The following is a 56,968-nucleotide window of genomic DNA, read 5'->3' on the forward strand; positions in this document are numbered from 1 at the left end:
ATTATGATTTGCAAAAAACCTACAAGCGGCAGCAAGTTTTGGATCAGTTTCAGCGAATCGCCAAAGTCCCAATTCCGGAAATACTCCCGATTTTGGGTTCTGCCAAAACCCAATACTATCGCAACAAGCTGGATTTTACCTTTTCCAATTCCCGTTGGCTCACCCGCGAGGAAATCAATTCGGGAGCAGAGTTTGAGCGGAATGCGCTTGGATTTCATATTCCAAAAATGTTTGACAAGATTATCGACATTGAGCATTGCTACCTTCAAGGCGGTATTTCCAATGAAGTGAGAAATGAACTTCGGGCCTTTGCCAGGGAAAATCAACTCAGCTTTTACGACATCCGTAATCAAAAGGGCTTACTCAGAAATCTGATTATACGTAGCACCAGCACCGGTCAAACCATGGTGATTGTCCAGTTTGGAGAAAATGACCCTGAGTCAATTAAGCTTGTGATGGAATTTTTGAAGACTAAATTCCCAGAGATTACTTCCCTTCTCTACGTGATCAACACCAAAGGGAATGAAAAATTCCACGATTTGGAACTCGTGACTTTTGCTGGGCTACCCTACATCGAAGAAGAAATGGAAGGACTCAAATTTCGGGTCGGTCCCAAATCGTTTTACCAAACCAACTCCGAACAGGCCTACGAACTTTACACCGTAACCCGCGACTTCGCCGACTTGCAAGGCTACGAGGTAGTCTATGACCTTTATACCGGTACCGGAACGATTGCCAATTTCGTAGCCAAAAAAGCCAAGCAGGTGATCGGAGTGGAATATGTGGAAGCGGCAATCGAAGACGCTAAACTGAATTCAAAAATCAACGGAATCGAAAACACGCTTTTCTACGCCGGAGACATGAAGGATATTTTGACAGATGAATTTGTAGCGAATCATTCTGCTCCGGATGTCATCATCACCGACCCACCAAGAGCCGGGATGGATGAAAAAGTAGTCCAAATGCTGCTCCGTTTGGAAGCCCCAAAGATTGTTTACGTCTCCTGTAATCCTGCCACGCAAGCCAGGGATTTGGCCATCTTGGGAGAAAAATATCGGGTAGAAAAAGTCCAACCCGTGGACATGTTTCCCCAGACTTATCACGTCGAAAATGTCGTACTCTTAACGCTTCAAAAATGATTTCAGATTTCAATGATCCCGAACTGAGCGGAAAATATCTGGGAACTATTACCAGTGATTTTGTCAAGATTTGTGACGTTCTAAAAGAAGCTTCCTATCAGGTTCGGTCACTGGGATTTTCCGATTACCCGATATTTCCGATTTCAAAGGAGATGCAGCCTATCGGTAAAATTTTCATCGGAAAGGCAGAAAAAAACCTGGACTGGAATTACTTCATCACTTTTTTGGATGAGTTTGTCCAACGAAAACTGATCGCAGAGGAAGCCCTCGAGGACTTCAAAAAAGCATACAAAGACCCGGATGAATTCTGCTGCCTGTTCGTCATGGATGGGGCCTTTACCAGTTTCGTCTACATTCCTTATCCAAATGACTGACCATTAAAAAGGCTTTACCTCTGATCGAGATAAAGCCTTTTTAATTATTGATTATCATAAGTTTAAAACAGTTCTACTCAAGTGAACTCTTACCACTTCTCAAAGACTACTTTTTAAGATTCTTGTATTTCCCAAACCGATATCCAATCAGAAACTGATACTTATATCCTAAAGCCCAAGTGTCCAATGTGCCGGATGAATTCAATTCCTTTTGGTCAAGGAGGTCATCTAACATGGGAAATTTTTCAATTATGGCTTGAAGAATTTCATTTTCAACATTGTCCGGGTCAAACTCAAAATCTCCATTCAATTGAGTTTTGAAATTGTATCTGGAGTAGGAAGGTCCTATCAATACCAAGTCAATCGACCACCGATCGTTAAAGACAAATTGATAGCCTAATTGTGCACCTACACTGACGATATTCAGCTTTGAATTAAGATTGGCTTCTTCAGGAACATCTGTTCCGGAGTAGACAATTTTACGGTCCGATTTGAATCCTAAAGCAGTAACGTATGGTCCAATGTAAACTCCCCTTGGGGCTGCAAATTTATTTTCCTTTTGAAGGTAAAACCGGTACTCGCCTCCAAATTTGTAACCATTCCGGTTATCTTCTTTTTTTCCTTCGACATTTTCCCCAAAAGAGGCCATTTTGGGAAATTCCTGATATCCAGCAGTCACGACAAAGCTTTGATTTCTTTTGACCACCCGCTCATATGATAAGTTGAGTGCATTGCGATAAAGTAAATTTCCTGTCAAATCGATTTTGAAGGTGTTTCTGCGCAAACTCAAAGCGGTGGTGTCCTGCGCTTGGGAAAATTGCACTGAAAGGACAACAAGAACGAAAAAGAGAACGGTTCTCATAACATGGATAGGGGCTGGTGATAAGTCTTTTTTGTTTGAATTTCGAGGTTTCTTTTTTAATTAACCGGAATCCAACTCATGAATTCTGATGATTAAAATCATGTTTTACCTGGGGAAAAATGAAATTCGATGCTTGATTTGAGTTTGGTATATTGACCTGAAAAAATGACCTCCTGTGAAAGACAAATTACTCATTGACATCCAATCTGCAAGAGTCCAACAGGGAGGGATCGGGGTTTTTGAAGCTCTGGACTTTGCTTGGAAAAAAGGACAACACTGGGCCATCATAAGCAATTCCGGAAAAGAACTCACTGCTTTTTTGGAAACGCTAAGAGGAAACACCGTAGTGTCATCCGGAGAGATCACCCGTCATTTTGCATCCTCCTACCTTCAAAAAAAGAATCTCGATGGACAAGTCCACAGCTTTCGGGACTTGATGTCTTATGTTTCCCAAAAGTACGAGCTGAAAAACCGTTCAAATCAGCAGAACTTTTACTTCCAACAGCGATTCAATTCCAATAAAGCTGAGGATGCATCGACTGTAAAGGAATACTTGCAACAGGTACAGCCTCATCAAACCGGACCCTGGACTCTAGAAAAAACCACTCAGATATTGAATCTCAGTCATCTTCTTGATCAATCCTTGCTAAAACTATCCAATGGGGAAACGCGAAGACTGGTTTTGGCTTTGGGACTGATGCGTCAGCCAATGATTTACCTGATGGATCAACCTATGACCGGACTTGATGCACAAACCCGTGCAGAGTTTGGAGGCATTCTGAGGGCGATAATCCAAGCAGGGGTTCACGTGATGATTACCACTTCACCAGATGAAATCCCCGAGGGAATCACCCACGTGGCCAAATTAAACTCTTCCGGTGTTTCTCAGACTTGGACCCGCGAAGCTTTCCCCCATGAGGAACATTCCTCGGATAGGTTAAACTGGGATTGGGGGCTCTTGGAAAAACTGGTTCCCCAATTGCCTCCATCCAATGAAAAGTTGATCCAACTGGATGAAGTATGCATTCGATATGGAGAAAAGAAAATCCTACAACACCTATCTTGGGAAATACGAGCTGGTGAACGCTGGCTGCTAAAAGGTCCCAACGGCTCGGGAAAGTCTACCTTGATCAGTCTGCTAATCGGAGAAAACCCTCAGGCATACTCACAAAAAATTAACCTTTTCGGAAGAAAAAGAGGCACCGGAGAAAGCATTTGGGATGTCAAGCGGCCAATTGGATTCATGGCACCTGAACTCAGTCGTTTTTTTCCAACCAACCAAACCTGCCGCAAAGTGATCCTTTCCGGATTGTTTGATACTATGGGCTTGTTTAAAAAAACAACTCCTGAACAAGAGTCAACAGCTGAGTCCTGGCTGAAACTTTTTGATCTTGATCAAGTAAAGGACATTCCCATCCAACGACTTTCACTTGCCCATCAGCGATGGACACTTCTAGCTCGGGCATTGATCAAAAAGCCCAAAGTCCTGATTTTGGATGAGGCGTCTCAAGGCTTAGATGACATGCAGCGGGTACTTTTCAGAGAGACGGTACAAAGAATCTGCGAACATAGCCAAGTGGCCCTGATCTATGTTAGTCATTATCCCGAGGACGTACCCGAAGCGGTAGACAAGGTCAAAGAATTGACCCAAAACAGCTGATTCAATCTGGGCTTTAATCCATTCCTAGGCAGAGCTTTTCTTTTTGGGAAAGATTTCCTAACTCAATCATCAGATGAGTTAATCATGAAAAGCCGAAGAGATTTTATTCAAAAAGTCACCGCCGGACTTGCTTTGCCTGGTTTGGTAAGCTTTGCTCCTTCGAATGAGAAAAAGGTGCAAAAAATCAATCAGAATCTGACCAATGAGGAATTCTGGGATCAAATCAGGGGACAGTTTCCGCTAACCAAAGAACGGGCCTACCTGAATAACGGGACTTTCGGCCCGGCTACCTACTCTGTCATGAAGGCAATGGAAGAGTCCTACCTCCACATCAATACCACTGGGGAATACGGGCATACCGATCAGGAGCGAGAAAAACTGGCTTCCTTCCTAGGAGTCAAAACCAACGAACTCAGTCTCACTCACAACACCACTGAAGGCATCAATATCATGGCTTGGGGAATTTCCCTCCAAGCCGGAGATGAGGTGATTGTCACCAAACATGATCATGCCGGAAATGCCCTCCCTTGGCTCAATCGGGCAAAGCTTCACGGTATTGTTTTGAAAACTTTCGAACCAAAGGCCACTCAGGAAGAAAATCTGACTCTTATTCAAAGTCTAACGACCCAAAGAACCAAGGTTTTGGCTATCCCCCATGTCACCTGTACCACGGGTTTGGTCTTTCCCATCAAAGAAATCTCAGAATTTGCCCGAAACCGCGGGGTAATCACCGCGATCGATGGTGCACATGGCGCAGGATCTTTTAACCTCAATATAAAGGACCTGGACTGCGATTTCTATGCGGGATGCTGTCACAAATGGATGAACGGACCCAGTGGGACTGCTTTTTTGTATGTAAGGGAAGATATGCTTGAGCGCTTGCAACCTTTTCATATCGGAGGAGCAAGTGACTCCGGTTGGGACATGACCAGTATTCCACCGATTCTCAAAGGCTATGCTGAATCAGCGCATCGGTTCGATTACGGAACCCAAAGCACCACGCTGATGAAAGGCGTCTCTGCTGCGATCGATTTTCAGCTTGAAATCGGGAAAGAAAAAATTGAATCCCGAGTCAGGGAATTGAATCAGTACCTTTTCGAAAACCTTTTGCAATTCGGAAATAAAATTGAAATGCTTTCCTCAGCAGAGGCCAAATCCAGAATCTCAATGGTCTCTTTCCGTCCAAAAAACGCCTCTTATCAGCAAGTTGGTAATGAACTGGGAAAAATGGGCTTTCGAATCCGGCAAGTTCCTGAAGGTGGAGTCAATGCGATCCGAATTTCTACCCACATTTACAATTCCAAAGAAGAACTGGACAGGCTTATCCAAAAACTTCCCGGGATTTTAGGTTAAGGTTTTTTCGTTTTGGGAGGCTTGGCTTCCACCTCAAATTTCCTAAAGATGGCAATATCCGAAATCAAGTCCAGCGGTAAAGGCTTGTTGTGAGGGAATTGGATGGCTCCCTTGCTGGTTTGGTATTCTTCCAGTTCCTTTTTGAATTCACTCACTCCACTGTTGGTTGGATATAATCCAATGTGATTTTTTGCTGCAGCGAAATAGACAAGAACTTCGGATGTTCTGATTGCCGGCATATGGTAACTTATAACCTCTTTGCCTTCCGGTATTGCCTTTTTCAAAGTCTCCCGAATCAATTCAAGCCGGGCTTTTAGATCACCGGTAAACCAATTTATATACTCCTCCACAGATTGAGCTTTAGGATTCATAATGGCATTTTTTGGCTTATGTTTTTACTAAAGAATGAGCTATTTCCTGTTGTTTGATTAATAAAACCTGGTAAGCCCCATTACTCTAGGACAAGATAACTAAACGACTTCGTTTAAAGAACTGGTGTCATTATCCTTAAATCAAATCCCTTTTTACACCCTGATTGTCAATTGTTTTACATTCAATTTTAGTCAATCCAAAAAGTCTAAAATTCCCATGCAGAATGATTTTAATCATGAATTTTCATTCACCAAGTATGTTTATTTGCCTCTGTTAATTCAATTAAAAATTCATTTGAACAAACCAAACTAAAACGACAATGAAAAGTAATTTTTCAAGGATGTTGCTGGCAATGACAGCAAGCCTTGCCCTCTGGAGTTGTTATCCTGACGGAATGGAGTACTACGAGGACACGGACATTACGTACACGACGTACGATGTAGATTTTGATTTCAGTGCACGAAACACCTATTCCATTCCGGACAAAATTGTGATTGATGTAGAGATCGAAGATGGAGACACCACTTTTGTTTACATGAAAGACGTGTACGCCAAGCCGATCCTGCAAAACATAGAGGCCAACATGGCGAACTATGGTTGGACTAAGGTAAATATCAGTCAAAAACCTGATGTCGTTGTCACTCCTGCAGCGATGAAAAATACCACGGTATTCTATAGCTACTGGTATGATTGGTGGTATGGCTACGGATGGGGTTGGTATTATCCTCCTTACTATTCTGTTTCCACCTACACCACTGGCACGGTAATCATTACCCTGGCAGATCCAAATATTGATAATCCGGTAAACAGATCACAAGCAGCATGGATTATGGCTGCCAATGGACTTGCATCCGGTGTTGGGGATATTACTCGGGTGACTGATGCGATTGATCAGGCTTTTGTTCAATCTCCATATTTGAAAATCAATTAATTTCTAAAGTCATGAAATCGAGCTCGACACGTAATCGTCATACCATGCAACGAATATCAACGATGCGAGATTCCATCTGACCTTAAAAACAAAATATAAACAGATGAAAAAGTTTCTAATAATATCAGCCTTTTTGGTAATGGTACTGGCTTCCGTAGCCAATGCCCAAAGCCTGACTACAACTTCCTACTCCATGGGTCTGGCGACAGGTGATATGGGGGATTATACCTCCAACTTTAGCGGTAGAGGTTTTACTCTTGATTATCGTAAGATGGTGCAACCTAATCTGGGCGTAGGTTTTTACACCGGATGGAATGTGTTTTATGATGAAAGACCATATGACACATACACAATAGACAACCGCACCGTTAGCGGAAAGCAATACCGATATGTCAACAGCTTCCCTATCATGGTGGCTACTGATTACTTCATTAAGCCTGGAGAAGATTTCAATCCCTATGTTGGATTGGGGGTGGGTACGATTTACACCGAAAGAGCTACTGACATGGGAATTTACCGATTTACTCAGGATGCATGGAGCTTTGCCTTCACTCCCCAAGTCGGCTTCCTTTACTCATTGAGTAGATATGCCGGTATCAACTTTTCAGCAAAATACAACCTGGGATTGGCCGCAGGTGATTTTGAATCAACTCAATCTTACGTGTCGTTCAATATCGGCTACGTATTCATGGGTAATTAATATTTGGTTAGATTTTTTATCCGCAGAGGATGGTCAATGACCATCCTCTGCTTTTTTTTACATCAATAATCGGACTGTCAAAAATGAATCAATTCCTAAGAACAATTCCCGCACTCCTCCTTACTGTGGTAGTGAGTTCCTGCTCCACCATGATGCAGACCTATTCATACAAAGCAAAAGGGGTCGATTTAAAAGACTACAAAACTTATGCTTGGGTCAATTTGGAGCACTTTGTGGAAGAAAACAAGGAAGGGGAAAAGCGCTATGCGCGCTATATCCTGGATTTGGCCAACGAGGAACTTTTGGAAAAAGGCTTCAAACTGGATGTGGAAAATCCCGATGCTGTATTTCAGTTTGACACGCGAATCGAAAATCGAGTTTCCTACAATCAATCTCCCTCGGTAAGTGTGGGCGTCGGAATAGGAGGCCCGGGATATTATGTGGGTGGTGCCATGCCGGTGGGCGGAGGTCAGATCACCCAAAACAACTACGAAGAAGGTATCCTGACCATTGAAATGTACGAACCTAAAACCGGCAAGCTCCTCTGGAGAGGCTGGGCGGAAGAACAAATTTCATTTGAAACCGATGTGGAAGGAGATTTAAAAAAAGCAGTCAGTCATATTTTCATGAAGCTACCCGTAAAGCATAAAGAATGATTTTTTCCCTATCGAATGACTTCACATTAAACAGCCGGGCTATTAAACCCGGCTGTTTTTTTTAGTTGCCTTTGGATCCTGATTGCGGAACAAATCTCGCAGTCAAATCCGGGTCGGGCATATCCTTATCCAGTGGATACATGGGTCGGATGATTCGTTTGTGTCCCAATCGCTCAAGATCCTGATCCACTCCACCCGGAGTCTGAGCCATGATCCAATCCCCCCGCATGTCGTACAATTCCGGAACCAGATATCCGATTTTCACCATCACAATATCTGTTTCCCTAGGATTAAGCCCCAAATCGGTAAAGTCCTTTTCATAATGATAAGGTTTTCGCTTTTTGGTCACGATCACATGAACAGAGCCCACTTTGACCACCACTTCGACCTCAGCGTCTTTATCTCCGTCTTTGATCGCTTCAACAGTTCCTGAGAGCAAAATCGGAGGAGCAAATCGGTTATCAACCGCAGCTCCTACCATCCCTTCCACCTTCCCTCCTATTCCTGCAACAATTGCTTTTTCTACCAACTCAGGACCGGGAATGGAAGCATAAATCAATGAAGGCCCCTTATCTGATTTGAATTCAGGTCGCTTCAGGATTTCCTGCAAAGTCCAGGTCACATCCCCTGCTCCCCCAGCCGTAGGATTATCACCCATGTCAGAGATCATGAAAGGACGCTTCTCGCTGCCCAAGGCCATTTTCAAACTTTCATCCAAGCTTGCTACTGGTGCTACGAAATCAAATTGGGATCGCACTTCCCAAAAGCTCTTTGCCAAGTATTCGGCTGCGTTTTTTACTTTTTCCTGATCGTCTCCGGTGACCATGACCACTGCATGGTTTCTCGGTTCGTCTGCCCAGGCGTAACCAATCCAAATCGCCGCATCGATGATTCCCTCGTCTTTTGTTACAGGATCGACTTTAGAATATAATCCCTTTCCCGGCTCAATTCGGGTACTTGTCTTTTCGCCGGGAAGCAAAATCGGAACCGGAATCCATGCTTTGAATTCAGGCTTTCCTTTTCCACTTTCCAGTCTTTCCAATAAGTTTTCCACCGCCCGCTTTTTGGATTCCATGGCATCCTCATGGGGCGCCATTCGGTAGCAGGTGATCAGGTCGGAGTTTTGAGCAAGCACCATGGATACATTTCCATGCAAATCCATGGAGGTAGAAATGATTGTTTCATACCCTACCACCTCACGAACTCGGGTGATAAAATCTCCCTCAGGATCGTCCAAGCCCACCACGCTCATGGCACCATGAATGTCAAAGAATAGTCCGTCGTAAGGAAGGTTGGCTTTAAGCCGTTCGAGTGTTTGAGTTACCAGAGACTCATACGCTTCCCTCGTTACAATGCCGCCCGGCAAAGCATGAGCTCGAAGTGTAGGAATCCAAATCGCCCGCTTTCTGTCAGCAGAATCGGGAGCCAAAAAGGGATAAAAGGTAAACACATCTTCATCCACTCGGGCTTTGAAAGCTTCTTCATGAGTTTGGGCAGGAGAAAATGTGCTGGACTCAATTGCCAGTCCGGCAATGGCAATTCTTGGAAGGGAAGTTTGTTCTTCCTTTTGTGTGCAGGATCCAAAAAGGAATATCAGAGGTAAAAATGAAAGGATGATTTTCATAAGGACAGGGTTTCAATTTTGAATTAACCTATAAATTCTTCCCTACCCAAAATCAACAGGTGGATTAGTTCTTTTCCATGGGAAAAACAGCAAAAACAAAGAAACCAGGACATTCTTGAAATATAAGTTTGCGGCATTTTCTATTTGGAATACGAAGGACTAAATTCCACTTTTCTAAATAAAATAGACTGCAAAATGCCTGACGAAATCACCCTCTCCGAAGCCCAAGCCCAAGTCGACCACTGGATCAAAACGGTCGGGGTCCGGTACTTCAACGAACTTACCAATATGACCATCCTGATGGAGGAAGTAGGAGAATTAGCCCGAATCATGTCTCGAACCTATGGGGAACAATCTTTCAAAGAATCCGACAAAGGAAAGGATCTGGGCGATGAAATGGCGGATGTACTTTGGGTGTTGATCTGCCTGGCCAACCAAACCGGCGTGGATTTGACAGAGGCTATGAAGAAGAACTTTGAAAAGAAGAATATCCGGGACATTAACCGCCACCGGGACAACGAAAAACTCAAATAACCCCAACTTCCTAAAGTGAAACTAGAAGGAAAATCCATCATTGTCACTGGAGCTACCAGCGGAATGGGAAAAGCAATTGCAGAGCTTTTCATCCGAGAAGGGGCATCTGTGATCCTAAGTGGAAGAGACACCGAACGAGGGCTGGACCTTGTAAAAAGCCTCAATGAATTTGGAAAAAAGGCGGTTTTTGTAAAAGGGGACATCTCCAAGCCGGAAGTCAATGCTCGGCTGGTCAGTGAAGCGCTACGGCATTTTGGAAAGTTGGACATCATCGTCACCAATGCCGGAAATCTGGGCATCGGATCGGTGACCGATATTTCGCTGGAGGAATGGGATTACACTCTTGCAACCAATCTCAATTCCGTGTTTTACCTCAGCCGGTTTGCGATACCGGAATTGAAAAAAACAGGAAAAGGAGTAATCCTGATCAACAGTTCCATCGCTGCCTTTAAGTCTTTTCCAAACCATGCGGCCTATTGCGCCAGTAAAGCTGCCTTGGTTGCATTGGTGAAAGAAATGGCATTGGATTATGGGCCCGAAATCCGGGTGAATACGATTTGCCCCGGACCGGTGGACACACCTTTGATTTGGGATTCGGCCAAAGCCTTTGAAAACCCTGAATCAATTGTCCAACAAACCGCCAACAACACGCTGATGAAGCGACTGGGAAAACCGGAAGACATCGCGTCCCTGGCTCTTTTTCTGGTTTCAGAGGAAGCCTCATGGATCACGGGATCAGCATTCACGATTGATGGAGGCATCTTAACCAAATAGAATTGATGAAGCAAGTCATTTTTCTTTGCCTGCTTTTTTCTCTTTGCTGGACATCTTTTGCTCAACAATTGGAGAAATCAGGAAAAAAACAAAAAACAATCTCCCTGTTCAACGGCAAAAATCTGGAAGGTTGGTACACATTTGTTCAAAATCGGGGGAGAGACATCGATCCAAAAAAGGTCTTTACGGTGCAGGATGGCATGATCCGAATATCCGGAGAGGAATGGGGCTGCATCACCACCTTGGATGAATTTGAAAATTACAGACTGATCGCAGAATTCAAATGGGGAGATCAAACCTTTGAACCTAGGGTAAATAATGCCCGGGACTCCGGAATTTTACTTCATTCAGTCGGGGAAGACGGAGGATCCGAAGGCATTTGGATGTATTCGATCGAGTGTCAATTGATCGAAGGAGGCACGGGGGATTTTATCGTGGTGGGTGACGGATCGGAAAATTTCAGCATCACCAGCCCAGTAGCGGAGGAAAAGCAAGGAAGCTCACCTGTTTTTTTACCGGGTGGAAAAGAAACAACTGTAAACCGTGGGAGAGTTAATTGGTATGGCCGGGATCCGGAATGGAAAGACATGATCGATTTTCGAGGAGCTCAGGATGCGGAAAATCCCGTTGGTCAATGGAACCGGATAGAATGTATGGTGGAAAGAGATAAAATCAGCATTTTCCTTAACGGAAAACTAGTCAACCAAGCATCCGGAGTAAAACCCAGCAAAGGAAAAATTCAAATCCAATCCGAAGGCGCTGAGATTTTTTTTCGAAAAGTGGAATTGAAGCCATTAATAATCAATTAAGACCAAGCTAAAAAGGCCTCGGCTTGAGAATCAAAAAATGCCCGGAATTTCTTCAGGGCATTTTCTTTGTGATTTAGCTTAATTCTCTTTCAGCATTTGATAAATCTCGTCCTTCAATCTTAGACGGGTAATTCTTAAATGGTTTGCCGTTTCGTCAGAGGCTGGCTCTGAGTCTGACTCAATCCTGTAGATCTCATGATCTACCTCATCGTAATGATCGTATAGCTTTTTGAAGTGCTCATCTTCCACCTTCATGGTGTGGATTTTTTCTGCAAATTCCGGGAATTCTTCCGTCAAGGGATGCTTTCTAAACATGATTTTATGGGTTTTGTCTTTACACAAGGTTAGCCCCGAGAGCTCAAAAAAATCATGACAAAGGTCAGGCTGTTGCAAGACTTTTTACTTTATACCTAACATAGATAGGCTATTTAACCCCTACCAAAAAACCTCTTCCGTCGACTTTTACTACCAATTCATACAAGTCCAAAGTCAGGCAAAAATCAATATCTGATTCTATTCCATGGTTTTGCAGGCGCTTTGCATGGGAAGCCTGAGACAGGTAACTTTTTAGATCATGGCCTTCTTTTTCAAAAAGGGATTTCATAGCCAAAGCCCCATCTTCATCGGCATAATGCGTCGATTCCAAGGACTTAACCAAAGCACCGGCATAGAGGGAATCCTCCAGATTAAAACGGCCCTTCCATCCAGCACAGTGGATCAAGACGTCTTTTTCTTTTTTCTGGATGTAGGTGACAGTCGCCTGAAGATTTGGAAAAGATCCGATTAGGATTTCTTGAGCACCTCGGGACTTTTCGATGGCCTGAGTCCCATTGGTCGTAGTCATGGCAAGCTTTCGGCCTGAATAGTTACCTTGGAGATAGGCCACGGGGGAATTCCCCATTTCAAAACCCGGAGCTGTAAGTCCATTTCGCTCACCTCCGATCAGGAAACCTTTGTCCTGCATTTTTCGACAGGCCTCCAAATCGGCAAAGGGAAGAATTTCCCGAACTCCATGTGCCAAGGCGGCAACCATGGTGGAAGTGGCTCTAAAAATATCCACCACCACCACAATTTTGCCTCGCAACTCATGCAAGTGAATCAGCTCAGGGCTGAAGCAAACCTCAATTTTATTCATTAAGCCTTCAGAAGTGGAAGTTTTTCGACCTGAGCTTTCAAGTTTTTATTACGGATTTGGATAAAAATCTCAGTTCCGGGCTTGCTGAATTCAGTTTTGACATAGCCCATACCGATACCTACGCCCATACTTGGAGACTGAGTTCCTGAAGTCACCTCACCGATTACTTCTCCAGCTGAATCCACAATAGGATAGTGACCTCTTGGAATACCTCGCTCCTGCATGATAAACCCAACCAATTTCCGGGAAACTCCCTCCTCTTTCTGTTTTTTCAGTGCTTCCGAATTGGTGAAATCCTTGGTGAATTTGGTGATCCAACCCAAACCTGCCTCAATTGGAGAAGTGGTGTCGGTAATGTCATTGCCATACAGGCAATAGCCCATTTCCAATCTCAAGGTATCTCTGGCACCTAATCCGATGGGCTTGATGTCAAAATCTTTTCCTGCTTCAAAAATCGACTTCCACACATGCTCGGCATCTGCATTTTTCACATAAATCTCAAATCCTCCCGCACCGGTGTAACCTGTACCTGAGATGATCACATCCTGAACACTGGCAAATTCACCCACAGTAAAATGGTAAAATTTCACTTCCGAAAGGTTGACCGGAGTCAATGACTCCACGGCTTCAATCGCTTTTGGACCTTGGACGGCAAACAAACAATACTCATCAGAAGCATTGGTCAACTTCGCTCCCATGGTATTGAATTTATTTATCCAAGCCCAGTCTTTGTCGATGTTGGACGCATTGACAACGAGCATGTATTTTTCGTCAGAAAACTTGTAGACGATCAAATCATCCACGATCCCGCCAGTCTCATTGGGAAAGCAGGAATACTGCGCCTGACCCACGACCAACTTGGACGCGTCATTGGAAGTCACTTTTTGGATCAATTCCAAGGCATGAGGGCCTTCCACAAAAAACTCACCCATGTGAGAAACGTCAAACACTCCTACCCCATTTCGCACGCAGAGATGCTCTTCGTTGTCCGAACTGTAGCGCACGGGCATGTTGAAGCCTGCGAAAGGAACCATTTTGCCACCAAGGGCTACATGAAGGTCATTTAAAGGAATGTTTTTGACTGGATTTTCCATATTTGGGTCGTTTTTAACGTGGGCAAAGGTAAGGATTGAGGGCGATTTGGACGCTGTGAAAAATGATTTTATCCCAAAGTATTTACATAAAAAAAGCAGCTTTTTGAGCTGCTTTTAATAGAGTTTGTAAAATGGATTATAATTAAACCGAGAAGCTTTCCCCGCATCCGCAGGTACGGCTCGCATTTGGATTGACAAACTGGAATCCTTTGCCATTGAGGCCATCTGAAAACTCCAAGGTCGTGCCGGCAAGGTACAGCAGGCTTTTTCGATCCACTAGGATTTTGACTCCTTTGTCTTCGAAGACATGGTCGGTATCCGCCAGCGTGGCATCAAATCCCAGATCATACATCAAGCCGGAACAACCCCCGCCTTTCACAGAAACCCGGATATTTTCATTTTCAGCCCGGCCCTCCTCTTTCTTCAGTTCGAGAATTCTCTCTTTGGCTTTGTCAGAAACGGTGATCATACTTTTATACCTTTACTTATTGATATTGCTTTCGAATGTGTGGAAAACACACCCCATTTGAAAAAGATTCAACCCAAAGATACAAAATAACCTCATGAGGAAAATTGAACATATCGGAATTGCTGTCAAAGATCTTGAAAAATCCAATGAGCTCTTTCGAAAACTCCTTGGAAAAGAACACTTTAAAACTGAAACTGTGGAAGGTGAAGGCGTAGAAACCAGCTTTTTCCAGGTAGGAGAAACCAAGGTAGAATTGCTTCAAGCCACCCGTTCGGACAGCCCTATTGCCAAGTACTTGGAGAAAAAATCGGAAGGCATACACCACATTGCCTTTGATGTGGAAGACATTCACGCTGAAGTAGCCCGACTCCAAGCCGATGGATTTGAAATCCTGAATGAAAGTCCAAAAGAAGGTGCCGACAATAAATTAGTGGTATTTTTGCACCCGCGAAGCACCAACGGGGTGTTGGTGGAATTGTGCCAGGAAAAAAAGTAGGCAATTGGCAGTCGCAGTAAGCAGTCGGCGGTAGAAAGTCAGAAATCTGAAACCAAGTTAGCCTGATCACCTGAGAGACGGGAGTCTCGAAGTCGAAGGCCCATCCAAAGCTTTGGGCAATGGCTCGTAAATCGTAATTCAAAAATCGTAAATCCAAATGTCAAATAAACGAACTGAAATAAGTGAATTGGGCGAGTTTGGCCTAATTGATCATCTGAATAGTCAAGTTAGGATCAAAAACACATCAACCATCAAAGGTATAGGCGACGATGCCGCGGTGATAGAAGCCGGTGATCATGTCAAAGTGGTGACTACCGATCTGTTATTGGAAGGAGTACATTTTGATCTTTCTTATGCTCCATTGACTCACGTAGGATTCAAAGCGGTTGCGGTCAATGTTTCAGATGTGGCGGCGATGAACGCGATTCCCAAACAAATCACGGTAAGTATCGCGCTTTCCAATCGCTTTTCAGTGGAAGCGGTAGATGCACTTTATGAGGGAATCAATGCCGCCTGCGAACATTATGGGGTAGATTTGGTCGGAGGAGACACCACCGCTTCAAGAGGTGGATTGATTATTTCCGTCACTGCCATTGGCGAAGCAAAAAAAGAGCAACTCAGTTATCGATCCGGTGCTAAAGTCAATGACATTCTTTGCGTAACAGGGGATTTGGGAGCTGCATTGGTTGGCCTTCAAATTTTGGAGCGGGAAAAGCAGGTTTACCTAGCCAATCCGGATATGAAACCTGATCTGGAGAAATATACCGTTGTGACCAGCCGTCAGCTGAAGCCTGATGCTCGGATGGATATTATCCATGAACTGCGGGACTTGGGTGTAGTTCCAACCTCAATGATGGATGTTTCGGACGGGTTGGCTTCAGAGATTTTCCATATCTGCAAAGCATCCCAAGTTGGTGCAACGATTTACGAGGACAAACTCCCGATTGACAAGCAGACCTTTGACACGGCAGTTGAGCTGAATTTGGATCCGATTACCTGTGTCCTGAATGGCGGAGAGGACTACGAGTTACTTTTCACTATCGATCAAAAGGACTTTGCTAAGCTGGAAAAGCATCCCGATATCCACTTTATCGGTCACATCACCAAACCGGAAGAAGGAAAGTACCTGGTAACAAAAAGCGGAACCGCAGTGCAATTGAAAGCCCAAGGCTGGAAGCATTTTTGATTCAAGGAAGCCTGTTTCTCATCAGGTAGTCCTGGGGTCTAATGCTGTCAGTCCGGTCATAGAGATAATTCCACTGCGACATGTAGTGATCTGCCGGAAGAAACTGATCTTTTCGCTCATCCAATTTTGCTTGCAACAGGTTCTCCAGTTCCAGTTGTAAACCCTTGAATTGAGGATTATCAACCAAGTTATTGAGTTGATAAGGGTCGGTTTGATTGTCATAAAGCAACCAGGGACCTTGCAGGTCTCTTACGTAGGTGTACCGGACTGTCCGAATCCCTCGGTATTCCCTACCCCCATTTGAAAATTGCCATTCGTGAAAAGGAACCGGAAGCATGATCAAGGTTCCATCCGAGGAAATATCCGAACCCTTCAGCAAGTCATCTGAGAAATCATTCCCTTCAATCGTTTTTGGGATGGGAATATCACTCAAACCCAAAAGTGTGGGGAGCAAATCTGGCGTTCCTATTGGATTTTTTATCCATCGGGAAGTCGACCCTAATTTTTTAGGATAGCGAATCAGCAAAGGAACCTGAATGGACTCATCCCAAGGCCTTTGCTTTTTCAATACACCCTTAGACAGCAACATGTCCCCATGCTCGGAAGTGAAAACGACCAAGGTATTGTCTGCTATTCCCAGGCTGTCAAGAGCCCGAATCAATTTTCCAAAAGCATAATCTACGGCCGTAGCATGGGCATAATACCCTGCCAAAACCCTTCTTGCACTGTCTTGCAGTTCCTCTGGCACATTAGGCCTGAGGGTCAATTGAGAGGCATTGTAAAGCTTTTTGAATTCATCAGGTGCTGAAAAATACGGGTCGTGAGGAGGCCCATAAGATAGTACTAGGGCAAAAGGCCGGGTTCTATTTTTCGAGATAAAACTTATTGCACTATCGGTCTGGGGAAACACATCATATCCCTGCCAGGTATGTTTTTCATCTTTTTCATCAAAGTAGAAGCTGTTGTTATAGTTGTGGGTGACTTCTCTGACTTTCCAATAGTCGAAGCCCTGTCTTCGGTCCGCCGGCACAGGCTTGTCTCTGCCGCTAAATGGATCCTCCCCACGCTGATGCCCATTCAGATGCCATTTCCCAATGTAGCCGGTTTGGTATCCTTCATTTTTGTAGATCTCCCCTAAGGTCAAAGCCTCATTTGGAAGTGGCTTATCATTGTAAAAAATCCCATGTGTCAAAGGGTATTGGCCTGTCAGAAAACTAGCTCTCCATGGAGCACAGACGGGTAATGTTGCAATCGAATTCTGAAAAATCAGGCTTTCCTGGGCAAATTGATCCAGATTGGGCGTTTTGATTTGCGTATTTCCTGCATAGCCCATTTCCTGAGCCCTCCATTGGTCAGCTAATATAAAAACGAGGTTAGGTTTTGATTGCTCAGCCCCAGAAGAATCAGTAACATATTGAGAATCCGGGGAATCGGAGTTCAAACAAAAAAATACAGTGGCAAGTAAATTCAAGAAAAAACTCATCATGGCGGTTTTTTCATTGAAAATAAAGATCAGCGAGGATTAACCATCCTGCTCAATCGCAAGTCAAACCCTGTTTTTCGTATCGATCACAATTGTCACAGGTCCGTCATTGACCAGGCTGACTTTCATGTCTGCCCCAAATTCTCCCGTTCCGATTGATTTCCCTAATTCTGTCTCCAATGCCAGGATCATCTTTTCATACATGGGTATTGCGATATCAGGTTTAGCTGCTTTGATGTAAGAAGGCCGGTTTCCCTTTTTGGTGCTGGCGTGAAGAGTAAACTGGGAGATCAGCAGAATCTCCCCTCCAACTTCCAATACGCTGCGGTTCATAACGCCATTTTCATCCGGAAAAATCCGAAGGTTCACGATTTTCTTGGAGAGCCATTCGATGTCTTCGGCTCCATCCGCCTCCTCTACTCCCAACAAAACCATCAAACCCGTCCCGATTTGAGCCTTGATTTTTCCTTCGATTTTTACCGAGGATTCGGATACACGTTGAATGACTGCAATCATTTGCTGAGGTCTTGCATTTCACCGGAAGTGATCACTTCCACTGGATTGAAAACTGTTGTCAGGGCTTTTTTCACCATAGATTTAGCCACTTGATGATCATAAATCGGCCGGTAATTTTTAAAGAGTTTCAGCCATACCATTGGCTTCATGAAAACGGTCGCTACTAGTTCGCCAAATCGAAACTCATGCCTCTGACCCAATAAAAGCGAGGGTCTAAACAATCCCAAATAGTCAAATTGAAAGCTTTTAAGATCCTCTTCAGTTTCTCCTTTGACTTTGTTGTAAAAGATCGAAGATTTGGCATCAGCGCCCATGGCGGAAACATACAGGAATTTTTTCGCTCCAAGTTTTTTCGCCCACTTGGCAAATCCTATCACCAAATCGTGATCAACTGCATAAAATTTCTCCTTTGACCCGGCTTGCTTGATGGTGGTACCCAAGGATGAAAAGGCATGGATTTCAGCCTTGTTTCCCAAAATAGAATCCAATAAGGAATGATACTCCCCTCCAAAAGCCTGTGATTTGACTTTTTCTTCCCAGTCCCAAGAGTTGAGCTTTGCCAAATCCCCATCGATTTGGATGAGTTTATCATGCTTGAGGGCAAGTTTCCTTCGGCCTACACTTAGCACATATTCATAGGCTTTGCTATGAACCAACTGGTGAAGCAACTGCATGCCAACCAGACCTGATGTACCTGAGATTAACGCGATTTTCATGGAAGTAAAGTAGATTCAATTAAGGGAAAAAGCTCGGATTCGAGGTCATGATTTTTGTTTTTGGCGTACCAAAGGTGAATTTCTTCCAAAAATGCTGAATAGGGAAGTCCTTTGGCGTCATGTTTATATTCCTTATGCCGATTCATCAGGTAGCTTGGCTTTGGTCCCCACATAAACAACTCCACTTTCAGATCCTGAGTAAAAGCAATCAACTTCGGAATGGACCGCGCCCCGTTGGTCAGGTAGGCATCCATGATCTCAGGATATTCGTCCCGCATAATTATTCTCAGGCTGATCAGTGGATTCAGCTCCTCCAACTTGGCCATGTAAGGAATGGACTGTGCCCCGTCTCCGCACCAGGCTTCGGTGATGACCAACCAAATTTGTGGTTCCCGGATAGATTCAATCAATTGGGCCATTTTTGAAGAAACCTTGGCCGTCTTGTTCCACCGGTTCATCCGCTGAAGACACATCCGGGTATAATCAAGGTAAGCCTGACTTTGATTTGCGCCGGTGGTGCGGTTTTCTGTCACCAACTGCTCTGTGAACCTGACAAAATCCGGATAAGAAAATGCTTTTTCGATCACCTGCAGGGTGACGGGATGGCTTAAAAACTCCATGAACTATAATTTGGAAGACAAACAGCGTTACTCAAATCTGAGTTCGCTCCCATTCCAAAAAGCGCTCTACTTCGTCTTTTACCTTGGCATAAACTGCCAATACGACGGATATGTCATCCGCAAAACCAAAAAATCCGAGAAAATCAGGCACCAAGTCAATAGGCGAGAGAAAATAAACCAAAGCCAAAACGATCATTCCAAGGGTACTGACGGCGATTTTATGCCCGCCAGTAACATGGGCCTTGATCATCCGGACAAAAATTGAGATCGGTGTTGTGATCAGTTTGACTTTAGGATGATCGGCAAGTTTGGCCAGCTTTTTTCCCACATTTTGGATCAACTCAACCGCCTTGTGCTCCTGACGGATAATCGCCTGGACCTGCTTACCAAAAAGAGATTTGGCTTTGTCGAGGATTTCTGTTGTCTTACCGGTGAGCGTTGTCATGGGTTTAGAAATAAAGTTGAATTTCTGATTTAACCTGGCGAAGTGCGTAAGTGATGGCGTCGTTTTTCCGATCCAAAGACTGGGCAAAGATGGCTCGCGCCAAATCCATTCCACTTGCCTCGGCTTCAAGTGACTGACGGCTGAGGTTCAAAATCGTGGTCACATCTTCTACTGCCCGTCTCACTGCCTCCCAGGTTTCTTCCGAAAAATAAACCTGCTGGCTCAAGTTGTGGTTGAACTCCTCTCGAACTTCCGCCAAAAGCATTGGGTGTAGTTCCGCCGCCGTAAACTGACTGGGATTGGATCGACGAACCAGATTATTGGGAGTTATGCGCTCCAGCAGCAAACAAAGACGCTCCGCTGCCTGAAGCCGAATGGGAAGAACCACTTGGGTATTTTGAGTTTTTAGATCGACCAGCATTTTCTCCCGCTCTTTGGAGAGAAAAGACATGACGACCAAGTACATCCCATAAAGCACTGCACCCGCAGGAAGGATAATTTTTAATAAATCCAGTAAGTATTCCATTTCTGTGAATTAGTATTCGAATATCAGTATTTGGTACTTGTCAAAAAACCGGCCGTTTCGATAATTTTGACAGAACTTCTGAACCAAAGACCGGAAAAACCGATTTTCCTTTCATGCTAAGTCCTATTCAAATCACCTCAAAAGCCGAAGCTGAAATCAAACATATCATGGCCAATAAAAACATCCCGGCGGATTATTCCCTGCGTGTGGGTGTGAAAGGCGGAGGATGTGGGGGAATGTCCTATGCCTTGGGATTTGACAAGGCAAAGGCTGAAGATCAGCAATTTGAAATCTCCGGAATACCGGTACTGATTGAAAAAAAACACTTCATGTTCCTGATGGGAATGCAGATTGATTTTTTTGAGGGAGATGAAGCAAGAGGATTCACCTTTGTAAATCCCGACATCCCAAAGCGACACGATCTTTGATTTTTTGTACCTTTCAGTCTGATCCTTTTCAAGACTATGAAGTTACTGTTCACGATCGCTTTTCTCCTGACATTTAGTCATTTCCTGCAGGCGCAAGTCCGCCAACTCGAACACAACCAATCCCCTGGGAAAGGGAAGGTGGAAGATCTGAGTTGGATGGTAGGCTATTGGGCCGGGCCAGGATTGGGTGGAGACTGCGAGGAAGTCTGGATGCCTGCAGTGGATGGGCACATGATCGGAACTTTTCGAATGTGGGAAAACGGCAAACTGATTTTCTCGGAATTCATGAATTTGGTTCAGGATGGAGAAAGTGTCTCCATGAAACTCAAACATTTTGGGCCTGATCTGGAAGGCTGGGAAGAAAAGACCGAATGGACCACCTTTAAGTTAATTGAAATTACTGAAAACAAGGCTTGGTTTCACGGCTTGACTATCGAGCGCAAGGACGATCAGTTGCACTTCAGCCTCGCATTGACAGAAAATGGTGTCCGACGTATCGAGGAATTCAAATACACGCGAAAGCCACTTTAATAATCCTCAAATCCCGGTTTCACATTGTCCCAAAACTCATCCAGCGCGATGATTCTGGGCTTGAGAAAGGAAATGATCTTTGGCCAATCAGCCTGCTCCATCACGTTGACTCCGGGAAGCACTTTTTCGATTTTGGAAACAGTCTGCCCCATCTCATTTTTTGAATGAAGTTTCCAATCCCATTCCTCACCCAAACTGGCTTTGAGCAGGTTTTTCAGTTCTTTGAACTGATCAAAAAACAGTTCCTGTAACTCGACATCCGGATGCCCCAATTCAATTCCGATGGAAGCAAATTCCCGCTCTGCTTTCATCCTGAAATACACATCCTTGATTCCTGTCCGGTAATTGGGCCAATTGATTTTTCGGCCTTGGGCATTGGGTACGGGCTTCATGTAGTACCCGAATTTGATCCAGAATTCAGTCCGGATTTTGGAAGTTTCTGCTCGGCTATACATAAAAAGTAACTAGGCAAAATCCTCCGGATAGCAGACCGTCACTGCAGAATACTGAACGATTCCTCCCAAAGCGGGGTGGTGTTTTTTTAAGGTTAGTCGGATGGATTTCACTTTGGGATATGCATGAAGGATATCACCGACGATCAAATGGCCCAGATGCTCCAGCAACTTCACTTTGACATCCATTCGGGCTTTGATCAGTTTGTACAACTTGGCGTAATCGACCGTGTCCTTGAGACTGTCGTGAAGCATAGCCTCTTTGAAATCAGTCTCCAATTCCAGATCCAGCGTAAAGCGATTTCCAAGTATGGATTCCTCCGGATAGACGCCATGATAGGCATGAAACTCTATTCCCTCCAGCGCGACTTTACCCATCAGTCAAATTGATCAAAGAAAGACCCGGAAGATTTTTTGGGATCCTCAGGTTTGGGTTCTTCAGCTTCAAGCTTTACCTCAGGTTGGGCTTTTGCAGGGATTTCCTCTTCAATCGGAGCTTCCTCCTCCACTTCTACCTGAGCCTCTACGTGTGCTGGCTCCTCTTCTACTTCTTCTTCCAATTCCTCCAACGGAAGTTTCTTCTCTTCTTCCAATTCCTCCAACGGAAGTTCCCCCTCTTCTTCCAATTCATGCTGCCAGGCACTGACAGTCTCCTGAGTTTCTTCATCCATCTGAGCTGCTGACATGTCTTCTTCAAACTGCTCTTCAGGTTCTGCATTTGCAGGTGGAACCGCTTGGGTAGCCAAAGCTGCAATATTGGCAACGGTGAAATGACTGGATCGGCTCAGTTCCTCCACCGCACGCTGATAGGCTTTAGCATCGATTCTGAAAAAGTGCGCGTCTGAAAGTTCGATCTGATTCAGTGCGTCCTGAGAAAGTCGCTTCAGACTTTTTACCAAGGCTTCCCGCTGCTCCAACAGTCCTTCGTAGCTACGGACCAAACTCTGCATGCTTTCTCGGATTTCCTTGATGGTTTCTTTTGCTTTTGCTTCAGCGGCAGAGGTAATGATCCGAGCTTGTTCATCGGCTTGTTTTTTTACCTGTTGAGCATATTGATTAGCCTCCTTTGTGGTTTTTTCAGCTGTTGAATAGGCCTCTTTGGTAGTTTGCTCTGCTATGGAATTGGCCTCTGAGATAATCTGATCGGCTGCTTCAGTAGCTTCGGTAATAATACTGGCCCCGGTATCCTCAGCAGTTTTCAGGGTTCGAAAAAGTGAATCCTCCACATCCTTGAGTCGTTTTGCTTCTCCTTCTACCTGCTGAAGCTTGGAGCGAAGATCCAGGTTTTCCTGGTTGATCTGCTCCATGGCAACACTCATTTCCTCGAGGAAATCGGTGACTTGTTTTTTCTCAAATCCTCGGAAGGAGGTTTCAAACGCTTTTTGCCGAATGGCTGTAGGGGATATTTTCATGTGCTTATAATTGTTTTTTAATTGCCACATGGAATCTCGCTATTGAGATCATTTTTCCACTGCGGAAAGGCCAAGAAATGCTCGATTTCATAAATTTTCAGCTTCAATTTGCCAGATAGAAATGGTCCGGTCGTCGGAAATAGACACGACATCACCGGTGTAAGTACTCCAGAGAACTTTGTTGATCGAGGTGCCATGACCGGCGTTTCGCGCTTTATCAATGACCTTCAATAGTTTACAATTTTCAGCATCCCAGACCTTGATGGATTTGTCCATCGAGCAGGTCACCAAATACTTTCCGTCCTCCTTGAAAGATAAAAAATTAATGGCATACATGTGTGCCACGATATTTTCTGAAATGGTGTAATTATCAGCATTCCAGAATTTCATATGTGCATCCCTGGCCCCTGACACGAGCAGTTGCTCATCCGGCGAGTAACTGAGGGCGAAAACGGAATTGGTATGCCCAACCAGGTTGGCAATCGGCTGAAATCCATTGGTCAAATCCAAAATCTTGATCGAATGGTCACTCAGTCCTATAGCCAGTTGACGCTTGCCCGGAGCAATAGACATCACCCGAATACTTTTTGAGCTCAGCTTGATGTGCTTTTTGATTACCCTTTCGGAAATATCCACCACCACCAAAACTCCATCACCGGTTCCGACGAAGATCTCATTGCCAAAAACCTTGATGTCGAAAATGGCCTGATCGGTCAGCTTCAAACTCCAGATTTCTTTGTTTTCATTGAGATCTATGACATGAATCCCTTCAAAATTATGCCCTATGATCAGAAGATTCCGCTCCCGATCTACCTCAAGGGCATAGACTGAATGGGGCAATTTGGCTATTAATTTGCCGTCTTTGGGGAGATCTAGATCCCATTCCACCACCATACCATCACCTGCTCCGGTATAAAAAAATCGGGGATCACTCCCCTCCGTCAATGCATAGATGCAGTCGTTGTGCCCGGTCAGCGTGTGTAATTTATTTACTTGGATTTTTGACATATATTGGACGATCACTCAGCGGCGCCCTTTTGGCCTATGCAAACAAAAATAGAAAAAATTGATTCTTCCTCGGCCCTGGCAGTGAAGATTATCGAGCCTCATGAAGATCAACACTTGGATTTCTTAAGTTTCCGCGAAAAACTCTCCTACGCCAACATTTCCCACCCAGAAAAAAAGAAAGAATGGGCCACTGCCCGGCTGGCGATTTATGATGCCTTGGAGGCGTTGCAAGTTCCATATCCTGGCTTTTTCAAGGATGAGCATGGGAAATCCCAATCCATGAACGGACAGGGATTTGTCTCCTTGACCCACACCCCGGGATTTGCTGGCGCCATCTTTCATAGGGAGCAGCCTGTGGGAATCGACATGGACCTGATCAGGGAGAAAATTTTGGCTATCGGTTTTCGCTTTCTGGATAGATCAGAATTGGATTTTCTGGAAAAAGACCCTGCTCACTACACAATGGCTTGGTCTGCCAAGGAATCCATTTTCAAATGCCAGGGAAAAAGAGGAGTGTCTTTTCGTGATAATATTCTACTGGAGCCCTTTGATAATAAGGCTGAAAAAATCAAAGGAAAAATAAGGGGTACGGACTTTGCAGATCATTATTATACCGTTGAAGTGAGGCGTTTGCAAAATGTAATTCTGACCTACACCACTTGGTAAACACATGAAAAAACTAGCAGCAGTTTTCGTCCTTTTTTTGGGAATGATATTTTCCTCACAGGCTCAAAATCTTAGCGAACTTTCCGCAGTAGATGCGGTGACGGGTTCGCCAAAAGTTCTGGGATCAATGGTCAGCGGAAAGGGCATTGTTTTGATTTTTCATAGTTTGGATTGTCCATTCGCAAAAATGTATGAAAGTAGAATCAAAGCACTGAAAGCAACTTTCCAGAATCAGGGGATTGCCTTTGCTTTGGTAAATCCAGAAAGTGGAACAGGGGAAGCAGATCAAATGCCTTTGAGGTCTTTCATTGACCAAAGCGGATTGAATATGGCATACTTGATCGATGCAGGTCAGGCCTGGACAAAAATCTTTCAAATCACAAAAATTCCTGAAGTAATCGTCTTGGCCCAGGGAGTCAACGGACTTGAAATCAAGTATCGGGGTGCACTTGACAATAATCCTCAAGCTGAATCAGCAGTGACGGAAAAACACCTTGAACGGGCTTTAAACCAGATTTTGAGAGGTGAAAGCCCAACTCCAGGACAAGTCCGGGCCGTGGGATGTAATGTCCGTACTTATTGATTTTCGAGAATCGAAATCATCTCCCTGACTTCGTCCACTTTATTGGACTCTCCCAGTTTTTCAAAGGCATTGCCCAGATTTCTCAAGGATCTGAGGATAATATCCAAGTGGGCACAAGGTTCAAAAAACTCCTCTTTGGGTTCGATCTTGAGGTGCTCCAGGTAGTTGAAAATATCCTGCCTACTGAAGATCAAGCCTTTGTTGAAGGCATTGATGTAAAACGTGATATCGGCTGATTTGTAGGTCAGCACAAAAAGATTGGGCAGGTTTACTCCGTAAATCGGCAATCCAAGTTTTTTGGCTACCAACAGGTAAATCGCGCAAAGGCTGATCGGATTTCCTTTTTTAGTATCCAAAACCGTGGAAAGCATGCTGTTGCCAGGTGAGTGAAAATTCTTGGTATTGGCTGAAAACCGCAGGGTATTGAAAAGGACGTTGTTGATGATTCGAACCTGATCGTAAGGTTGAAGATCATTTTTGAAAGAGGTCCAGACCTCAAAATAAATCTGATGCATTTCAGCATTGAGCTTTGCAAAATCCAGATCCGGATATTGGTATGTGTTGAGAATCCAAAGCCCAGTCAGCAAGTCTCTGTCTTCCGAATCTCTCCATTCCGCCAGTCGGCTTTTTACCAGAGAAAACTGCAAGTCATGCACCAATTCTTCAATTTCCTTCTGGACTTCAGGATTGAAACTCGTCTCCCATTTTTGCTCCAAAAAAGGAATAATCTCTGCACCCATGGAGATGATTTTCTCCCGGACATGGTTTTTAACTTCCATATCCGGATCATCCAACAACGAAACCAATGCGTCCATTTGGGCAGGAGTCAGTTCACTCATGGCAATTTTCTTGACAGATTTAAGTTACAAAAAACGATCAGGTCTGAATCACCCCGACATTAAATCTTTCCGTTATCGGAGCATGATTAGCCGCTTCGATCCCCATGCTGATGACTTTACGGGTTTCTCTCGGATCGATTACCCCATCCACCCATAATCTCGCAGCGGCATAATATGGACTCAGTTCTTCATTGTATTTGGAGGTGATTTCTTCCAAAAGTTGGTTTTCCTCCTCTGAGGAAATCTCCTTTCCGGTTTTTTTCAAGGAAGCAACTTTGATCTGAAGCAAAGTTTTCGCAGCAGAAGCACCTGACATTACCGCCATTTGGGCGGTTGGCCACGAGTAGATCAAGCGCGGATCGTATGCCTTACCACACATGGCGTAATTTCCTGCGCCGTATGAATTCCCAACCACAATCGTAAACTTGGGCACCACAGAATTGGCCATGGCATTGACCATTTTTGCGCCGTCTTTGATGATACCTCCATGTTCGGCTTTGGATCCCACCATAAATCCACTCACATCCTGCAGGAATACCAAAGGAATTTTCCGCTGGTTACAGTTCATGATAAATCGGGCAGCTTTATCTGCGGAATCGGAGTAAATCACTCCTCCCATCTGCATTTCACCCTTGGCGGTTTTGACGATTTTTCGCTGATTGGCAATGATTCCGACTACCCAACCCTCAATCCGGGCTGTACCGCAAATCAGGGTTTTGCCGTAGTCTTTTTTGTATTCATCCAGTTGTCCTCCGTCGACTAATCCGGAGATCACCTCCCGCATATCATAGGGTTTCACCCGATCCAGAGGAAATATCTCCAGCAACCGGTCCCCTGAAATTCCCGCATCCTTGGCTTCTATCCGATCAAATCCTGCCTTGGGATTTTCACCCAGAGTTGCAAAAATCTTCCGGATCGCATCCAGACAAGCGGGATCGTTGGGGTATTTATTGTCCGTCACTCCGGAGATTTCGCAGTGGGTAGTAGCTCCTCCTAGAGTTTCATTGTCGACTGTCTCGCCGATGGCGGCTTTAACCAGGTAAGAACCTGCTAGAAAAATTGATCCTGTTTTATCTACGATCATTGCTTCGTCGGACATGATCGGCAGGTAAGCTCCGCCTGCCACACAGCTACCCATGATCGCTGCCACTTGGACGATTCCCATCGCAGACATTTTCGCATTGTTGCGAAACTGGCGACCAAAGTGTTCCTTATCAGGAAAAATTTCATTTTGCATAGGAAGAAAAACACCGGCACTGTCGACCAAATAAATAATCGGCAGGTGATTTTCCATGGCAATTTCCTGGGCGCGAAGGTTCTTCTTGGCTGTAATCGGAAACCATGCTCCAGCTTTCACTGTGGCATCATTGGCTACGATTACACACATCCGGCCACTGACATAGCCGATTCCGGTCACCACACCGGCCGAAGGACAGCCACCTTCCTCCTCGTACATTCCATCTGCTGCAAATGCCCCGATTTCCAAAAATTGGGAATCCCGGTCTACGAGGTAATCGATCCGCTCTCTCGCTGTCAGTTTTCCTTTTTCATGCTCTGATTCGATTCGTTTCTTGCCTCCACCGAGTTTCACCTGTTCGGTTTTGGCTTGGAGCTTTTCGAGTAAATCCAAAAAATTCTGGTTCGCTTTTTCCATTGGGGAGTTCATTGGTCAATTTGGGTTTATAAAGTAAAAACTCCTCTTCGCCGAAGGAAGTTTGGGAGCTAAGATACCAAAAAGCCCTTTTCCGGGAAGAAGAGGGCTTAAATGCTTTAGGCTCAGTTCGAAAATTAATTCACTTCGATCTGATTCTTGTATTCTTTGATCGATCGGTAAATCGCCGAAGCCATATATTCCTGACCTTCTTTGGTCATCAGAAATCGTTCTTCTTCAGAATTGGACAAAAAGCCAAGTTCCACCAGCACGCTTGGCATAGATGGAGTCCAAAGTACATAAAAAGGACCTTGCTTCACCCCTCTGCTTTTCCTTCCCACCTTATCACGAAACTGAGTTTCAATCTGATCCGCCAGAGTGATGCTGTTGCCGATGTAGGCCTTTTGCATCAGGTTAAACATCATGTAGGATTCCGGAGAAGTCGGATCAAAACCCTCATATTCCTCCTCATAGTTTTCTTCCAGGAGAATCACAGAGTTTTCTTTTTTCACAATGTCAAAATTGGCTTCAAAGTGCTTGGTCCCCATGACAAAAGTCTCTGTTCCATAAGCTGCTCGGTTAGGAGCAGAATTGGAATGAATGGAAACAAACAGGTCTGCTTTATTCACATTGGCAATATTTGGTCGCTGCTTGAGCGTAGGATAACTGTCATCGTCACGGGTGTAGATTACTTCTACATCCGGCATATTTTCCTTGATGTACTTCCCAACCAACAGAGTTACAGCGAGATTGATGTCCTTTTCTCTGGCCCTGGATCCAATGTTTCCCGGGTCACTTCCACCGTGTCCAGCATCCAAAACAATTTTTTTCATCCGAAAGGCCGGCATCATCGTTTCATTGGGAATAAATCCGCCGAAGAAAAAAGGAATTGCGATAATCAGACTTAAGAGAATTTTTTTGTTATTGAACCGTTCCATGAGGGCAATCGAATTAACTTTACACGAATTTTCAACCAAATTAAACAAAGCGCAAGCAGCAGTGTCGGGTTTCAGAATCCTTTTTTTGATCATTTCTGGGCTTTTGATTTTCCCGCAACTCGCATCGGCGCAGCGACCTGCTAAGCCTCAGCGGGAAAGAGTGCTAATTGCTCCGGACACTTTAGTGCCTCCAGCCCGAACCCTTCCACTTTCTGATACCCTTGCCATCAGACAAGACACATTGATCAATTTGGATTCGGCAAAAATGATGCCCACAAGCGACATCCAAACAGATATTCTTTACTTCGCCGAGGACAGTATCATTACAGATTTTACCGAGAACAAAGTTTACCTCTATAAAAAGGCCTGGTTTGAGTACGGGGAGATGAAACTCGAAGCGGACCGAATCGTCATCGATTGGAAAAACTCCGAACTCTATGCCACAGGTGTCACAGACAGCTTGGGGGCTGTGGCAGGAAATCCATTCTTCAAAGACGGGGAAACGGTCTATGAGATTCGTAAGGAAATGAAGTACAACTTCAAAACCCAAAAAGCGATCATCAAAGATGTAGTCACTGAGCAACAGGATGGGGTACTCAGGGGCGAAACCATCAAAAAGACAGAAGATGGAAGCATATACCTCGATCACGGTTATTATACTACCTGTAAACTTACCGAGCCGCACTGGCACATTTCATCTACAAAAATCAAATCCATCCAAGGAAAGCAGGTCGTATCTGGTCCTTTTAACCTGTACTTCAATGGCATCCCAACTCCGCTCGGACTTCCGTTTGGTTTGATTCCCGATACGCCGGAAGAAAAGGCATCCGGGGTGGTCTTCCCTTCTTATGGAAAGGAGCAGACCCGTGGTATTTTCCTTCGGGATTTTGGCTACTATTTTGCCATCAACGATTACATCCATGCACGTATTACCGGTGACATCTATTCCAAAGGCGGCTGGGGTCTGAAGTCACAAGCAGTGTATAATAAGCGCTATCGGTACAGTGGGGGCTTCAATGTCGATTTTCAAAAATTTGTCAGCCCAGAGACTGAGCTGAATCCCGTTAATTACAACACCTTTCGCGTACAGTGGAACCACACCCCTGTTTCCAGAGGAACCAGCAGATTTTCTGCCTCGGTGAATGCGGGATCAACGAGTTACTTCAACAACGTGGTCAGTCAAAACAACTTTGCCAATAATATCACGGCGGATCTGAATTCAAATATCTCCTACTCAAAGACTTTTTCGGGCACTCCATTTTCTATGTCTGCCAATTTCAGACACTCACAGAGTGTGCAGACCGGAGAAGTCCGGTTGGATTTACCGACAGTTGCAATGAATATGAACCGTCAGAGCCCGTTTAAAAATGTAAAATTCGAGCCGCTGAAGACCCTGAACATTGCCTGGAACTTCAATATGCAGAACACAGTCTCCAACCGGGTTCAGCAGCAATTGGGAGTCAATAATCCGGAGATTGGATCGGGACCGACAACAATTCCTTTCAATGTTGAAAACTTGGATCTGCTGTTTAAAAATGCCAATAACGGAGCCAGAAATACGATCCCACTTTCTTCAAACTTCACCCTTTTCAATTACTTTACAGGAACAGCCTCCATCAATTACACGGAGCTGTGGTACCTGCAGCGCCAGAATTATTACTACAATCCAGCCCAGGAGCGGGTCGATCGGATCGTCGAGGACGGTTTTAACCGGGTGAGTTTCTATAACACCTCATTTTCGATGAACACAAACTTTTACGGATTTTACAATTTCAAACCAAAAAGTAAAATCCAGACCATCAGACATCACATTGCCCCGACATTCGGATTCAATTATACACCGGATTTTTCAGACCCGTCATTTGGCTACTATCAGCGAGTCCAGGAGGATGCATCTGGAAGGACCCAACTATATTCCAGGCATCAGGGATTCATATTTGGAGGAGCGCCTTTGGGTGAGTCCAGGGCATTGAGCATTGGTATTCGAAACGTTTTGGAAGCCAAAGTCCTGAATGCTAAAGACAGTACTTCTGAGGATGCTACCAAAAAAATCCCATTGTTGGAATCGTTCAACATCAACACCGCTTACAACTTTGCAGCGGATTCCTTTCAGCTTTCACCATTCCAACTTTCCGCTCGTACAAGCTTTTTTGACAGAAAACTATCGGTCAACCTGACCAGCAACATCGACCCCTATGCCGTTCAGACTACCCTCTTGGAAAACGGAAAAAACTCCTACCAAAGGATCAATGAATTCGCATGGTCCAATGGCCAGGGAATCGGAATGATCCGGAACGCTTCCTTAAACATGAACGCCTCGATCAATCCTAGAAGCGGACAGACTCCTGGGGAAGTTCGGGATGAGATCACCCAGGACTTTATTCAAAGAGGGGGTGTGATGAATGAGTTTGCACAGAACGAAATCAACCGAATCGTATCAGATCCAAGCCAGTACATCGATTGGGAGATTCCCTGGAATCTGACCATAGGCTACAACCTTGCCTACTCCAGACAAATCAACAACTCGAAAAACATCACCCAAACGATGAACCTGAATGGGGATTTGTCCCTGTCGGAAAAATGGAAGATCAATTTCAACACGGGATTTGACTTTCAGGCAGCCGAGATTACTCAAACCATGATCGGAATCGCACGCGACCTGCATTGCTGGCAAATGAATGTCAATTGGGTTCCTTTCGGGAAATTTACTTCCTACAACATCGACATTCGGGTCAAATCAAGCATTCTTCAGGATTTGAAAGTATCCCGAAGAAGGTCTTTCTTCGATTTTTAATCAGTCGGATTTTCCAAATAGGCTTCAAAATTTTTCCTGACAATCAGACCCTTGCTCTGCTCAGTGGCATGGTCATACATCTAGGTCCACCCAATCCCCTGCTGAGTTCAGAGGATGGAATTTCCAGTACCTCTACCCCCATATTTCTCAAGGCCCGGTTGGTGTGAATATTTCGATTGTAAGAAATCACTCTCCGAGGTCCGATAGCAAAAACATTTGCCCCGTCAAACCACTGTTCCCTCATCGAATAGTCAGGGTTTCCGTCACCGGTATGAAGGATTTCCAGGTGAGGAATTTCCCTCGCCAATACGGTCAGCAAGGACTCTTTCAGGACTTCCCGTTTGATGTTCACTTTTTCCCCGTTTGATTCCTTGAGTGTATACAGCGAAGTCTGCAAGACCGAATTCATTGCATCCGGATAAGTAAGCACCAGATTTTCATCCAAGACTGTGAAAACCGTATCCAAATGCATGTATTGGCGCTTTTTGGGAAGGTGAACTTCATACACCCGCTTGACCGATCCTTCCGCCAAAAGCGCCTTTGCGGCATGGTAAATGGCCTTTTCATCTGTCCGCTCCGAATTGCCTATCGCCACAGCTTCGTGAGAAAGAATAATCACATCTCCTCCTTCAATACTTGGAGGATTGTCATGCCCGTTGACAGGATAAAGGGTTTTTACATGATCCTTGAAATCCGGATGATTTTCGAAAATGATCCGAAGCAAATCCGCCTCCCGCTGTCTTCCTTCCATTTTCATGGAGGAAAAAATGATACCTCCAGGAGTTAGCGCCATTGGATCACGCTGAAAATAGAGATTGGGACAAGGAGGAATGGCAAAAGCAAAATCATACAGCTCTCCGGCATTCAGATTGGGGAGCTTCCGTTTTAATTCATGGATTTTTAAACCAGCCGTAAGAATAGTGGCACATTCGGCGGTAGAGTACCGCTCCAGGATATCTTCGGCGATATGGGAAAGCCCGGATCGTTTCAAGGAATCCCGGACCAAACGGAGAAGAATATCCTGATCATAAAGCACCCGAATGAGAAGTTCACGCAACTGATAAACCTGGGCTCCGGTGGAATCCTTGATGAGATTGGAAAAAGCATCGTGTTCTTTTTGAAGTGCTTCCAGATAGGGAACATCCTCAAAAAGCAAAAAGTCTTTATTATAAGGAGTGAGCCGATCTATTTCCTTTCCGGGACGGTGCATCAGAACTGCCCGAAGTGTTCCAAATTCAGAGTTAATACGAAGATTCATGATTTATAAATTATCAATAAAAAGCTTATTCAGTTATCAAAATAAAAACAATAATTGAACTTCATTAATTTTTTCACAACAAATTCAAAAATCACCTTACATCGATTTTGACAATCAGGAAGCATAAATCGGTGAAGGATTATAAAGTAAATTTCTTTTTGTTGAGTCAGTCCAAACTTTAACGCCCTCTTATTTCGTTGTTCACTTACTATTAAATTAAATACTCCCCAATGTTCCAAATTCAGAAACGACTTATCCAATTCCTTCTTTCCGCATTTTTCCTCCTTCCCATCACTTCTTGTTCAGCTCAGTTTTCAAACATCCTGAAACAGGCAACTTCCAATCCAAGTACTTCTGAAATCACCTCCGGTCTCAAAGAAGCCTTGGAAAAAGGCACCGGAATCAGTGCAGATCGGCTTTCCCTCCAGGATGGTTATTTGAAAAATCTGGACGTCAAAATCCTGTTTCCCGAAGAGGCAAAAAGCGTGGAAAACACCCTCAGATCATTAGGCTTGGGATCAATGTGTGACCAAGTCATCACCAGTCTCAACCGGGCCGCTGAAGACGCCGCCAAGGAAGCGAAGCCCATTTTCACCGATGCCATCAAGCAGATGAGTTTTCAGGACGTCCAAAAAATCCTGCTTGGGGAGAAAAATGCAGCTACAACTTATTTCAAGCAAACCACAACGGATTCCCTTTCCGCCAAATTCTCACCTGTCATCGATGCCAGTTTGAAGAAAGTGGATGCGACCAAATACTGGAGTGATGTAATGACTCGATACAACAAAGTGCCTCTGGTGAAGAAGGTCAATACCGACTTGACGGCTTATGTCACCCAAAAAGCGATCGATGGGCTGTTTGTGGAGATCGCCAAAGAAGAACTCAAAATCCGAGAAAGTGTGGGGGCTAGGACTTCACCATTACTTCAGAAAGTTTTTGGGTACGCCGAAAGTCAGAAAAAGTAGGTCGTTTTGGGAGGTCTTGAAAAACCTCAATTCATGTTTTCTTAGTTCTTCAAAAATCTAAAGTCAGGATGACGGTAAATGAAAAAACCGGAAAATTATTTTCCGGTTTTTTTCATTTACCTATTTTTAATCAAGTGCCTAGCCCACGAGGTCAACCAGTAAAGTATCTCCTTCTTTTACTACGGTCACCATTCCTTTTTGGGTCAGCCCCTTGATGGAAACATCCCATTTTTTACCACTAAGTCCAGTTTGGGCTTTTAGTTCCGGTAAAGAACTAGGATTGTTTTTAGCCAAAAGATCTACAATTATCTTCTCCTCTTCAGTCAATTCAACTGCTTTCTTTTCTGGTCTCATTTGAGGGAAGAACAGCACTTCCTGAATGGTTGTCTTATTGGTCAGCAACATGGTCAATCGGTCGATGCCGATTCCCAGTCCGGATGTAGGTGGCATGCCGTATTCCAAAGCACGAAGGAAATCCTCATCCATCGCCATTGCTTCATCGTCCCCTCTTGCGGCAAGTTTTAACTGATCTTCAAATCGCTCACGCTGATCGATCGGGTCGTTGAGCTCCGTATAGGCATTTGCTATTTCCTTTCCGTTGACAAAAAGCTCAAATCGCTCCACCAATCCCGGCTTGCTGCGGTGCTTTTTTGCCAATGGAGTCATTTCAATTGGATAATCCGTGATGTAGGTCGGTTGAACCAGATGCTCCTCTACTTTGGCACCGAAGATCTCATCGATGAGCTTTCCTCTTCCCATGGAATTATCCACCTGGATTCCCAAATCGGCACAAACCTGACGGATTCCGGCTTCATCCATCTCACTGACATCCACTCCCGCATACTCCTTAATGGAGTCATACATGGTCAGTCTTCGGTATGGGCCGGCAAAATCAATTTCACGATCCCCAACTTTTACTACAGTGGTCCCATGGATTGAGTCAGTCACTTTTTCCAGCAACTCCTCCACCATTTCCATCATCCAGATGTAGTCTTTATAGGCCACATAAATCTCCATGGAGGTAAATTCCGGATTGTGCGTACGGTCCATCCCTTCGTTTCGGAACATTTTCCCAAACTCGTATACCCCATCAAATCCGCCAACGATCAATCTTTTTAGGTAAAGCTCATTAGCAATTCTCAGGAAAAGCGGCATGTCCAGGGTATTGTGATGGGTCTGGAACGGTCTTGCCGCAGCCCCACCGTGCACCGCCTGAAGAATGGGAGTTTCCACCTCCAACCAACCATGATCGTCAAAATAGCGACGCATGTTGGAGATGATTTTAGAGCGGGTTACGAAGGTCTGTTTGATTTCAGGATTTACAGTCAGATCCACATAGCGCTGTCTATAACGAAGCTCAGGATCGGTAAATCCGTCATAAATATTTCCTTCTTCGTCCCGTTTCACCACAGGAAGCGGCTTGACAGATTTGGAAAGAATCTTCAGGTCAGTCACATGAAGGGAAATCTCACCGGTCTGGGTTGTGAATATGTAGCCTTTCACTCCTACAAAGTCACCCAAACCCAAAAGCTTCTTGAAAACGGTATTGTAAAAAGTTTTATCCTCATCCGGACAAATGTCATCCCGACGCACGTAGATCTGAAGAATCCCGGTAGAATCCTGAATCTCGGCAAAGGAAGCCGAGCCCATGATACGACGACTCATCAGACGACCAGCAATGGAAATGTCTTTGTAATCGGTTTTGTTGTTTTCGTAATTTCTATGAATATCCTCCGCAGTGACATTGATGGGAAAAGCTTCTGCCGGATAAGGGTTGATTCCCAAGGCCATCAATTCTTCCCGGTCTTTTCTGCGTTCGAGTTCCTGTTCGCTCAGAAGTTGCATTCTATTGATTTGAAATTTGAAATTTTTATTAGTCAACTATCCGCAAACCAAAGTCCACGGATTATTAAGATTCAGTGATATTCTTAGCTAGTCAAGTTTTTAATACTTCTTATTTAACTAAGGGACCTGCACGCTACTCACTATTTACTGGATGCTGATCACTGCAAACTGGCTACTGCTTCCTTCGCCTCATCTCCCGCTTGATCAGCTCAAATTCACGACTGCTTTGTCCTGCAATGGAAGTATTTTCGGCAGCTCTTCGAGTCAGATAAGGCATTACTTTTTCCACCGGTCCGTAAGGAACATATTTCACCACGCGGTACCCGGCTTTTGCCAAGTTGAAGGAAATATTGTCACTCATCCCGTAGAGTTGAGAGAAAAAGACCAATCCTGAATTGGGATCAATCCCACGCAGGTTCATCAGCTTTGTCAGTTCAAGATTACTTTTCTCATTGTGTGAAGCGCAAACGAGGTGAATTCCATTTTCCACGCAAAACAGAATTGCTGCATTGTAATCCCGGTCTGTTGCCTCTTTGTTGGGCTGAATTGGATCCCGGTAGCCCATTTCGGCAGCCCGAGCCCGTTCTTTCTCCATGTATGCCCCTCGTACAGGTTTTGCTCCAAGGAGATACCCTTTTTGCAAAGCCACTTCCTGAGCATTTTTCAATCTTTCCAAAGAATCGTGACGATACATTTGATAGGTATTATACACCACGCAACGTTCACGGTTATATTTCTCCATGGCTTCATAAGCCAAGTCATCTATCACATTCTGAAACCAACTTTCCTCAGCATCCACCAGGATACGAAGTCCCAAATCATGAGCTGCCTTGCAAAGCCGGTCCACGCGGGCTTTCATTCGGTCAAATGCCGCAAGTTCTTCTCCTACCAACTTCTCCCCGTCCTGTACTTTGATCATCAGATGATAATCTCCCAGGCCGGTAACTTTAAAAACTCCAAAAGGCATGTAATCCGTTTTGGCTGATTCCACCATCGTCTGGTATATCTCTTCCGTAGTCGCATCAAAGCTTTCCTCGTCGCCCTTTCCTTCGACCGAAAGGTCTAAGATGGAATGAACCCCGAACTTGGCAAGCTGCTTACATGCTTGAATACTTTCGGCAATGGTCTCCCCACCGCAAAAATGCCCAAACATGGTCTTTTTCATGATGCCTTTCACTGGCAACTTGAGTTTGAAAGCCAAATTGGCCAATCCAATACCCAAATCGGAAATCAGATTGTTATTAAGCGTTGCGAAAATCAGGTACATTTTCCTGAGTTCCGCGGTACTTTTGGAAGCAAAGGCTACTTCCAGATTCTCAAAAGAAATTTTGGGCAAAACGGGCATAACGCTCAAATAAGGTCGCAAAGATATCAAAAAAACCTCTTGGACAGGGTTTTGTTATGAGAATTGAGCCATATAAAAGCTCTAATACTGCGCACTCTCCTCCAAAATTACAGGCAGAATTTTCAGTTATTCGATAAAATCCCCTTCCAATAGACTGACTCCAAAGTTTACTTCAGAGAAACCACTCAAGGTATTCCCAGTAAATCTTTCCAATTATCATTCTTCATTTTCAAGCCAGATTAAAATGAAAGAACCTGAAATATTTTTTTACAGATTTTTCATCATTTTTTAAATCAATTATTAGAATATTATTCTGTTTTGGGTAAATTTTCTAGCCTGTTTAGCGAAAAATCAAGGAAAGCGCTGCTGAATTATTGATTAATCAAGGAAATTCTTGAAAATTTAATTTGCATTTAAAAATGTGCCTATTAAATTTGAAGCATGTTAATCACAGCAGCGATCTATTTTACCTTCTTTTACTTTTACTTTCGAAGCCAAAATCGAATCGGAGCTGTGTATTGTCTAGCCAAAAACTAAAAGAAAATAAAAACACAAAAGCCCGATTCGAAAGAGTCGGGCTTTTTTCATTTAAAACGCTCAGTACTATGAAGCCTCACAAGCAAATTAAAGATTGGGGATTGGGTTTGACCACCCCGCTGATCATCGCAGGACCTTGCTCTGCCGAAACTCCGGAACAGATCGAGCAGATCTGCAAGGAAATGAAAGAGGAAAACATGATTCCTCAGGTTTTCCGTGCCGGAATCTGGAAACCAAGAACCAGACCGGGTTCCTTCGAAGGCGTGGGTGAGGAAGGCCTCAAGTGGATGGAGATCGTTCGCCATCACCTGAATATTCCAATCACTGTGGAGGTGGGAAATGCTGCACACGTGGAATTAGCACTCAAGCACAAGATTGACATTCTTTGGATTGGTGCAAGAACGACCGTAAACCCATTTGCAGTTCAGGAAATCGCCGAAGCCCTGCGGGGGGTAGATGTGCCAGTCATGATCAAAAACCCAATGAATCCTGACCTGGAATTATGGATTGGAGCATTGGAAAGAATGTATGCCGTCGGAATCGACAAACTAGCGGCTATTCACCGAGGATTTTCTGATGCCTATGACAAGCGATATAGAAACAAACCAAACTGGTCTATGCCCATTCACCTCAAGCGTGAGTGGACCGGCATGGAAGTCATCAACGACCCATCTCACATTGTAGGCCGTCGGGACGGATTGCTTGAAGTAGCACAAAGTGCCATGAACTTTGGATTGGACGGTTTGATGATCGAAACCCACCACGATCCGGACAAAGCTTGGTCTGATGCCAAGCAGCAGGTCACACCGGCGAGACTGAAAGAAATGATCCAGTCCATCGACTTCAAAAAGCCGTTGGAAAACATGAAGCCGGACGAAAAGCTTCAGGACCTTCGCCGTGCGGTAGACCATCTAGACGATCAGTTGCTTGATATCCTGCAGGAAAGATTTGCAGTAATTGACCAAATCGGTGCACACAAAAGAGAGCACCATCTGACTGTATTTCAGTCCGATCGCTGGAAAGATGTGATGGAAAGCAGAACCACGAAAGGAGTTGCCAAAAACCTGAGCGAAAAATTCATGAAGGAATTGCTGTACTGTATCCATGAGGAATCAGTAAAGCGTCAGGAAAGACAACTTCGTGAGGCTGAGCCTGTAAAAAAATAAATCTGCTCTCATACCTGGAAGGCTGTCCCGATTGGGGCTGCTTTCCTTACCTTAGTATTCCATCAAACCAGGTCTGATCGTGGATTCCGTAATTTTCGCATCCGACGCAAAGCACGCGCTTTCCGGAGCATTAGCCCAGCTTTCTTTTTCGAGATTGGTGGTTTTGACCGACACCAATACCCAATCCAACTGTCTACCACTTGTGGGGACAGTATTACCCGAGGACACACTGTTCATCAGCGTGGCGGCAGGTGAAATTCATAAAAACCTGGACACCTGTTCGCTCATTTGGACTCGAATGACCGAGGCTGCTCTGGATAGAAAAGCCCTGATGCTCAACCTGGGAGGTGGCGTGATCGGTGATATGGGCGGATTTTGTGCAAGCTTGTACAAAAGAGGCATCCGCTTTATCAATATGCCAACCACCTTGCTTTCTCAGGTAGATGCCAGCGTGGGTGGGAAATTGGGTGTGGACTTCAATGGATTGAAAAATCACCTCGGAGTATTCAACGAACCGGAAACGGTCATCATTGCGCCTGAATTTCTGGAGACCTTACCAAAAGAAGAATTGCGCTCCGGGTATGCTGAAATAATCAAGCACGGACTGATTCGGGATGCCGCCTACTTTTCAAGTTTAAAATCGGAAAACTGGGAAGATCAGGATTGGGAAAGTCTAATCATTCACTCAGTGGGAATCAAAAAAGCAGTGGTAGAAGCTGACCCGAAAGAAGCGGGTCTTCGCAAAATCCTGAATTTTGGGCATACGATCGGACATGCCTTTGAATCCTTTTTCCTAGGCACTTCCAATCAACTCCTTCATGGCGAAGCGATTGCTTTGGGCATGATCTGCGAGGGCTTTCTCTCTTTCCAAAAAGTCGGTTTCAGCTTCGAAGAGCTCGACCGCCTGACGCACATGATTTTTAAGGTCTTTGGAAAGGTCGGATTTTCAGAACACGAACTTGACCCAATCCTTGACCTGTGTCTTCAGGACAAGAAAAATGAAGGCAGCACGGTGATGTTTTCCCTGCTCAATTCCATCGGCGACTGCACTTACAATATCCCGGTCAATCGGGAAGAGATCCTGGAAGCCATCCACTATTACCAAAACCTAAAATCGGCCTGAGCCAATACTTTGACTACTCAAACCATGATCCTTCTTCGCCTTAACCAAAAAAGCGAATTCAATTCTACCCGAATACCTCTCCCCTCCTCCAAAAGTGAATCCAACCGTGCATTGGTGATCGATGCCTTGACGGAGGGAAATAATACAATCAGCAACCTAGCTGAAGCTCGCGACACCCAAACTATGATCCGCCTGCTGGAAACCAGCCCGCCGGTTTTTGATGTACTGGACGCTGGGACCACGATGCGTTTTTTGACTGCATATGCCACTGTAACCAACCAGAAAAAAGTGATGACCGGGACTGCCCGCATGTGCGAGCGGCCGATCGGAATCCTGGTGGAAGCGCTTCGGTCTATTGGTGCGGAAATCCATTACCTTAATGTCGAGGGCTATCCCCCATTGGCTGTTCACGGGCTTCCCGCGCAAACAAACAACAAAGTAAAAATCCGAGGTGATGTCTCCAGCCAATACATTTCGGCCATGCTGATGATTGCACCGGTTTTGCCGCAAGGCTTGGAACTCGAGCTGGAAGGTAAAGTCGGAAGCCGAACTTACATTGAAATGACCCTAGAGCTGATGGCTCAGTTCGGGATTAAGTATTCTTGGGAGGGAAACAAAATCACAGTTCCGCATCAAGCCTATCAGCCCACCACTTTTGAAGTGGAAAGCGATTGGTCAGGTGCGAGCTATTGGTTCAGTCTGCTGGCCTGTGCTGATTCGGGTGAATTATTTTTGGAAGGATTGAAAGAAAACAGCCTTCAAGGCGATTCGGCAATTGTAGAAATCATGGATCATTTGGGAGTGAAAAGCACATTCCAAAAGGGCGGAGTTTTGCTCCAAAAACAAGCGGTCAAAGGCTTGAAAAAATGGGACTTCTCCCATTGTCCAGACTTGGCCCAAACAGTGGCAGTGACCTGCGGTATTTTGGGTCAGAACGCAGTTTTCACCGGATTGGAAAGTCTGAGAATCAAGGAAACTGACCGTATCCATGCGCTCCAACAGGAATTGGCAAAGTTCAACGCCCAACTGAAAGAGATCGAGCCAGAAGTTTTTCAAGTCATTCCTTCCGTGACCATGCCACGACAGGTACAAATTCACACTTATGACGATCACCGGATGGCGATGGCCTTCATGCCTCTTTTGACCAAAACCCATGTGCTGATCAAAGAACCCGATGTAGTGAACAAATCCTATCCGAGTTTTTGGAAGCATTGCGGATTGCTTGGCATTTCCATGGAAAAACAGGGAGAGTCATGAGTCGCTTAAAAATTGCCATTCAGGGTGTCCCGGGTTCGTTTCACCATCAGGTAGCCTTGAAATATTTCGGTCAGGAAGTAGAAATTCTTGCCTTCAATACCTTTGAGCCGGTAGCCAAATCCATAGCACTTGGGGAGGCAGATTTCGGCGTGATGGCCATCGAAAACTCCATTGCCGGAGCTATTTTACCCAATTATGACTTGATCGATCGCTATGAACTTAGCATCAAGGACGAGTTTTATTTGCCAATTGCACATCAATTGATGGCATTGCCTGGACAAAAAATTGAAAATATTGAGGAGGTGCGCTCACATCCGATGGCCTTGTTGCAGTGCAAGGCTTTTTTCGCGAGACATCCCCACATCCAGCAATTTGATGATGTGGACACAGCTTCGGTAGCCAAGCGGATCGCTGAAGAAAAAAGAACTGGATTGGCCGCCATTGCCAGCGAAATCGCGGCAGAAATCTACGGGCTGGAAATCCTCGCCCGGGACATCCAAACGGTCAAAGACAACTTTACCCGGTTTATCATTTTAACCAAAGAAAAAACCAAACCCGAAAGCGTACCCAATAAAGCATCGTTCAAAGTCACTATCCGAAATCAAAAAGGCGGATTGGCCAAACTGCTTACCATGCTTTCGGAAAAGGATCTGAACCTGAGCAAAATCCAGTCAATTCCGGTAATTGAAAAACCTTGGGATTATGCATTTTTCATCGATGCGGAATTTGAGGACTACGGGAAATTTCAGGAGGCTATGAAATTGATTGTCAAGGATTTTGGTGACTTAAAAATTTTCGGAGAATATACCAGCAGAAAGGAATGAAGGGATTTGCAGAACGAGTTGCCACCGTGCAGGAATACTATTTTTCAGCCAAGCTGAGGGAAGTCAATCAATTGATCACCGATGGCAAACCGGTGATCAATCTGGGAATCGGGAGTCCCGATCTCGCTCCGGATCGGATGGTCATCGATGCGTTAAAAAGCACCGCCGAAAATCCAAAAGCCCATGGTTATCAAAACTACCAGGGCATTCCCGAATTACGGATTGCCATGGCTGAATTTTACGCGAGGGAATATAAGGTCACGCTAAATCCCAACAAGGAAATTCTCCCGCTGATGGGGTCCAAAGAAGGCATCATGCATGTGAGCATGGCTTTTCTTAACCCCGGAGATCAGGTACTAATCCCCGACCCCGGCTACCCGACTTACACTTCGGTTACGAGTCTTCTGGGCGCAGAACCTATCTTTTACGGGTTGGATCTGGAGAAAAAAGGAAGACCAGATTTTGAAGCCCTTGAAAAACTGGACCTCAGCCGGGTTAAAATCATGTGGATCAACTACCCCCAAATGCCAACAGGTGCTGCGGGAAGCAAAGAAATACTGATTGAACTGGTCACTTTTGCAAAAAAACACGACCTCGTCTTAGTCCACGACAACCCTTACAGCCATATTTTGAATCCTGAACCGCTTAGTATTCTTGCAATTCCAGGTGGGGAAGAAGTGGCATTGGAACTCAATTCGCTAAGCAAGACCTTCAATATGCCAGGTTGGAGAGTCGGGATGCTTTGTGGAAGAGCCGATTGGGTTGAAGCTGTACTCAAGGTTAAATCCAACATGGACTCCGGGATGTTTTTGGGCCTTCAAAAAGGCGCAATCGCTGCGTTGAGCTTGGGAAAAAACTGGTTTACCGACCTCGATGAACTCTACCAAAACAGACGAAAATTAGTCTGGAAAATGGCAGATTTACTCCAACTCAGCTATTCAAAGGATTCCGCTGGACTTTTCGTCTGGTGCAAAGTTCCAGAAGGAAAATCACCCGACGAACTGGTAGATTGGCTACTGTACGAGAAAAACATCTTTATCACTCCCGGAAAAATCTTTGGGCCCGCAGGAGAAAACTACGTCCGTATCTCCCTCTGCATGCCTGAATTCAAGATTCTGGAAGCAATCAACCGCATCAAACCTTAAGCTTACTTGCTATGAAAAAAATACACATCATCGGACTCGGACTTTTGGGAGGTTCTTTTGGCTTGGGTGCCAGACAAAAATTCCCCGAACTGATCATTACCGGCACAGATTCCAATCCACAAAACCTCAAAGATGCCTTGACTTTAGGCATCATCACGGAAGCAAAAGACACCCCGGATGCAGATACCGATCTGGTGATTTTGGCTACTCCTGCCGATACCTTGGGTGAAATTCTGCTTAATACACTGGATCAAGTTGGGGAAAACACACTGATTTTTGATGTGGGGTCTACAAAATCCAAGTTGTGCGATTTGATGGCCAATCATCCCAAAAGGAGACAATACCTTGCAGCCCACCCCATCGCAGGTACGGAATATTCCGGACCAAAAGCGGCATTTGCAGATTTGCTGGACCGAAAAATTCTGATCATTTGCGAATTGGAAAAAACTGATTTACACCTCAAGGAAAAGGCGTATAAACTCTTTGACGCCCTGAATGTAAAGTTGCGGTTTATGGATCCGGAAGAGCATGATCGGCATCTGGCCTTTGTCTCGCACCTTTCGCATATCTCGTCTTTCATGCTCGGCGAAACCGTCCTTCAAAAAATGGCTGACGAGAAAAACATCTTCGACATGGCCGGTTCGGGATTTGCCTCCACTGTGCGATTGGCAAAGTCCAGTCCTGCGATGTGGGCTCCCATTTTTACAGAAAACAAGGAAAATATCCTTGCCGCGATGGATAGCTACATTTCCAACCTGACCGCATTCCGCAACAAAATCGCTGCCGGAGACAGCAAAGGTCTTTATGAAGAAATGGCTGAAATCAACAAGATTCGGGATATTCTCGACCTTGGAAAATAATTTGAGATTCGAAATTTGAAATTTGAGAACCACGGAGCAATTCGTGGTTTTTCTTTGAGAATCTGCAGGAGAAAAACACTCCGAAAAGATCTAAATTAGGAAATCCGAAATTAGCCGTCCCCAGCTTATGAAAACTCCTCTTCTACTTCTCTTTTTTCTAGTCAGCTCCAGCCTTTTTGCCCAAGAAAAATGGACCACCATCGCTCCAAAAACCGAAGCCACACCCCGTCATGAAAACTCAATTGTGTCCTGCGACGGGAAGCTTTATGCACTTGGAGGTCGGGGTGAAAGGCCAGTCGAGGAATATGACCCCAAAACCAATACCTGGGCCAAAGTGGCAGATGCCCCGATGGAAATCCACCACTTCCAGGCGATTTCCTACAAAAATGAAATCTGGATAGTCGGAGCCCTTACCGGCAAATACCCTCACGAAACTCCGATTCCAAACATTTTGATATTCAATCCTAAAACCAAAACCTGGAGAGATGGCCCAAAACTACCCGAAAACCGTCTTCGTGGGTCAGCTGGAGTCTTTGTCCGAAATGACAAAATATACATGGTCTGCGGAATTCAGGACGGACATTACGATGGATTTGTGGGTTGGTTTGACGAACTGGATCCAAAAACGGGAACGTGGACTTCCTTGTCTGATGCCCCTCGGGCAAGAGACCACGTGAGCGCAGCGTTAGTTGGCGATCGCTTGTATCTGGCTGGAGGACGAACGTCCAATGCCAAAATCGGCAAAGTACTGGAGACGACCATCAAGGAAGTGGATTACTACGATTTCAAAACCAAAACCTGGAATACAATCGAAGCAGGCATTCCGACTGAACGGGCTGGGAATTCTAACCTTGCCATCGGCTACTATCTGGTAGTGCTAAACGGGGAAAGTGCCGCCCAAACCCCAGCCCATGCTGAAGTGGAAGTGCTGGATACCCGTACCCACACCTGGAGCAAACTGCCCAACCTGAATCAGGGCAGACACGGTACCGGAGCGGCATTTTTAGACGGTAAAATCTACGTGGCGGCAGGATCTGCCAACCGAGGTGGCGGACCTGAGATCAGTTCGATGGAAGTGATTGAGTGGAAGAAGTGATTTCGGATTTCAGAAAAATTATTTAAGACATTCGGGCCCGAAAATTTCAAGTTTAAATTGATTTTTTGATTTGATTTCAAAGCCTTTACAAGTTAAGAACACCCGAAAATCGGGTGTTCTTTTTTGCTTTTAGGGATTCCAATAGGATGCAAAATAATCTGATATAAATCACCCAACTATCTGATTAATAATAACAAAAGTTCATTTACTACAAACTAGATTTAGTTAGAGTCAATCAGGAGGAGAAAAAAAATTCCTGGTAATCTTTTGTGTGAATCATTCCTCAACCTTAAAAATTCACGAAAATGAAAGACCAACATCTCAATCAACTCTCGATGGCGATAGTGGTATGGAGTTTACTCTTTGTTGGCGCGTGTAACTATTACAAGCCAATACCCACTTCATCCAAGTATTCCCCCAGTGACAAGACAAAGGAAATAGCCTCACTAAACGAGAAGACATTTATCATTCGGAGCAATCGGGGGGATTTTCTTTTGCAAAACCCTGCGGTTTTACTGGATCAAGAAGCTTTGACAGGTACGTTACAACTCGTACCGGAAGAAAACCAGCTGTACATCAAAGATGACAGTAAGAAATATGCCTATAGTTCAAGCAATCCGGCAGTACTTCAGGAATTGCACGTGTATACTCCTCTGGATTCTACGGCAAAAATTGGCGCTAAAGTTTCCATTCCGGTATCCGGCATTTCCAAAATGGAATTGATACAAAAGGACAAATCAAAAAGCTCAACCAATACCATCATTTTGGTTTCGGGGGTAACCCTTGGGGCATTGGCCGTAACCGCAATAACTTTTGGGGCTGCTACGGCTGAAGCAGTGGATGATATGGCTACACCACCTCCGGGAGAGTCATCTTGCCCTTTTGTAAGCGCATACGATGGGAAGGAATTTGTTTTCCAGGGGGAGAGCTTTGGAGGAGCCCTGTTTCCCTCTATAGCGAGACAGGATTATTTGCAATTACCTTCTATCGAAATGGGACCTAAAGTCCAGCTCCTCATCAGTAATGAAAGAAATGAGCATCAATTCATTGACATGGCTGACCTGCTTTTGGTGGAGCATGCTCCGAATGAAAAAGTTTTGGTTGACCCCCAAGGCCCACTGTTTCTAGTACACGAAATGAAAAAACCTAAAGGAGCTATCTTGAATAATAAGAACGAAATGCTGGATCGAATTACCGAATCAGACAACGTTTATTGCTCATTCAATGACATGGCTTCCAGTTCCTTACTTAATGAACTTATCGTGAAGTTCGATCATCCTTCACAAGGAAAAGATCTCGCTTTGTACTTAAACCTAAGAGACTCTCCATGGCTTGAATACATTTTTGAACAGTATATGAGCATGTACGGCGAGGATTACCAAGCATTTGAGAAAAGCATGGAAGCCAAATCGGCCGAAGAATTGTACCAGTGGCAGGAGATGAATTTGGTACCACTCACCATTTCCGTCAAAACAAAAGGAGGTTGGAAAGAAGTGAGCAAGACCAGATTTGTAGGTCCTGTGACTAATCGGGAAATCGCCATTTCGCTCGAAGGAATCGAACTAAATGAACCAATTGTAGAAGTTTCCTTCAAAACAGGTTTCCTTTTCTGGGAAATTGACCAAATAAGCCTTGCATCGGTCACTAAGGTTTCGCCTGAATCCATTCAGGTATTAAAGCCTTCCATAGCTGAAGACGAAACCGGAAAAGATCAATTGGATCTTATTTCTGAGCTGGATGATAAGTTTCTTGAACAACCAGAAACAGGTAACAAAACCTACTTGACTTATCAATTCGGGGAGTTTTCAAAGTCAAAAGCCTATACTGCTTTCTTGCATACTGGAGGATATTACAAGATCTACCGGGATTTTACAGGACCAAGAAATGAAAAGTTCCTCTCAAAGTACGAGAAACCTGGAGGTCTGGCAGAGTTTAGCAAAAATAGGTTTGGGGAAGTCTACCAGTTTGCCTCTAGCTCTTCAAAATGAGCCATACTTGGGAAATCTGATTAATCAGGTACTAGGGATTCTTAATCAAATCCGTTTGGTTTTCTTTTTTCAAAATTCAATGACCGGTGGGAAAAGACCTTCTATTGACTTAAGTCTAGAAGGTCTTTTTTACCCCCATCCTTCGTAACTTGTAATTCTTAATTAATGCTAATTCCACCCCGTAATCTTGGCTACTTTGTAGCACTTTCATTTCTGGTGCGTCTTTTGTCAAACAGCTAATGAAATAAACTAGAAACCACATGAGAAAGCTCCTGATTTTGTTCCTTGCCTTTGCGATTGCATCTCCCCTTTTTTCGCAGCAAATCCAGCAAATCCCGCTGATTGAAGTAGAAGGCTATGCCGAGCGAAAAATTGCTCCTGATGAAGCCGTGTTTTCCATTTCTTTGGAAGAAAAAGCCATGAAAGTCAATGACGCTGTAAACGTCCTTAACAAAAAGACACAGAACCTGGCTGAGGCCCTGAAAAAAGGGAAAATCAAAGACTACAAGTTGGTTGCAGACAATTACTCCGTGGATGTCAACCGCATCTACCGAAGCGGCACCGCTCGGGACAGTGGCTATGTGGCCCGTCAGGGACTTCGAATCGTTACTTCCGCAACCAATGAAGACCTTCAGAAAATCGTCGATGCCATCCAAGGTTCAGGCGATATGAGTTACAACCTTCACTTTGGCATAGCTGAAGCCACTCGGAAATCTCTTGAAGACACACTGTTGACAGAAGCGTTGAAAGATGCCGAAGCCAGGGCAATGTTGATCGGTACTACGTTGGCACTTAAGGGACTTCGGGTATTCAATGTGACCATGGAACCCAACTACCGACCACAGCCGATGTACATGATGAATGCCAAAGCTGCCGCGCCTGAATCGGCTGATATGCTGATTCAAACGGAAGAGCAGGCCATCACGAAGCGGGTTTATGTAAAATACACCTATTGATCTTCTGATTCTGATAATTCATTTTAAAGCCCGACTCCCCGTCGGGCTTTTCATTTTTCAGGACTTAATAGGAAAATTTGACTAGCGGTGTCTCCTATCAGCCACTTTTTCAGCAAATTAGATCCCCTAATCTTTCACCTAAAATGAAACAAAATCTCTTGTTAAGCCTGATAGCTCTAGTGGGCTTTTCCTGCTCCCAAACAGACCCCATCGTCGGCCAAACCGAGATCACCAAGTGGCAAGGCAATAAAACCGGCGCCATCTCCGTCACCTATGATGATGGCATAGTCAACCAACTGACTATTGCCAAACCCATCATGGACAGCTTGGGCTTGCCAGCCACCTTTTACATCATTACCGGAAAAGTAGAGGGATCCGGCCAGGGCAAATTCATTGGCAGAAATCCAAAAGAAATCATTGAGGAAACGGAACATATCCCAACTGATTCAACCAACTTCTTTGAGCGGGCTTCCTTGATTGCCTTTACAGGCACCAGCGAGGCAGAGGATTACCATGCCCGTGCAGGTTCGCTTTTCGAACAGGGAAAAGTGGCCGAAGCTCACGCCTTGATCGATGAGGGATATGCAAAAATCCGAAAAGGTACCATGAAGGACACCGATGATGTAGTCTTTCACAACAACGTAGAGGATACCACTACCTGGGAGCAGTATAAATCCTATGCAGCACAAGGGCATGAGATCGCCTCTCATACGGTCACTCATCCCCGATTGGCTGTGCTGGACGAGGCAAACATGCTTTACGAATTGGAGCAAAGCAAAGCCGACCTGCTCAAATTCATCGGACCGGAATCGACCTTTAGCGCTGAGGGGCCTTATGGCACCGAAAATGAACGGGTGATGGAATATGCCCACAAAGTCTATCCTTCCCTCCGCAACCGAATGCCGGAAGAATGGCTCGAAGAAATCAACCGCGGCAGTAAAATGACCCCAGGAGAATCCACCAAAGAATACGTACAGTGGCAGCGTGGACCACTTACCCGAATCGACATCACTCAGATGAAAGCCTGGGTAGACACTGTAATGAGCCATGACAACAACTGGCTGGTGCTGGTTTTTCACGGGGTGGAAAATCTGGGTTGGGAACCCAAAACGCGTCCCGAACTGGTGGAATACTTCTCCTACATGAAGGCCAATCAGGATAAACTATGGATCGCTACATTCAGGGACGTAACCAAATACCTCCGAGAGCGGAAGGCTACCCAAGTCAGCACTACAGTGGAAAAAAACGAAATCACGGTAAGCCTAAGTTCAGACCTTGACCCTGAAATCTATTCCGTACCGCTGACTTTAAAAACTTATATCCCTGCCGATTGGTCATCTGCAGAACTGGTTCAGGAAGGACAGTCCCTTGATCTGGAAATTCTAAAAGATGAAAAAGGAAGCTATGTACTCTATGAGGTCAAGCCTAGCCAGCCCGAGGTCAAAGTCTCCAAAAAGGGGTGATTTTCTGAGGTTCAACGGTTAGTCCAGATCCCCTTCCAAAGATGCAGCGATGAAAGAGCAACTTCAGACACTCCGTGAAAAAATTAATTCAGGACAGTTTCCAACCCATTTCCCTCATTTTGGAGGGGCAAATCTGATCATTACCGATAATCCCAATCGAAGTTTCCATGAGGGAGACGTCGTCATTTATACGGCCCATGCTTCGGCCATGAGTTGGTTAGTCATGGAGTTGAAAGAAATCTATGGAGGTCATTTAAACTCCCTGAGTAAGTACCGATTCTACCCGGAAATTGGAAAACTGATTCAGGAATCCCTTCGAACGGACTACGATGTCTTTGAGTCCATGGAATATGTGATTGAAGAGATCGAAAAGAGTTGGGGCGCTGAATAAGGATATTTCCCTACCGTCAAACTCCAAGAAAAGTGAAATCGAAGCATCTCTCTCGGCAAAACCTTCATGGGATTTCCTATGCCAAAGGGAACTAGGATCATTTCTATTCTCAATCCATTTTACCTTCCTGGAGAAGAATCCGAAAAACAGTCCCTTTACCCAACTCACTTTCAACGAGGATTTTTGCACCTATACTTTCCGCAAACTCCTTGCTGAGCATCAATCCGATGCCTGTGCCGGACTCTCCTTCGGTACCCTTTTGAGAATTAACCCGGTGATTAAATAGGAGTGATAACTTTTCAGGACTTATTCCAAGTCCGGTGTCTGTTATCCTAATTTCATTGGAATCAGGAAAATCAACCAAAATCTTGCCTTGGGCTGGTGTAAATTTTATGGCGTTTGTCAGGATATTTCTCAGAATAAAATTCAGCCTTTCCCGATCCGACTTCAGTTCAATTCCAGAAGGGATCTCAAAACTCAAATCCAGATTTTTTTGATCCGCTTGAGGTTTTAGCAATTTGATGTTTTCAGCTACCAGCTCTTCCAGATCAAACGAACTCATCTCAAACTCTTGGGAATCCATTTGTTCCTTGGACCAGATAAGCAGATTGTTCAACATTTGGGATAGGGCGTGAGTATCACGCGCAACCATAGGCATGATCTCCCGAAGCTCCTCTTCTGTTAGTAATTTGAGATCCCATAGCTTGATAATACTATGGAGTGAGGAAAAAGGCGCTCGAAGATCATGCGAAATAACCGAAAAAATCTTATCCCTGAACTGATTGGCCTTAGTCAGCTCAAGGTTGGTCTCGTGCAGGTCACTCGCCTGGAGTTGAATTTGGGCGTTTTGTTCTTTTGCAAATTGATGTGCTTCTTCAAGCTCGTCATGGGCTTGCTTGAGCTTGCGGTGATTTTTTTGTTGGATCCAAATCATTATTCCCAAAAAAACAAGCAATAGCACTGCCCCGATCAGGATTTCGTTCCTCCTTCGAATGGACAGATCCAGATATTCCTGCTCCTGAATCAATCGTTGATTTTCAAGCTCTTTCTTTTCAGTTTCGTATTGAATGAGAAGTTCCTCCCGGACTTTTTGTCGGCTTTCATTAAACATGACCTGGTCTGCAATTTTCTGTTCAGCCAAGAATTCATAGGCACTTTTGTAATCATTGAGCCCCAAGGCTGCCTCGACCAGAATACCTGCCGTTACCGAAATGTAAAACTGGGAATTGGCGTTTTTCGCAATATCAAACGCCTGAAGGCCGTAGTCTTTGGCTCGTTTGAAGTCTTTGGCTTTCAGGTGAAATCCTGACAATTGATTTAAAACTGAAAGTTTGTTTTCGACATCCTGCGTAGCCTCAGCAATGGAAAGTGCCCGGTCTAAATACGCTTTGGCTTTTTTGGTATCCTCCTGTGCCAAGCTGAGGTCCGAAAGTTGAGCCAGGGTATTCACCAGCCCTCTTTGGTCATTCAGTTCTTCTTTGATGGCAAGGGACTTTTGAAGGTAACTCAAGGCTAGGTCGAAGTCCTCCTTGCTTTGGTTTTGAGACCAGCGATCTTTGTGATAGTTGGCAAGGTTGTTATAAATCAACGATTGCCCACGGAGATTTTTTGTAGCTAAGCCATACACCAACGCCTTCTCGTACATCTGTGCCGCTTTACCCATCTCGCCGTTGCGATAGTAGACGTTTCCGATGTTTAGGTTGGACTCAAGCATCCCGACTGAGTCCTGGAGGGCTTCCCTGATTTTCAAGGCTTGAAGGTGGGTTTTTAGCGCATCTTCGTAATCAGACCGGATGAGCTGGGCGACCCCTTTGATGTTGAGTGCATTTCCTTTGATCTTTTCCAAACCGAGTTTTTCCGCCAATCGAATGGAATTTTCAGCATAGAAGATCGCAGTATCCTGATCAAGACCATAGTAATGCTTACTCAAGTCGTAAAAAAGGGAAGACTTGAGGGAGTCGTCATTTGTCTCGGAAATTACTTTACGGATACTGTCAGGAAACGCCTGAGGGGACTGCTGAAGCGCAATCCACGCAATTAAAAAAAGTAAAAACATAATAGAAAATGGAATTAATAGGCTTTAAAAGAGTTGCTCCAATATTCGTAATTAAAAATTAAGTACAAATACCGCTTAAAAAGAAATGCTACCGATCCCTAATTCTGCAAATTGGAAACCTAAATCCCTTGATGATCAACTCCTCAAATTCTGCTTTTTGGAAATGATTTAAAGATTTCTGAGCACCAAAGGCCTGCTCAAATTCCCAGGCTTTCTGTGCCTGACGGAATCGATTAAAAAATCAGATATCCAACAAAAAGCAAAATACCAAGACCCAATCCGAGTACAAATACCTCATAGGCCTTCCGGATGAGTTTATATTTTCGGTCGAGCACTTTTCCCTGATAATACAGTGAAATCGACATATGATCCTGAATGGTGGCATTTTCTGCCAGCATTTTTCGGGTTTCTACAAGATAATCATCCATCGTATAGCGGGAACTCTCCCCAAAAAACATCAAGCTGGACTTGGGCTTCTCTCCACCGGTTTTTGCTTTTCCTACGATCGAAGGTTTAGCTGCCTGCACCGCAAGCATGGTCGAGGTCAGGATTACTCCCAAAAAGAGTAAAATAGGGAGAATCGTGATCAGGGAATCGATTTTGATCATGTGGGAAACCGATCCGTACCCCAAAACCGCGATCGTAGAAGAGATCACCAAGGCATTGATGCTGATGATTATGTTGGCTTTGTTGTCGGCGATTTGGAGAAGATTGCAGTTGTTTTTGAAGGTGACCCGGTAAAAAGTCTGCCGCTCGCGCTCGGTCTTGTCTTTTTCCTTGTCCTTGTCCTTGTTCTTCTTTTTCTCCACTACTGGTTCTTCCATTGCTTGGGTATTTGATTCTGAAATTAAGGAATTATTTTTTTCCTCTATTCATCTGCTTTCGAAAATAGAACTGATCTGAAAAAAGCTGTACGTACTGATCTGATTCCTTCCTCTAAATTTCAGGAAAAATTGGGATTAAAAAGCTGATTGGCCTTTTGAAGTTTCAACGTGACCTAATGGAATGGGTCAGTAATTCCTGCAAAAAAGGGATTTCCTGGTTTCCTTCGAAAAATTTAAATTGGGGTAGACTGATCAACTCCTCTGTCGATCCAACTGTGAATCCAAACCCGAAGGATTTCCAAATTCAGAAAAACAATCCCAGGCTGATCAATTCCTGGGCGATGTACGATTGGGCAAATTCCGTCTACGCCTTGGTGGTAGCCTCGGCGATTTTTCCGGCATACTACAACACCATCACTCGGGTAGATGGCGTCAGCAAAATCAGCCTTTGGGGAATAGAAATCGAAAATACAGCGGCCTATTCTATCACGCTCGGGCTGGCATTTGGTCTCATAGCCTTTATTTCCCCTTTGATTTCCTCGATCGCGGATTATAAAGGCAACCACAAATCCTTCATGCGCCTGTTTTGCTATGTTGGGGCATCGGGATGCATGGTCTTATTTTTCTTTGATCAGGTTGATGGGGCAAGCTTAGCTCTTTTGGGATTGTTTTTCGCCACCGTTGGATATAGCGGAAGCATTGTTTTTTACAATTCCTACCTCCCTGCCATCACCACGCCGGATCGACAGGATCAGGTCAGTGCCAAAGGCTATGCCTTCGGCTATATCGGCGCGACCACTTTGCTTATTTTCAATTTGATCATGATCCTCAATCAGGAGAAACTTAGTATGGAGGACGACACCTTTTTCCCCAGATTATCCTTTCTATTGACAGGTATCTGGTGGATAGGTTTTGCCCAGATTCCCCTGTCCCACCTTCCCAAAGGACTTAACCCCTTCAATAAAGGAGGACAAGATTTCCTGAACGGCTATCGGGAACTGGCAAAAGTCTGGCAAAGGCTGAAGTCGACCCCCCGCCTGAAAGTCTTCCTCTTCAGCTTTTTCTTCTACATCATGGGGGTACAGACGGTCATGTTTATGGCTTCTTCATTTGGGGAAAAGGAAGTAGGCCTAAGCATCACCTCCTTGATTGTGACCGTGCTTTTGCTGGAATACCTGGGAATCGGAGGCGCTTTTCTTTTTGCCAAAATTTCCAAAACCATCGGAAACATCAAGGCCCTGATGATCTTGGTCTCGACTTGGATTGCAATCTGTGTGGGAGCTTTTTTTATCCAAACTCCCATGCATTTCTACATAGCAGCATTTTTCATTGGGCTGGTGATGGGCGGTATTCAGTCACTCTCCCGTTCCACCTATGGTAAAATGATCCCGGAAACGGGGAACACTGCCGGGTTTTTCAGCTTTTTCGATGTCAGTGAAAAAACAGCGATCATGTGTGGCTTGGTCCTGTGGGGGCTTTTGGACAATCTGACCGGAAGCATGCGGAATTCCATAGTGGCGCTTGCCCTGTGGTTCAGCATCGGGTTGATTTTGCTTTGGAGACTTAAATGGATGGAGAAGTAATGATGGACCTATGGCAAATCCGATAGGTCAAAGGACGACAGTCCACGGTCCACTACAGCCCCATCCAAATTGGAGGTCTTTTCAAAAAGGCTATCACTGAATTTTCCCAAAAGGAAAAACCCTAAAACACCAGCAAGCCGTGTTCTTTCAGGATCTCCCACACCTCTGAGTCCACGAGTTCCTCGAAGTCTCCCATCTCTGCTTCGTAACTCTCCCGAATGGGTTTCAGCGTATTCAGTGCCTCGGTATAGCTCACCTTTGCCAGGAGCCAGCACACCCATTCCCCGAGTTCGAGGGGAAGTTCGACAGCGAAATCCTCCTTTTTCCCGGAGAAAATCAACTCGCAAAAACCTTCTTCCGCCTCCATCAATTCAGGCTGCGCCCCGATCCAAAGGATGCGGTTTTGATCCTTGTAGGATTGTGCAGGAGAATTTTCGATTTGCTGTTGAATGTATTTTTTGGGAATTGTGGTGGGCGGCACCTTGGTGTCAAACCAGTTTTTCAGCGGAATATCAAAGCCTACCCCATGCATGTAATTGAAGAGAGATTTTCGAAGTCCTTCGGAAAAAAGCGCGTGATCCACGCCTACAAGATCTTCAAAATCCAGTTCATTGTTGGCAAAAGACCCTTCTTCAAGGTCTTTTCGCTTCACTCCAAAAGCCTTGGGATCAAGCCCCACCGGACTATGCGCGGTCATGGCGAAGCGATGCCAAAAACCTGATTGTAACACACCAGCCTCAAACAGCTGACGCACCATTTCCATGGAGTCAATCGTTTCCTGAGCAGTCTGAGTGGGATAGCCATACATCAGGTAGGCATGCACCATGATCCCGGCTTGGGTAAAATGATTCGTGACCTGAGCAACCTGTGCCACAGTCACACCCTTTTTGATCAGAGCCAACAGCCGGTCGGAGGCCACTTCCAATCCTCCCGATACAGCGATGCAACCCGATGCCCGAAGCAACCGGCAGAGATCGGCTGTGAAACTGCTTTCAAAGCGGATATTGGTCCACCAGACGACCACCAAGCCTCTTCTCAGAATCTCGATTGCCAAGTCCCGCATCAGTGCAGGCGGCGCGGCTTCATCCACGAAGTGAAACCCGTTGGTACCCGTTTGGGCCATGATTTCCTCGATCCGATCGCAAAGGATGGACGCATTGATCGGTTCGTAGCGCCCGATGTAGTCCAGGGAAATGTCGCAGAAGGTACACTTCCCCCAGTAGCAGCCATGGGCTAGCGTGAGCTTATTCCAACGCCCATCACTCCACAGTCGGTGCATGGGATTGGCTACTTCGATCACTGAAAGGTAGTCCCGCAAGGGTAAATCACTGTAATCCGGCGTACCGACTTCCCTCTGAGGCAGGTCTTTGACTGCCGAATTATTCACAAATTTCACCTGCCCATCGACGCGGACAAAAGTGCGTTTCAAGTCAGTTAGCGGCCTTTTTCCATCCAGGTATTCCAACAGCAAACTGATCGGAGCTTCCCCGTCGTCCAGGGTAATAAAGTCGATGTAGTCAAATACACGAGGTTCCTTGAGCGATCGGAGTTCGGTATTCGGGTACCCTCCTCCCATCCAGACTTTGATTTGAGGATGATGGGATTTGAGGTATTGGCCACACTTGAGTGCGCCATAGAGATTGCCGGGAAAAGGAACCGTAAAAGCCACCGATTCGGGTTGGTAGGCTTGGATTTTTTCCTCCAAAAGCTCAAGCAGGATCGAATCGATCAGGCCCAGAGGTTGATTTAGCGCCTCCTCCATCTCGTCAAAAGTCGATGCCGACATCCCCAATCGCTCCGCATAGCGACTAAATCCAAAATGCGGATCAACGGCTTCAGTAATCAGATCTCCGATATCCTCCAAGTAAAGTGTGGCCAAATACCTTGCTTTGTCGCGAACTCCCAAGGTACCGAATGCCCATTCCAGGTCATCCAACTGCTCAAATCGACTGGCCTCGGGAAGGAAATTCCCTTCCGAAATGGTGTAGGCCAAAGTTGGATTTTTGTCCTGGAAAAAATCAATCACCGGCCCGATGGTCTGCAGGTAGCTTGCTTTCATTCGGAGGATGCGGGCAGAGTTGTCTGAGAGTTCGCCGGCTTTTTGCGAAGCGATTTCAAAAACCCGGGTAAGTCCTTTTTTGGAGAAAAGCTTCAGGATCACCTCGATACCCAAGTCAGCCTGTCGGGAAGACATACTGAGTGTATTCAAAAAACCCTTGATATAGGCCGTCGCCGGATAAGGCGTGTTAAGTTGGGTAAAAGGCGGGGTGATTAACAGAACTCGGGTGGACACGAAATCGATGGTTTTTGCGATTCAAAGATCGGTTAATTCACCGCAGAGGCGCAGAGAACGCTGAGATTTTTTTAGAGGAGGATAATTCAATTCCGATATGCCATTAAGCCACTAGAGGATTTTAACTAAATTGACTATCAATTATTTAAACAGATTTTTAAAGCCAAAACTTCCTTTTATGCTTGAAAATGAAATTTCATCTCAAATCATTGGAGCT

General features: G+C 44.9%; 57 protein-coding genes (2 of these 57 cut by a window edge). 31 read left to right on the forward strand and 26 right to left on the reverse strand.

All coding sequences use genetic code 11. The features are described 5' to 3' along the window. A protein-coding gene (gene rlmD / locus D0X99_RS12045; protein ID WP_119478074.1) for a 23S rRNA (uracil(1939)-C(5))-methyltransferase RlmD crosses the window boundary here: on the forward strand, window positions 1-1,139 show its 3' portion. The gene continues 268 nt to the left of window position 1, outside the view; only the last 1,139 of its 1,407 coding nucleotides appear in the window; its start codon lies off the left edge, out of view; the stop codon is at window positions 1,137-1,139. After that, window positions 1,136-1,513 carry a hypothetical protein gene (locus D0X99_RS12050; protein ID WP_119478075.1) on the forward strand — a complete coding sequence of 126 codons (378 nt, stop codon included), beginning with the start codon at window positions 1,136-1,138 and terminating at the stop codon, window positions 1,511-1,513. Before rlmD ends, D0X99_RS12050 begins: the two co-directional genes overlap by 4 nt. A gap of 106 nt (window positions 1,514-1,619) precedes the next feature. Here the strand turns inward: D0X99_RS12050 and D0X99_RS12055 are convergent, their stop codons facing one another. Then, window positions 1,620-2,375, reverse strand: coding sequence for a DUF3575 domain-containing protein (locus tag D0X99_RS12055; RefSeq protein ID WP_119478076.1), 756 nt, complete (start codon window positions 2,373-2,375; stop codon window positions 1,620-1,622). Between the two features lie 175 nt (window positions 2,376-2,550). Between D0X99_RS12055 and D0X99_RS12060 the strand changes: the two genes are divergently transcribed. Both D0X99_RS12060 and D0X99_RS12065 read left to right on the forward strand, forming a co-directional pair. Beyond that, entirely contained in the window at window positions 2,551-4,035 is a 1,485-nt protein-coding gene (locus D0X99_RS12060) for an ATP-binding cassette domain-containing protein (RefSeq protein WP_119478077.1), read from the forward strand. An 84-nt stretch (window positions 4,036-4,119) separates the two neighbouring features. Continuing rightward, window positions 4,120-5,388: an aminotransferase class V-fold PLP-dependent enzyme gene (locus tag D0X99_RS12065; protein WP_119478078.1), complete on the forward strand. Its 1,269-nt coding sequence runs from the start codon at window positions 4,120-4,122 to the stop codon at window positions 5,386-5,388. Here the strand turns inward: D0X99_RS12065 and D0X99_RS12070 are convergent. Continuing rightward, window positions 5,385-5,759, reverse strand: coding sequence for an iron chaperone (locus D0X99_RS12070; RefSeq protein ID WP_119478079.1), 375 nt, complete (start codon window positions 5,757-5,759; stop codon window positions 5,385-5,387). The two genes, D0X99_RS12065 and D0X99_RS12070, sit on opposite strands and share 4 nt — an antisense overlap. Before the next feature lie 320 nt (window positions 5,760-6,079). Here D0X99_RS12070 and D0X99_RS12075 point away from each other — a divergent pair, with 320 nt between their 5' ends. From D0X99_RS12075 to D0X99_RS12085, 3 genes are all read left to right on the forward strand, one after another. Beyond that, a complete protein-coding gene (locus D0X99_RS12075) occupies window positions 6,080-6,691 on the forward strand; it encodes a DUF4136 domain-containing protein (RefSeq protein ID WP_119478080.1) in 612 nt (203 codons plus the stop codon). Window positions 6,692-6,794: 103 nt separating this feature from the next. After that, window positions 6,795-7,391 carry an outer membrane beta-barrel protein gene (locus D0X99_RS12080; RefSeq protein ID WP_119478081.1) on the forward strand — a complete coding sequence of 199 codons (597 nt, stop codon included), beginning with the start codon at window positions 6,795-6,797 and terminating at the stop codon, window positions 7,389-7,391. Window positions 7,392-7,474: 83 nt separating this feature from the next. Further along, a complete protein-coding gene (locus tag D0X99_RS12085) occupies window positions 7,475-8,047 on the forward strand; it encodes a DUF4136 domain-containing protein (RefSeq protein WP_158587703.1) in 573 nt (190 codons plus the stop codon). Window positions 8,048-8,108: 61 nt separating this feature from the next. On the opposite strand, the gene D0X99_RS12090 is transcribed toward D0X99_RS12085, so the two are convergent. Beyond that, window positions 8,109-9,671 carry a M81 family metallopeptidase gene (locus tag D0X99_RS12090; RefSeq protein WP_119478083.1) on the reverse strand — a complete coding sequence of 521 codons (1,563 nt, stop codon included), beginning with the start codon at window positions 9,669-9,671 and terminating at the stop codon, window positions 8,109-8,111. 195 nt (window positions 9,672-9,866) lie between these two features. On the opposite strand from D0X99_RS12090, the gene D0X99_RS12095 reads away from it, so the two are divergent. From D0X99_RS12095 to D0X99_RS12105, 3 genes are read left to right on the forward strand one after another with little or no spacing between them, the layout of a single operon-like run. Then, window positions 9,867-10,205: a nucleotide pyrophosphohydrolase gene (locus tag D0X99_RS12095; protein ID WP_199708078.1), complete on the forward strand. Its 339-nt coding sequence runs from the start codon at window positions 9,867-9,869 to the stop codon at window positions 10,203-10,205. A gap of 15 nt (window positions 10,206-10,220) precedes the next feature. After that, window positions 10,221-10,979: an SDR family NAD(P)-dependent oxidoreductase gene (locus tag D0X99_RS12100; protein WP_119478084.1), complete on the forward strand. Its 759-nt coding sequence runs from the start codon at window positions 10,221-10,223 to the stop codon at window positions 10,977-10,979. Between the two features lie 5 nt (window positions 10,980-10,984). Further along, window positions 10,985-11,788, forward strand: coding sequence for a 3-keto-disaccharide hydrolase (locus D0X99_RS12105; RefSeq protein ID WP_119478085.1), 804 nt, complete (start codon window positions 10,985-10,987; stop codon window positions 11,786-11,788). A gap of 78 nt (window positions 11,789-11,866) precedes the next feature. Here D0X99_RS12105 and D0X99_RS12110 read toward each other — a convergent pair whose 3' ends face one another. From D0X99_RS12110 to D0X99_RS12125, 4 genes are all read right to left on the reverse strand, one after another. After that, window positions 11,867-12,103: a YdcH family protein gene (locus tag D0X99_RS12110; RefSeq protein ID WP_119478167.1), complete on the reverse strand. Its 237-nt coding sequence runs from the start codon at window positions 12,101-12,103 to the stop codon at window positions 11,867-11,869. A gap of 109 nt (window positions 12,104-12,212) precedes the next feature. After that, on the reverse strand, window positions 12,213-12,923 hold the full coding sequence (locus D0X99_RS12115) for a 2-phosphosulfolactate phosphatase (protein ID WP_119478086.1): 711 nt from the start codon (window positions 12,921-12,923) through the stop codon (window positions 12,213-12,215). Then, window positions 12,923-14,017, reverse strand: a complete 1,095-nt coding sequence (gene gcvT, locus D0X99_RS12120; protein ID WP_119478087.1) for a glycine cleavage system aminomethyltransferase GcvT — start codon at window positions 14,015-14,017, stop codon at window positions 12,923-12,925. Before gcvT ends, D0X99_RS12115 begins: the two co-directional genes overlap by 1 nt. Before the next feature lie 142 nt (window positions 14,018-14,159). Next, window positions 14,160-14,486, reverse strand: coding sequence for a HesB/IscA family protein (locus tag D0X99_RS12125; RefSeq protein ID WP_111394434.1), 327 nt, complete (start codon window positions 14,484-14,486; stop codon window positions 14,160-14,162). A gap of 94 nt (window positions 14,487-14,580) precedes the next feature. On the opposite strand from D0X99_RS12125, the gene mce reads away from it, so the two are divergent. Continuing rightward, the gene (mce, locus tag D0X99_RS12130; RefSeq protein ID WP_119478088.1) at window positions 14,581-14,982 is read left to right on the forward strand and encodes a methylmalonyl-CoA epimerase; all 402 of its coding nucleotides are present in this window, start codon (window positions 14,581-14,583) and stop codon (window positions 14,980-14,982) included. 157 nt (window positions 14,983-15,139) lie between these two features. After that, complete coding sequence (thiL, locus tag D0X99_RS12135; protein ID WP_119478089.1) at window positions 15,140-16,168, forward strand: thiamine-phosphate kinase; 1,029 nt, start codon at window positions 15,140-15,142, stop codon at window positions 16,166-16,168. Between the two features lies 1 nt (window position 16,169). Here the strand turns inward: thiL and D0X99_RS12140 are convergent, their stop codons facing one another. The 6 genes from D0X99_RS12140 to D0X99_RS12165 are packed head-to-tail and all read right to left on the reverse strand — an operon-like array spanning window position 16,170 to window position 20,474. Then, window positions 16,170-17,654, reverse strand: coding sequence for a sulfatase family protein (locus D0X99_RS12140; protein WP_119478090.1), 1,485 nt, complete (start codon window positions 17,652-17,654; stop codon window positions 16,170-16,172). A 60-nt stretch (window positions 17,655-17,714) separates the two neighbouring features. Next, window positions 17,715-18,167 carry a D-aminoacyl-tRNA deacylase gene (dtd, locus tag D0X99_RS12145; protein ID WP_119478091.1) on the reverse strand — a complete coding sequence of 151 codons (453 nt, stop codon included), beginning with the start codon at window positions 18,165-18,167 and terminating at the stop codon, window positions 17,715-17,717. Then, window positions 18,164-18,883: a Rossmann-fold NAD(P)-binding domain-containing protein gene (locus D0X99_RS12150; RefSeq protein ID WP_119478092.1), complete on the reverse strand. Its 720-nt coding sequence runs from the start codon at window positions 18,881-18,883 to the stop codon at window positions 18,164-18,166. The genes dtd and D0X99_RS12150 overlap by 4 nt, the downstream gene beginning before the upstream one ends. Beyond that, window positions 18,880-19,503 carry a thioredoxin family protein gene (locus D0X99_RS12155; RefSeq protein WP_119478093.1) on the reverse strand — a complete coding sequence of 208 codons (624 nt, stop codon included), beginning with the start codon at window positions 19,501-19,503 and terminating at the stop codon, window positions 18,880-18,882. The genes D0X99_RS12150 and D0X99_RS12155 overlap by 4 nt, the downstream gene beginning before the upstream one ends. A 31-nt stretch (window positions 19,504-19,534) precedes the next feature. Next, window positions 19,535-19,948: a YkvA family protein gene (locus tag D0X99_RS12160; protein WP_119478094.1), complete on the reverse strand. Its 414-nt coding sequence runs from the start codon at window positions 19,946-19,948 to the stop codon at window positions 19,535-19,537. Window positions 19,949-19,952: 4 nt separating this feature from the next. Then, complete coding sequence (locus tag D0X99_RS12165) at window positions 19,953-20,474, reverse strand: DUF7935 family protein (protein ID WP_119478095.1); 522 nt, start codon at window positions 20,472-20,474, stop codon at window positions 19,953-19,955. Window positions 20,475-20,587: 113 nt separating this feature from the next. Here D0X99_RS12165 and D0X99_RS12170 point away from each other — a divergent pair, with 113 nt between their 5' ends. Then, window positions 20,588-20,902, forward strand: coding sequence for a HesB/IscA family protein (locus D0X99_RS12170; RefSeq protein WP_119478096.1), 315 nt, complete (start codon window positions 20,588-20,590; stop codon window positions 20,900-20,902). 36 nt (window positions 20,903-20,938) lie between these two features. Continuing rightward, window positions 20,939-21,433, forward strand: a complete 495-nt coding sequence (locus D0X99_RS12175; RefSeq protein ID WP_119478097.1) for a DUF6265 family protein — start codon at window positions 20,939-20,941, stop codon at window positions 21,431-21,433. Here D0X99_RS12175 and D0X99_RS12180 read toward each other — a convergent pair. The 4 genes from D0X99_RS12180 to D0X99_RS12195 form a co-directional block, all read right to left on the reverse strand. Further along, on the reverse strand, window positions 21,430-21,888 hold the full coding sequence (locus tag D0X99_RS12180; RefSeq protein ID WP_119478098.1) for a DUF4268 domain-containing protein: 459 nt from the start codon (window positions 21,886-21,888) through the stop codon (window positions 21,430-21,432). The genes D0X99_RS12175 and D0X99_RS12180 overlap by 4 nt on opposite strands. 9 nt (window positions 21,889-21,897) lie before the next feature. After that, window positions 21,898-22,263 (reverse strand): dihydroneopterin aldolase, encoded by a 366-nt coding sequence (gene folB, locus D0X99_RS12185; protein WP_119478099.1) that lies wholly within the window; start codon window positions 22,261-22,263, stop codon window positions 21,898-21,900. Beyond that, on the reverse strand, window positions 22,263-23,297 hold the full coding sequence (locus tag D0X99_RS12190; RefSeq protein ID WP_158587704.1) for a DivIVA domain-containing protein: 1,035 nt from the start codon (window positions 23,295-23,297) through the stop codon (window positions 22,263-22,265). Before D0X99_RS12190 ends, folB begins: the two co-directional genes overlap by 1 nt. An 87-nt stretch (window positions 23,298-23,384) precedes the next feature. Then, complete coding sequence (locus D0X99_RS12195; RefSeq protein WP_119478168.1) at window positions 23,385-24,305, reverse strand: WD40 repeat domain-containing protein; 921 nt, start codon at window positions 24,303-24,305, stop codon at window positions 23,385-23,387. Window positions 24,306-24,341: 36 nt separating this feature from the next. Here D0X99_RS12195 and D0X99_RS12200 point away from each other — a divergent pair, with 36 nt between their 5' ends. After that, entirely contained in the window at window positions 24,342-24,971 is a 630-nt protein-coding gene (locus D0X99_RS12200) for a 4'-phosphopantetheinyl transferase family protein (protein WP_119478101.1), read from the forward strand. 4 nt (window positions 24,972-24,975) lie between these two features. After that, window positions 24,976-25,554, forward strand: coding sequence for a redoxin domain-containing protein (locus D0X99_RS12205; protein ID WP_119478102.1), 579 nt, complete (start codon window positions 24,976-24,978; stop codon window positions 25,552-25,554). Here the strand turns inward: D0X99_RS12205 and D0X99_RS12210 are convergent. The 3 genes from D0X99_RS12210 to D0X99_RS12220 form a co-directional block, all read right to left on the reverse strand. Then, on the reverse strand, window positions 25,548-26,393 hold the full coding sequence (locus tag D0X99_RS12210) for a transglutaminase-like domain-containing protein (protein ID WP_119478103.1): 846 nt from the start codon (window positions 26,391-26,393) through the stop codon (window positions 25,548-25,550). The genes D0X99_RS12205 and D0X99_RS12210 overlap by 7 nt on opposite strands. A 37-nt stretch (window positions 26,394-26,430) precedes the next feature. After that, window positions 26,431-28,047: an acyl-CoA carboxylase subunit beta gene (locus D0X99_RS12215; RefSeq protein ID WP_199708082.1), complete on the reverse strand. Its 1,617-nt coding sequence runs from the start codon at window positions 28,045-28,047 to the stop codon at window positions 26,431-26,433. A 134-nt stretch (window positions 28,048-28,181) separates the two neighbouring features. Further along, complete coding sequence (locus D0X99_RS12220; RefSeq protein WP_119478105.1) at window positions 28,182-28,982, reverse strand: N-acetylmuramoyl-L-alanine amidase family protein; 801 nt, start codon at window positions 28,980-28,982, stop codon at window positions 28,182-28,184. Here D0X99_RS12220 and D0X99_RS12225 point away from each other — a divergent pair. Next, the gene (locus D0X99_RS12225) at window positions 28,981-31,776 is read left to right on the forward strand and encodes a putative LPS assembly protein LptD (RefSeq protein ID WP_233553706.1); all 2,796 of its coding nucleotides are present in this window, start codon (window positions 28,981-28,983) and stop codon (window positions 31,774-31,776) included. The genes D0X99_RS12220 and D0X99_RS12225 overlap by 2 nt on opposite strands. A gap of 43 nt (window positions 31,777-31,819) precedes the next feature. On the opposite strand, the gene D0X99_RS12230 is transcribed toward D0X99_RS12225, so the two are convergent. Continuing rightward, a complete protein-coding gene (locus D0X99_RS12230; RefSeq protein WP_119478106.1) occupies window positions 31,820-33,034 on the reverse strand; it encodes an arginine deiminase in 1,215 nt (404 codons plus the stop codon). Between the two features lie 230 nt (window positions 33,035-33,264). On the opposite strand from D0X99_RS12230, the gene D0X99_RS12235 reads away from it, so the two are divergent. Next, the gene (locus D0X99_RS12235; RefSeq protein ID WP_119478107.1) at window positions 33,265-33,999 is read left to right on the forward strand and encodes a DUF4197 domain-containing protein; all 735 of its coding nucleotides are present in this window, start codon (window positions 33,265-33,267) and stop codon (window positions 33,997-33,999) included. A gap of 138 nt (window positions 34,000-34,137) precedes the next feature. On the opposite strand, the gene lysS is transcribed toward D0X99_RS12235, so the two are convergent. Further along, window positions 34,138-35,844, reverse strand: coding sequence for a lysine--tRNA ligase (gene lysS, locus D0X99_RS12240; protein ID WP_119478108.1), 1,707 nt, complete (start codon window positions 35,842-35,844; stop codon window positions 34,138-34,140). A 172-nt stretch (window positions 35,845-36,016) separates the two neighbouring features. Then, window positions 36,017-37,189: a proline dehydrogenase family protein gene (locus D0X99_RS12245; RefSeq protein WP_119478109.1), complete on the reverse strand. Its 1,173-nt coding sequence runs from the start codon at window positions 37,187-37,189 to the stop codon at window positions 36,017-36,019. 605 nt (window positions 37,190-37,794) lie between these two features. On the opposite strand from D0X99_RS12245, the gene D0X99_RS12250 reads away from it, so the two are divergent. From D0X99_RS12250 to D0X99_RS12300, 11 genes are all read left to right on the forward strand, one after another. Beyond that, window positions 37,795-38,892: a chorismate mutase gene (locus D0X99_RS12250; RefSeq protein ID WP_119478110.1), complete on the forward strand. Its 1,098-nt coding sequence runs from the start codon at window positions 37,795-37,797 to the stop codon at window positions 38,890-38,892. 79 nt (window positions 38,893-38,971) lie between these two features. After that, on the forward strand, window positions 38,972-40,015 hold the full coding sequence (gene aroB / locus D0X99_RS12255) for a 3-dehydroquinate synthase (RefSeq protein ID WP_119478111.1): 1,044 nt from the start codon (window positions 38,972-38,974) through the stop codon (window positions 40,013-40,015). Window positions 40,016-40,039: 24 nt separating this feature from the next. Next, window positions 40,040-41,272 carry a 3-phosphoshikimate 1-carboxyvinyltransferase gene (locus tag D0X99_RS12260; protein ID WP_119478112.1) on the forward strand — a complete coding sequence of 411 codons (1,233 nt, stop codon included), beginning with the start codon at window positions 40,040-40,042 and terminating at the stop codon, window positions 41,270-41,272. Beyond that, window positions 41,269-42,096, forward strand: a complete 828-nt coding sequence (locus tag D0X99_RS12265) for a prephenate dehydratase (protein WP_119478113.1) — start codon at window positions 41,269-41,271, stop codon at window positions 42,094-42,096. The genes D0X99_RS12260 and D0X99_RS12265 overlap by 4 nt, the downstream gene beginning before the upstream one ends. Next, window positions 42,093-43,241, forward strand: a complete 1,149-nt coding sequence (locus D0X99_RS12270) for a pyridoxal phosphate-dependent aminotransferase (RefSeq protein WP_119478114.1) — start codon at window positions 42,093-42,095, stop codon at window positions 43,239-43,241. The genes D0X99_RS12265 and D0X99_RS12270 overlap by 4 nt, the downstream gene beginning before the upstream one ends. Window positions 43,242-43,252: 11 nt before the next feature. Continuing rightward, window positions 43,253-44,101, forward strand: coding sequence for a prephenate dehydrogenase (locus D0X99_RS12275; protein ID WP_119478115.1), 849 nt, complete (start codon window positions 43,253-43,255; stop codon window positions 44,099-44,101). A 127-nt stretch (window positions 44,102-44,228) separates the two neighbouring features. Continuing rightward, on the forward strand, window positions 44,229-45,197 hold the full coding sequence (locus D0X99_RS12280; RefSeq protein WP_119478116.1) for a Kelch repeat-containing protein: 969 nt from the start codon (window positions 44,229-44,231) through the stop codon (window positions 45,195-45,197). 305 nt (window positions 45,198-45,502) lie between these two features. Next, window positions 45,503-47,185: a hypothetical protein gene (locus tag D0X99_RS12285; protein WP_147392226.1), complete on the forward strand. Its 1,683-nt coding sequence runs from the start codon at window positions 45,503-45,505 to the stop codon at window positions 47,183-47,185. 260 nt (window positions 47,186-47,445) lie between these two features. Next, the gene (locus D0X99_RS12290; RefSeq protein WP_119478118.1) at window positions 47,446-48,141 is read left to right on the forward strand and encodes an SIMPL domain-containing protein; all 696 of its coding nucleotides are present in this window, start codon (window positions 47,446-47,448) and stop codon (window positions 48,139-48,141) included. 143 nt (window positions 48,142-48,284) lie between these two features. Then, on the forward strand, window positions 48,285-49,604 hold the full coding sequence (locus tag D0X99_RS12295; RefSeq protein ID WP_119478119.1) for a polysaccharide deacetylase family protein: 1,320 nt from the start codon (window positions 48,285-48,287) through the stop codon (window positions 49,602-49,604). Between the two features lie 49 nt (window positions 49,605-49,653). Beyond that, window positions 49,654-49,995 carry a hypothetical protein gene (locus tag D0X99_RS12300; protein ID WP_119478120.1) on the forward strand — a complete coding sequence of 114 codons (342 nt, stop codon included), beginning with the start codon at window positions 49,654-49,656 and terminating at the stop codon, window positions 49,993-49,995. 109 nt (window positions 49,996-50,104) lie between these two features. On the opposite strand, the gene D0X99_RS12305 is transcribed toward D0X99_RS12300, so the two are convergent. Together D0X99_RS12305 and D0X99_RS12310 are read right to left on the reverse strand one after the other, a co-directional pair. Next, window positions 50,105-52,051 carry a tetratricopeptide repeat-containing sensor histidine kinase gene (locus D0X99_RS12305; protein WP_119478121.1) on the reverse strand — a complete coding sequence of 649 codons (1,947 nt, stop codon included), beginning with the start codon at window positions 52,049-52,051 and terminating at the stop codon, window positions 50,105-50,107. Between the two features lie 233 nt (window positions 52,052-52,284). Further along, window positions 52,285-52,875, reverse strand: coding sequence for a Pycsar system effector family protein (locus D0X99_RS12310; RefSeq protein ID WP_119478122.1), 591 nt, complete (start codon window positions 52,873-52,875; stop codon window positions 52,285-52,287). Window positions 52,876-53,150: 275 nt separating this feature from the next. On the opposite strand from D0X99_RS12310, the gene D0X99_RS12315 reads away from it, so the two are divergent. Then, entirely contained in the window at window positions 53,151-54,458 is a 1,308-nt protein-coding gene (locus D0X99_RS12315; protein ID WP_199708079.1) for an MFS transporter, read from the forward strand. A gap of 121 nt (window positions 54,459-54,579) precedes the next feature. On the opposite strand, the gene D0X99_RS12320 is transcribed toward D0X99_RS12315, so the two are convergent. Beyond that, on the reverse strand, window positions 54,580-56,751 hold the full coding sequence (locus D0X99_RS12320; protein WP_119478124.1) for a B12-binding domain-containing radical SAM protein: 2,172 nt from the start codon (window positions 56,749-56,751) through the stop codon (window positions 54,580-54,582). Window positions 56,752-56,929: 178 nt separating this feature from the next. Here D0X99_RS12320 and D0X99_RS12325 point away from each other — a divergent pair, with 178 nt between their 5' ends. Continuing rightward, on the forward strand, window positions 56,930-56,968 hold the beginning of the coding sequence (locus D0X99_RS12325) for a GxxExxY protein (protein WP_119478125.1). Its footprint extends 339 nt past the window's final position; the window shows 39 of its 378 coding nt (coding positions 1-39); it begins with the start codon at window positions 56,930-56,932; its stop codon lies beyond the right edge, outside the window.

This window comes from Algoriphagus lacus (genome assembly GCF_003583985.1).
Taxonomy (GTDB): domain Bacteria; phylum Bacteroidota; class Bacteroidia; order Cytophagales; family Cyclobacteriaceae; genus Algoriphagus; species Algoriphagus lacus.

Coding starts and splice junctions, on each gene's coding strand:
- D0X99_RS12160 (WP_119478094.1), bottom strand. CDS start 19,948: ATGACAACGCTCACCGGTAAGACAACAGAAATCCTCGACAAAGCCAAA.
- folB (WP_119478099.1), bottom strand. CDS start 22,263: ATGGGTAAAGTCGCGCTGGAGGGAATAGAGTTTCATGCCTATCATGGC.
- D0X99_RS12115 (WP_119478086.1), bottom strand. CDS start 12,923: ATGAATAAAATTGAGGTTTGCTTCAGCCCTGAGCTGATTCACTTGCAT.
- D0X99_RS12225 (WP_233553706.1), top strand. CDS start 28,981: ATGAGGGCAATCGAATTAACTTTACACGAATTTTCAACCAAATTAAAC.
- D0X99_RS12150 (WP_119478092.1), bottom strand. CDS start 18,883: ATGAAAATCGCGTTAATCTCAGGTACATCAGGTCTGGTTGGCATGCAG.
- D0X99_RS12105 (WP_119478085.1), top strand. CDS start 10,985: ATGAAGCAAGTCATTTTTCTTTGCCTGCTTTTTTCTCTTTGCTGGACA.
- D0X99_RS12075 (WP_119478080.1), top strand. CDS start 6,080: ATGAAAAGTAATTTTTCAAGGATGTTGCTGGCAATGACAGCAAGCCTT.
- mce (WP_119478088.1), top strand. CDS start 14,581: ATGAGGAAAATTGAACATATCGGAATTGCTGTCAAAGATCTTGAAAAA.
- D0X99_RS12170 (WP_119478096.1), top strand. CDS start 20,588: ATGCTAAGTCCTATTCAAATCACCTCAAAAGCCGAAGCTGAAATCAAA.
- D0X99_RS12050 (WP_119478075.1), top strand. CDS start 1,136: ATGATTTCAGATTTCAATGATCCCGAACTGAGCGGAAAATATCTGGGA.
- D0X99_RS12210 (WP_119478103.1), bottom strand. CDS start 26,393: ATGAGTGAACTGACTCCTGCCCAAATGGACGCATTGGTTTCGTTGTTG.
- D0X99_RS12215 (WP_199708082.1), bottom strand. CDS start 28,047: ATGGAAAAAGCGAACCAGAATTTTTTGGATTTACTCGAAAAGCTCCAA.
- D0X99_RS12260 (WP_119478112.1), top strand. CDS start 40,040: ATGATCCTTCTTCGCCTTAACCAAAAAAGCGAATTCAATTCTACCCGA.
- D0X99_RS12300 (WP_119478120.1), top strand. CDS start 49,654: ATGAAAGAGCAACTTCAGACACTCCGTGAAAAAATTAATTCAGGACAG.
- D0X99_RS12290 (WP_119478118.1), top strand. CDS start 47,446: ATGAGAAAGCTCCTGATTTTGTTCCTTGCCTTTGCGATTGCATCTCCC.
- D0X99_RS12055 (WP_119478076.1), bottom strand. CDS start 2,375: ATGAGAACCGTTCTCTTTTTCGTTCTTGTTGTCCTTTCAGTGCAATTT.
- D0X99_RS12280 (WP_119478116.1), top strand. CDS start 44,229: ATGAAAACTCCTCTTCTACTTCTCTTTTTTCTAGTCAGCTCCAGCCTT.
- D0X99_RS12080 (WP_119478081.1), top strand. CDS start 6,795: ATGAAAAAGTTTCTAATAATATCAGCCTTTTTGGTAATGGTACTGGCT.
- D0X99_RS12165 (WP_119478095.1), bottom strand. CDS start 20,474: ATGGAATACTTACTGGATTTATTAAAAATTATCCTTCCTGCGGGTGCA.
- thiL (WP_119478089.1), top strand. CDS start 15,140: ATGTCAAATAAACGAACTGAAATAAGTGAATTGGGCGAGTTTGGCCTA.
- D0X99_RS12125 (WP_111394434.1), bottom strand. CDS start 14,486: ATGATCACCGTTTCTGACAAAGCCAAAGAGAGAATTCTCGAACTGAAG.
- D0X99_RS12305 (WP_119478121.1), bottom strand. CDS start 52,051: ATGTTTTTACTTTTTTTAATTGCGTGGATTGCGCTTCAGCAGTCCCCT.
- D0X99_RS12295 (WP_119478119.1), top strand. CDS start 48,285: ATGAAACAAAATCTCTTGTTAAGCCTGATAGCTCTAGTGGGCTTTTCC.
- dtd (WP_119478091.1), bottom strand. CDS start 18,167: ATGATTGCAGTCATTCAACGTGTATCCGAATCCTCGGTAAAAATCGAA.
- D0X99_RS12175 (WP_119478097.1), top strand. CDS start 20,939: ATGAAGTTACTGTTCACGATCGCTTTTCTCCTGACATTTAGTCATTTC.
- gcvT (WP_119478087.1), bottom strand. CDS start 14,017: ATGGAAAATCCAGTCAAAAACATTCCTTTAAATGACCTTCATGTAGCC.
- lysS (WP_119478108.1), bottom strand. CDS start 35,844: ATGCAACTTCTGAGCGAACAGGAACTCGAACGCAGAAAAGACCGGGAA.
- D0X99_RS12180 (WP_119478098.1), bottom strand. CDS start 21,888: ATGTATAGCCGAGCAGAAACTTCCAAAATCCGGACTGAATTCTGGATC.
- D0X99_RS12310 (WP_119478122.1), bottom strand. CDS start 52,875: ATGGAAGAACCAGTAGTGGAGAAAAAGAAGAACAAGGACAAGGACAAG.
- D0X99_RS12195 (WP_119478168.1), bottom strand. CDS start 24,305: ATGTCAAAAATCCAAGTAAATAAATTACACACGCTGACCGGGCACAAC.
- D0X99_RS12250 (WP_119478110.1), top strand. CDS start 37,795: ATGAAGCCTCACAAGCAAATTAAAGATTGGGGATTGGGTTTGACCACC.
- D0X99_RS12270 (WP_119478114.1), top strand. CDS start 42,093: ATGAAGGGATTTGCAGAACGAGTTGCCACCGTGCAGGAATACTATTTT.
- D0X99_RS12065 (WP_119478078.1), top strand. CDS start 4,120: ATGAAAAGCCGAAGAGATTTTATTCAAAAAGTCACCGCCGGACTTGCT.
- D0X99_RS12200 (WP_119478101.1), top strand. CDS start 24,342: ATGCAAACAAAAATAGAAAAAATTGATTCTTCCTCGGCCCTGGCAGTG.
- D0X99_RS12245 (WP_119478109.1), bottom strand. CDS start 37,189: ATGCCCGTTTTGCCCAAAATTTCTTTTGAGAATCTGGAAGTAGCCTTT.
- D0X99_RS12235 (WP_119478107.1), top strand. CDS start 33,265: ATGTTCCAAATTCAGAAACGACTTATCCAATTCCTTCTTTCCGCATTT.
- D0X99_RS12190 (WP_158587704.1), bottom strand. CDS start 23,297: ATGAAAATATCCCCTACAGCCATTCGGCAAAAAGCGTTTGAAACCTCC.
- D0X99_RS12220 (WP_119478105.1), bottom strand. CDS start 28,982: ATGGAACGGTTCAATAACAAAAAAATTCTCTTAAGTCTGATTATCGCA.
- D0X99_RS12070 (WP_119478079.1), bottom strand. CDS start 5,759: ATGAATCCTAAAGCTCAATCTGTGGAGGAGTATATAAATTGGTTTACC.
- D0X99_RS12140 (WP_119478090.1), bottom strand. CDS start 17,654: ATGATGAGTTTTTTCTTGAATTTACTTGCCACTGTATTTTTTTGTTTG.
- D0X99_RS12095 (WP_199708078.1), top strand. CDS start 9,867: ATGCCTGACGAAATCACCCTCTCCGAAGCCCAAGCCCAAGTCGACCAC.
- D0X99_RS12085 (WP_158587703.1), top strand. CDS start 7,475: ATGAATCAATTCCTAAGAACAATTCCCGCACTCCTCCTTACTGTGGTA.
- D0X99_RS12230 (WP_119478106.1), bottom strand. CDS start 33,034: ATGAATCTTCGTATTAACTCTGAATTTGGAACACTTCGGGCAGTTCTG.
- D0X99_RS12285 (WP_147392226.1), top strand. CDS start 45,503: ATGAAAGACCAACATCTCAATCAACTCTCGATGGCGATAGTGGTATGG.
- D0X99_RS12205 (WP_119478102.1), top strand. CDS start 24,976: ATGAAAAAACTAGCAGCAGTTTTCGTCCTTTTTTTGGGAATGATATTT.
- D0X99_RS12275 (WP_119478115.1), top strand. CDS start 43,253: ATGAAAAAAATACACATCATCGGACTCGGACTTTTGGGAGGTTCTTTT.
- D0X99_RS12090 (WP_119478083.1), bottom strand. CDS start 9,671: ATGAAAATCATCCTTTCATTTTTACCTCTGATATTCCTTTTTGGATCC.
- D0X99_RS12110 (WP_119478167.1), bottom strand. CDS start 12,103: ATGTTTAGAAAGCATCCCTTGACGGAAGAATTCCCGGAATTTGCAGAA.
- D0X99_RS12265 (WP_119478113.1), top strand. CDS start 41,269: ATGAGTCGCTTAAAAATTGCCATTCAGGGTGTCCCGGGTTCGTTTCAC.
- D0X99_RS12155 (WP_119478093.1), bottom strand. CDS start 19,503: ATGGAGTTTTTAAGCCATCCCGTCACCCTGCAGGTGATCGAAAAAGCA.